Annotated in this window: 54 protein-coding genes, 1 riboswitch and 1 other annotated feature (2 of these 56 running past the window's edge); of the genes, 41 read left to right on the top strand and 13 right to left on the bottom strand. The window is 36.1% G+C overall.

The features are described 5' to 3' along the window. From ACTYBU_RS14355 to ACTYBU_RS14290, 14 genes are all read left to right on the top strand, one after another. Nucleotides 1-6, top strand: the 3' portion of a protein-coding gene (locus ACTYBU_RS14355) for an ECF transporter S component (protein WP_445490783.1). Its footprint begins 579 nt before the window's first position; the window shows 6 of its 585 coding nt (coding positions 580-585); its start codon lies beyond the left edge, outside the window; the stop codon is at nucleotides 4-6. Between the two features lie 563 nt (nucleotides 7-569). After that, a riboswitch (SAM riboswitch) is annotated at nucleotides 570-676 on the top strand. A 146-nt stretch (nucleotides 677-822) separates the two neighbouring features. After that, entirely contained in the window at nucleotides 823-921 is a 99-nt protein-coding gene (locus ACTYBU_RS14350) for a YezD family protein (protein ID WP_445490878.1), read from the top strand. Nucleotides 922-1,002: 81 nt separating this feature from the next. Continuing rightward, nucleotides 1,003-1,734, top strand: coding sequence for a phosphoadenylyl-sulfate reductase (locus ACTYBU_RS14345; RefSeq protein WP_445490781.1), 732 nt, complete (start codon nucleotides 1,003-1,005; stop codon nucleotides 1,732-1,734). Between the two features lie 16 nt (nucleotides 1,735-1,750). Continuing rightward, nucleotides 1,751-2,827 carry an anion permease gene (locus ACTYBU_RS14340; protein ID WP_445490780.1) on the top strand — a complete coding sequence of 359 codons (1,077 nt, stop codon included), beginning with the start codon at nucleotides 1,751-1,753 and terminating at the stop codon, nucleotides 2,825-2,827. Nucleotides 2,828-2,891: 64 nt separating this feature from the next. Further along, a complete protein-coding gene (sat, locus tag ACTYBU_RS14335; protein ID WP_445490778.1) occupies nucleotides 2,892-4,040 on the top strand; it encodes a sulfate adenylyltransferase in 1,149 nt (382 codons plus the stop codon). Between the two features lie 20 nt (nucleotides 4,041-4,060). Beyond that, nucleotides 4,061-4,669: an adenylyl-sulfate kinase gene (gene cysC, locus ACTYBU_RS14330; RefSeq protein WP_445490776.1), complete on the top strand. Its 609-nt coding sequence runs from the start codon at nucleotides 4,061-4,063 to the stop codon at nucleotides 4,667-4,669. Between the two features lie 256 nt (nucleotides 4,670-4,925). After that, nucleotides 4,926-5,699 carry a uroporphyrinogen-III C-methyltransferase gene (gene cobA, locus ACTYBU_RS14325; RefSeq protein WP_445490876.1) on the top strand — a complete coding sequence of 258 codons (774 nt, stop codon included), beginning with the start codon at nucleotides 4,926-4,928 and terminating at the stop codon, nucleotides 5,697-5,699. After that, on the top strand, nucleotides 5,699-6,457 hold the full coding sequence (locus ACTYBU_RS14320) for a sirohydrochlorin chelatase (RefSeq protein ID WP_445490774.1): 759 nt from the start codon (nucleotides 5,699-5,701) through the stop codon (nucleotides 6,455-6,457). Before cobA ends, ACTYBU_RS14320 begins: the two co-directional genes overlap by 1 nt. Continuing rightward, nucleotides 6,438-7,043, top strand: coding sequence for an NAD(P)-binding protein (locus ACTYBU_RS14315; RefSeq protein ID WP_445490772.1), 606 nt, complete (start codon nucleotides 6,438-6,440; stop codon nucleotides 7,041-7,043). The genes ACTYBU_RS14320 and ACTYBU_RS14315 overlap by 20 nt, the downstream gene beginning before the upstream one ends. 295 nt (nucleotides 7,044-7,338) lie before the next feature. Beyond that, nucleotides 7,339-10,080 carry a response regulator gene (locus ACTYBU_RS14310; protein ID WP_445490771.1) on the top strand — a complete coding sequence of 914 codons (2,742 nt, stop codon included), beginning with the start codon at nucleotides 7,339-7,341 and terminating at the stop codon, nucleotides 10,078-10,080. Continuing rightward, complete coding sequence (locus ACTYBU_RS14305; RefSeq protein WP_445490770.1) at nucleotides 10,081-10,938, top strand: CheR family methyltransferase; 858 nt, start codon at nucleotides 10,081-10,083, stop codon at nucleotides 10,936-10,938. Next, nucleotides 10,904-12,955: a response regulator gene (locus ACTYBU_RS14300; RefSeq protein WP_445490768.1), complete on the top strand. Its 2,052-nt coding sequence runs from the start codon at nucleotides 10,904-10,906 to the stop codon at nucleotides 12,953-12,955. Before ACTYBU_RS14305 ends, ACTYBU_RS14300 begins: the two co-directional genes overlap by 35 nt. A 25-nt stretch (nucleotides 12,956-12,980) precedes the next feature. Beyond that, on the top strand, nucleotides 12,981-13,922 hold the full coding sequence (locus ACTYBU_RS14295; protein ID WP_445490766.1) for a sugar ABC transporter substrate-binding protein: 942 nt from the start codon (nucleotides 12,981-12,983) through the stop codon (nucleotides 13,920-13,922). Nucleotides 13,923-14,009: 87 nt separating this feature from the next. Continuing rightward, nucleotides 14,010-14,198: a hypothetical protein gene (locus tag ACTYBU_RS14290; protein WP_445490765.1), complete on the top strand. Its 189-nt coding sequence runs from the start codon at nucleotides 14,010-14,012 to the stop codon at nucleotides 14,196-14,198. A 71-nt stretch (nucleotides 14,199-14,269) separates the two neighbouring features. On the opposite strand, the gene ACTYBU_RS14285 is transcribed toward ACTYBU_RS14290, so the two are convergent. The 6 genes from ACTYBU_RS14285 to ACTYBU_RS14260 form a co-directional block, all read right to left on the bottom strand. Continuing rightward, nucleotides 14,270-15,454 carry a DHH family phosphoesterase gene (locus ACTYBU_RS14285; RefSeq protein ID WP_445490763.1) on the bottom strand — a complete coding sequence of 395 codons (1,185 nt, stop codon included), beginning with the start codon at nucleotides 15,452-15,454 and terminating at the stop codon, nucleotides 14,270-14,272. 312 nt (nucleotides 15,455-15,766) lie between these two features. Then, nucleotides 15,767-18,850, bottom strand: coding sequence for an isoleucine--tRNA ligase (ileS, locus tag ACTYBU_RS14280; protein WP_445490762.1), 3,084 nt, complete (start codon nucleotides 18,848-18,850; stop codon nucleotides 15,767-15,769). Between the two features lie 41 nt (nucleotides 18,851-18,891). Further along, nucleotides 18,892-19,143: a binding site (T-box leader), on the bottom strand. Nucleotides 19,144-19,442: 299 nt separating this feature from the next. After that, on the bottom strand, nucleotides 19,443-21,329 hold the full coding sequence (gene shc / locus ACTYBU_RS14275; protein ID WP_445490761.1) for a squalene--hopene cyclase: 1,887 nt from the start codon (nucleotides 21,327-21,329) through the stop codon (nucleotides 19,443-19,445). A gap of 548 nt (nucleotides 21,330-21,877) precedes the next feature. Further along, complete coding sequence (locus ACTYBU_RS14270; RefSeq protein ID WP_445490759.1) at nucleotides 21,878-24,172, bottom strand: thiamine pyrophosphate-dependent enzyme; 2,295 nt, start codon at nucleotides 24,170-24,172, stop codon at nucleotides 21,878-21,880. Further along, nucleotides 24,172-25,188, bottom strand: coding sequence for a 2-oxoacid:acceptor oxidoreductase family protein (locus tag ACTYBU_RS14265; protein ID WP_445490758.1), 1,017 nt, complete (start codon nucleotides 25,186-25,188; stop codon nucleotides 24,172-24,174). Before ACTYBU_RS14265 ends, ACTYBU_RS14270 begins: the two co-directional genes overlap by 1 nt. 410 nt (nucleotides 25,189-25,598) lie before the next feature. Beyond that, on the bottom strand, nucleotides 25,599-26,561 hold the full coding sequence (locus tag ACTYBU_RS14260; RefSeq protein ID WP_445490756.1) for a substrate-binding domain-containing protein: 963 nt from the start codon (nucleotides 26,559-26,561) through the stop codon (nucleotides 25,599-25,601). A gap of 193 nt (nucleotides 26,562-26,754) precedes the next feature. On the opposite strand from ACTYBU_RS14260, the gene modA reads away from it, so the two are divergent. From modA to ACTYBU_RS14180, 16 genes are all read left to right on the top strand, one after another. Further along, on the top strand, nucleotides 26,755-27,564 hold the full coding sequence (modA, locus tag ACTYBU_RS14255; protein ID WP_445490755.1) for a molybdate ABC transporter substrate-binding protein: 810 nt from the start codon (nucleotides 26,755-26,757) through the stop codon (nucleotides 27,562-27,564). 70 nt (nucleotides 27,565-27,634) lie between these two features. After that, complete coding sequence (gene modB / locus ACTYBU_RS14250) at nucleotides 27,635-28,312, top strand: molybdate ABC transporter permease subunit (RefSeq protein WP_445490753.1); 678 nt, start codon at nucleotides 27,635-27,637, stop codon at nucleotides 28,310-28,312. A gap of 19 nt (nucleotides 28,313-28,331) precedes the next feature. Beyond that, nucleotides 28,332-28,991, top strand: coding sequence for an ATP-binding cassette domain-containing protein (locus ACTYBU_RS14245; RefSeq protein WP_445490751.1), 660 nt, complete (start codon nucleotides 28,332-28,334; stop codon nucleotides 28,989-28,991). Between the two features lie 404 nt (nucleotides 28,992-29,395). Continuing rightward, nucleotides 29,396-30,772: a nitrogenase cofactor biosynthesis protein NifB gene (nifB, locus tag ACTYBU_RS14240; RefSeq protein ID WP_445490750.1), complete on the top strand. Its 1,377-nt coding sequence runs from the start codon at nucleotides 29,396-29,398 to the stop codon at nucleotides 30,770-30,772. A 39-nt stretch (nucleotides 30,773-30,811) separates the two neighbouring features. Then, nucleotides 30,812-31,687, top strand: a complete 876-nt coding sequence (gene nifH, locus ACTYBU_RS14235) for a nitrogenase iron protein (protein ID WP_445490749.1) — start codon at nucleotides 30,812-30,814, stop codon at nucleotides 31,685-31,687. Nucleotides 31,688-31,718: 31 nt separating this feature from the next. Then, on the top strand, nucleotides 31,719-33,152 hold the full coding sequence (gene nifD, locus ACTYBU_RS14230) for a nitrogenase molybdenum-iron protein alpha chain (RefSeq protein ID WP_445490747.1): 1,434 nt from the start codon (nucleotides 31,719-31,721) through the stop codon (nucleotides 33,150-33,152). Between the two features lie 20 nt (nucleotides 33,153-33,172). Beyond that, nucleotides 33,173-34,702, top strand: a complete 1,530-nt coding sequence (gene nifK, locus ACTYBU_RS14225) for a nitrogenase molybdenum-iron protein subunit beta (RefSeq protein ID WP_445490745.1) — start codon at nucleotides 33,173-33,175, stop codon at nucleotides 34,700-34,702. A 104-nt stretch (nucleotides 34,703-34,806) separates the two neighbouring features. After that, nucleotides 34,807-36,162 carry a nitrogenase iron-molybdenum cofactor biosynthesis protein NifE gene (nifE, locus tag ACTYBU_RS14220; RefSeq protein ID WP_445490743.1) on the top strand — a complete coding sequence of 452 codons (1,356 nt, stop codon included), beginning with the start codon at nucleotides 34,807-34,809 and terminating at the stop codon, nucleotides 36,160-36,162. A 4-nt stretch (nucleotides 36,163-36,166) separates the two neighbouring features. Next, nucleotides 36,167-37,453, top strand: a complete 1,287-nt coding sequence (nifN, locus tag ACTYBU_RS14215) for a nitrogenase iron-molybdenum cofactor biosynthesis protein NifN (protein ID WP_445490742.1) — start codon at nucleotides 36,167-36,169, stop codon at nucleotides 37,451-37,453. A gap of 17 nt (nucleotides 37,454-37,470) precedes the next feature. Further along, nucleotides 37,471-37,860 (top strand): nitrogen fixation protein NifX, encoded by a 390-nt coding sequence (gene nifX, locus ACTYBU_RS14210; RefSeq protein ID WP_445490741.1) that lies wholly within the window; start codon nucleotides 37,471-37,473, stop codon nucleotides 37,858-37,860. Nucleotides 37,861-37,886: 26 nt separating this feature from the next. Then, nucleotides 37,887-38,657 (top strand): HesA/MoeB/ThiF family protein, encoded by a 771-nt coding sequence (locus ACTYBU_RS14205; protein ID WP_445490739.1) that lies wholly within the window; start codon nucleotides 37,887-37,889, stop codon nucleotides 38,655-38,657. After that, the gene (locus tag ACTYBU_RS14200) at nucleotides 38,657-38,968 is read left to right on the top strand and encodes a nitrogenase-stabilizing/protective protein NifW (RefSeq protein ID WP_445490738.1); all 312 of its coding nucleotides are present in this window, start codon (nucleotides 38,657-38,659) and stop codon (nucleotides 38,966-38,968) included. Before ACTYBU_RS14205 ends, ACTYBU_RS14200 begins: the two co-directional genes overlap by 1 nt. A gap of 6 nt (nucleotides 38,969-38,974) precedes the next feature. After that, nucleotides 38,975-39,286, top strand: a complete 312-nt coding sequence (locus ACTYBU_RS14195; RefSeq protein WP_445490736.1) for a HesB/IscA family protein — start codon at nucleotides 38,975-38,977, stop codon at nucleotides 39,284-39,286. 32 nt (nucleotides 39,287-39,318) lie between these two features. Further along, complete coding sequence (gene nifV, locus ACTYBU_RS14190) at nucleotides 39,319-40,443, top strand: homocitrate synthase (protein WP_445490735.1); 1,125 nt, start codon at nucleotides 39,319-39,321, stop codon at nucleotides 40,441-40,443. Between the two features lie 111 nt (nucleotides 40,444-40,554). Then, a complete protein-coding gene (locus tag ACTYBU_RS14185) occupies nucleotides 40,555-40,761 on the top strand; it encodes a hypothetical protein (RefSeq protein ID WP_445490733.1) in 207 nt (68 codons plus the stop codon). Between the two features lie 61 nt (nucleotides 40,762-40,822). Next, the gene (locus ACTYBU_RS14180; protein WP_445490731.1) at nucleotides 40,823-40,957 is read left to right on the top strand and encodes a hypothetical protein; all 135 of its coding nucleotides are present in this window, start codon (nucleotides 40,823-40,825) and stop codon (nucleotides 40,955-40,957) included. A gap of 72 nt (nucleotides 40,958-41,029) precedes the next feature. Here ACTYBU_RS14180 and ACTYBU_RS14175 read toward each other — a convergent pair whose 3' ends face one another. Then, nucleotides 41,030-42,484: a SulP family inorganic anion transporter gene (locus ACTYBU_RS14175; RefSeq protein WP_445490874.1), complete on the bottom strand. Its 1,455-nt coding sequence runs from the start codon at nucleotides 42,482-42,484 to the stop codon at nucleotides 41,030-41,032. A 368-nt stretch (nucleotides 42,485-42,852) separates the two neighbouring features. Between ACTYBU_RS14175 and ACTYBU_RS14170 the strand changes: the two genes are divergently transcribed. Next, a complete protein-coding gene (locus tag ACTYBU_RS14170; protein WP_445490730.1) occupies nucleotides 42,853-42,963 on the top strand; it encodes a GrpB family protein in 111 nt (36 codons plus the stop codon). A 39-nt stretch (nucleotides 42,964-43,002) separates the two neighbouring features. Here the strand turns inward: ACTYBU_RS14170 and ACTYBU_RS14165 are convergent, their stop codons facing one another. The 3 genes from ACTYBU_RS14165 to brnQ form a co-directional block, all read right to left on the bottom strand. Then, nucleotides 43,003-44,412, bottom strand: coding sequence for an oligosaccharide flippase family protein (locus tag ACTYBU_RS14165; protein WP_445490729.1), 1,410 nt, complete (start codon nucleotides 44,410-44,412; stop codon nucleotides 43,003-43,005). Nucleotides 44,413-44,482: 70 nt separating this feature from the next. Continuing rightward, nucleotides 44,483-45,688, bottom strand: a complete 1,206-nt coding sequence (locus ACTYBU_RS14160) for a glycosyltransferase (protein ID WP_445490727.1) — start codon at nucleotides 45,686-45,688, stop codon at nucleotides 44,483-44,485. Between the two features lie 551 nt (nucleotides 45,689-46,239). Next, nucleotides 46,240-47,601: a branched-chain amino acid transport system II carrier protein gene (gene brnQ / locus ACTYBU_RS14155; RefSeq protein WP_445490725.1), complete on the bottom strand. Its 1,362-nt coding sequence runs from the start codon at nucleotides 47,599-47,601 to the stop codon at nucleotides 46,240-46,242. A gap of 875 nt (nucleotides 47,602-48,476) precedes the next feature. Here brnQ and ACTYBU_RS14150 point away from each other — a divergent pair. The 4 genes from ACTYBU_RS14150 to trhO all read left to right on the top strand — a co-directional run bounded on the left by ACTYBU_RS14150 (nucleotide 48,477) and on the right by trhO (nucleotide 52,091). Continuing rightward, complete coding sequence (locus ACTYBU_RS14150) at nucleotides 48,477-49,385, top strand: DMT family transporter (protein WP_445490724.1); 909 nt, start codon at nucleotides 48,477-48,479, stop codon at nucleotides 49,383-49,385. Between the two features lie 108 nt (nucleotides 49,386-49,493). Next, a complete protein-coding gene (locus ACTYBU_RS14145) occupies nucleotides 49,494-49,961 on the top strand; it encodes an immunoglobulin-like domain-containing protein (RefSeq protein ID WP_445490722.1) in 468 nt (155 codons plus the stop codon). Between the two features lie 124 nt (nucleotides 49,962-50,085). Then, nucleotides 50,086-50,757, top strand: a complete 672-nt coding sequence (locus ACTYBU_RS14140) for a DUF975 family protein (RefSeq protein WP_445490720.1) — start codon at nucleotides 50,086-50,088, stop codon at nucleotides 50,755-50,757. Between the two features lie 365 nt (nucleotides 50,758-51,122). Then, nucleotides 51,123-52,091 carry an oxygen-dependent tRNA uridine(34) hydroxylase TrhO gene (gene trhO / locus ACTYBU_RS14135; RefSeq protein WP_445490718.1) on the top strand — a complete coding sequence of 323 codons (969 nt, stop codon included), beginning with the start codon at nucleotides 51,123-51,125 and terminating at the stop codon, nucleotides 52,089-52,091. 248 nt (nucleotides 52,092-52,339) lie between these two features. On the opposite strand, the gene ACTYBU_RS14130 is transcribed toward trhO, so the two are convergent. The 3 genes from ACTYBU_RS14130 to ACTYBU_RS14120 form a co-directional block, all read right to left on the bottom strand. Next, nucleotides 52,340-52,585, bottom strand: coding sequence for a YkuS family protein (locus ACTYBU_RS14130; RefSeq protein ID WP_445490717.1), 246 nt, complete (start codon nucleotides 52,583-52,585; stop codon nucleotides 52,340-52,342). 95 nt (nucleotides 52,586-52,680) lie between these two features. After that, nucleotides 52,681-53,370 carry a metal-dependent hydrolase gene (locus tag ACTYBU_RS14125; RefSeq protein ID WP_445490716.1) on the bottom strand — a complete coding sequence of 230 codons (690 nt, stop codon included), beginning with the start codon at nucleotides 53,368-53,370 and terminating at the stop codon, nucleotides 52,681-52,683. 144 nt (nucleotides 53,371-53,514) lie between these two features. Beyond that, complete coding sequence (locus tag ACTYBU_RS14120; protein WP_445490715.1) at nucleotides 53,515-54,396, bottom strand: dihydrodipicolinate synthase family protein; 882 nt, start codon at nucleotides 54,394-54,396, stop codon at nucleotides 53,515-53,517. Nucleotides 54,397-54,661: 265 nt separating this feature from the next. On the opposite strand from ACTYBU_RS14120, the gene ACTYBU_RS14115 reads away from it, so the two are divergent. From ACTYBU_RS14115 to tuaE, 6 genes are all read left to right on the top strand, one after another. After that, nucleotides 54,662-55,285 carry an RNA polymerase sigma factor gene (locus ACTYBU_RS14115; protein ID WP_445490713.1) on the top strand — a complete coding sequence of 208 codons (624 nt, stop codon included), beginning with the start codon at nucleotides 54,662-54,664 and terminating at the stop codon, nucleotides 55,283-55,285. Next, a complete protein-coding gene (locus ACTYBU_RS14110; protein WP_445490712.1) occupies nucleotides 55,282-55,446 on the top strand; it encodes a YvrJ family protein in 165 nt (54 codons plus the stop codon). The genes ACTYBU_RS14115 and ACTYBU_RS14110 overlap by 4 nt, the downstream gene beginning before the upstream one ends. A gap of 1 nt (nucleotide 55,447) precedes the next feature. Further along, on the top strand, nucleotides 55,448-55,687 hold the full coding sequence (locus tag ACTYBU_RS14105; protein ID WP_445490710.1) for a helix-turn-helix domain-containing protein: 240 nt from the start codon (nucleotides 55,448-55,450) through the stop codon (nucleotides 55,685-55,687). 244 nt (nucleotides 55,688-55,931) lie between these two features. Then, nucleotides 55,932-56,591 (top strand): sugar transferase, encoded by a 660-nt coding sequence (locus tag ACTYBU_RS14100; protein ID WP_445490709.1) that lies wholly within the window; start codon nucleotides 55,932-55,934, stop codon nucleotides 56,589-56,591. Between the two features lie 94 nt (nucleotides 56,592-56,685). Beyond that, a complete protein-coding gene (locus tag ACTYBU_RS14095; protein WP_445490707.1) occupies nucleotides 56,686-57,624 on the top strand; it encodes an NAD-dependent epimerase/dehydratase family protein in 939 nt (312 codons plus the stop codon). A gap of 23 nt (nucleotides 57,625-57,647) precedes the next feature. Continuing rightward, nucleotides 57,648-57,671, top strand: the 5' portion of a protein-coding gene (gene tuaE, locus ACTYBU_RS14090; RefSeq protein WP_445490706.1) for a teichuronic acid biosynthesis protein TuaE. The gene runs 1,437 nt beyond the window's last position; the window shows 24 of its 1,461 coding nt (coding positions 1-24); the start codon lies at nucleotides 57,648-57,650; the stop codon falls past the right edge of the window.

Raw genomic sequence — 57,671 nt, 5'->3', positions numbered from 1 at the left:
AAATAAGCTGTCGCATATGGAAAGATAAAAACCATTTTTAATGAGATAAGAAAGTATAAGTTTTCTGAAGTCAGAGAAGTGTCTAGCGCAAGCGCCCTATCGACTTTAACGCTTCCCTCACCTCGCTAGCGTAGTCAACATCGACGCTTGCGTTCTTCGTGTTTCCTTTATCACGTTTTAACGGGCAGTAAGAAAGTACAATAAAAATGGATAGCGCACAAAAAACTGCCCGTAAAAACCTGATCGACTCAACTAACCATCAGGGAAAGATCATCCCCTGATGGAAGGTTCGCCTTATCTCACTTAAGGTACACAAATTAAGAACGCCACGTCCTTATGTCTTCATTTGTGTGATCCACATCCTGTGGAACTCACCTTATTCTGTTGATGAGCAAAGGCACTTGCGCTTTTCTTAAATGATGAACAATATTTTTATCTTTCCATATGCTAATAAAACAGTTATTTTCAAGAGTAAAAAGTTATTATTAAGAAATATCTTAATTCCGACTAAACAACTAGAGAAACTTATTGACAATAATAGTAATTGTGATAAAATTTAGAAAATACACTGCTTATCAAGAGGGACGGAGGGAATTGGCCCGAAGAAGTCCGGCAACCTGCTAGGAAGCAAGGTGCTAACTCCAACAAAATGGTTTTTCGTTTTGAAAGATAAGGTAATGATGCCTTGCCTGTTATCTTTCCATTTTGGAAGGATTTTTTTTATATGAATGCCAATGATATGAAGATATCCTTTTTTGAAGGAGGGGTTTGTTGATGGGGGAAGCAAATCAGCTTGAGAGAGTAAAAAATCAATTAGAGCAAATGTTAAGTAGTATGAAATTTGGCTCTATCACTATAGTGGTGCAAGATGGAAAAGTGATTCAAATCGAAAAGAATGAAAAAATCAGGCTGGGTAAATAAAAACACTGACTAGAAAACTAGAGGTTGTTTTAGAATGGATTGGTACCTTTACTTTGTTTTTTCAAAAAAGGGTAGGTAAAAATGGAGGAATTACAATTGAACCAATTAGTAACATATAACAATATAGATGATTTTCAAGGGATCGATTTTTCAGTAGACAATGACACAAAAGGCGCATTAGAAGTAATAAAATGGGCTTATGATACGTATGGAGATGAAGTTGTTTATGCTTGCAGCTTTGGAATTGAAGGAATTGTGCTGATTGATTTGATATCTAAAGTAAAGAAAAATGCAAGAATTGTTTTCTTGGATACAGATGTTCATTTTCAGGAAACCTATGAGTTAATCGATAAAGTAAAGAAGAAATATCCTGAACTGAATATTGAGATGAAGAAGCCTGCTATAACATTGGAAGAACAAGCAGAACAGTATGGAGAGGAACTATGGAAAACAGCTCCAAATAAATGCTGTGAAATCCGCAAGATTATTCCATTAAATGACGTGCTTTCTGGTTCCGTTGCATGGATTTCCGGTTTAAGAAGAGAGCAGTCAGAAACAAGAAAAAATACACAGTTTATCAATAAAGACAACCGCTTTAAATCTGTTAAAGTTTGCCCGCTGATTCATTGGACATGGAAAGATGTATGGAGATATGCACATAAACAACAATTAGACTATAACGTATTGCATGATAGAGGCTACCCAAGCATTGGATGTAAAACATGTACACAGCCTGCTATAAATATGGACGACTTACGATCAGGAAGATGGACAGGGAAAGGCAAAACAGAATGCGGACTACACTTACAATGATTCGAGGAAATGAAAAATGATTTTAATTTTAGCGTGTATTATGTCCCTGTTCTTTGCAATGAATATTGGCGCAAGTGGTGCGGCTGCAAGTTTGGGAGTCGCTTATGGATCTGGTGCCATTCCGAGTAAAAGAATAGCGCTGTCTATATGTGCTGTGGCTATTCTTTTAGGAGCAGTGCTTGGCGGAAGCGAAGTAGTTAAGACCATTGGGGAAGGTCTTATTCCAAGCTCCATTTTAAATGCAAAAATTGTATTGATAATCTTATCTTCTGCTGCGATTTCCTTATTTATTGCGAATTTAATGGGAATCCCTCTTTCAACAAGTGAAATAACAGTTGGGAGTGTGGTAGGAGTAGGAGTAGCATATAAAAGTCTTTTTGCTGGCCATATATTATGGATTGTTTTCTTTTGGCTATTGGTGCCTTTTATTGCTTTTACCATTGCTTTTTATGCAGGCAAACTTATCCAAAAGCTGGAGCCTAAATATCCATGGCTGCAAGAGGGGAAAAATCAACGTTACTTATCTATTTTTGTTATTATTGTCGGTTTCTTTGAAGCCTTTTCTGCAGGAATGAACAATGTAGCAAATGCAATTGGACCGTTAGTAGGGGCAGAGCTTATCTCAATGAAATCGGGAATACTTGTTGGTGGACTTTTTATTGCAGCAGGTGCCTTTTTACTGGGAGGAAGAGTACTGCAGACGAACGGGAAGAAAATTGTGCGTTTCACTAAATTAGAAGGCGGCGTGATTTCAGGAACAGGATCAGCACTTGTTATTATTGCCTCTATTTATGGGCTGCCAGTTCCGTTAACACAGGTTACAAGCACTGCCATTATCGGAATCGGTGTTTCCAAAAATGGATTAAGCATCTTAAAGAAGCAAGTAATCCACCGGATTGTAAAGGTTTGGATTGTATCTCCTGTATTATCACTGGTTATTTCTTATGGATTGGTGCAGTTGTTTATAAAAATGGATCTATACACTGTCTTTATTCTAATTGGTGTATGTATCGCGACACTTGGTCTGATTAGTTTGGTAAAAACAATAAGAGCAGACAGCCGTACTATATATGAAGATGGCGGCGGCATATAAAATTAAGCAATGTTAAATTCAGCAAAACACTATAAATACTATATTAATAATGAGGTGCAAAAAAATGGCATTAAGTATACCACATGGCGGAAAATTAATTAACTTATGGGAACCTGACTACAAATTTGATGGAACAGAAAAAGAATTAGATATAGATGTAATTGCTCTTAGTGATTTAGAGTTAATTGGAAATGGGGCATACAGTCCATTAACAGGATTTTTAACACGAAAAGATTATGAATCTGTTGTTGAAAATATGCGTTTAGCAAATGGGGCAGTCTGGAGTATTCCTATTACATTGCCGGTAAAAGAGGATCAGGCAAAGGGCATTGGAGTAAAAGATACGGTAAAGCTTAACTTCAATGGAGAGACATACGGTATTTTAAACGTGGAAGATATATATGTTCCTGATAAAATAACAGAAGCAAAATCCGTTTATCGTACAGACGATGAAGAGCATCCTGGTGTGAAAAAAATGTATGAAAGAGGAAACGTCTATTTAGGAGGCTCTATTAAGCTGCTGAAGAAAGTAGAGAAAAAGGACTTTACTAGTTTTTATTTAGATCCTCAAGAAACAAGAGCAGTTTTCCAAGACAAAGGTTGGAAAACGGTAGTAGGCTTCCAAACTAGAAATCCTGTTCACAGAGCGCATGAATATATTCAAAAATCTGCGTTGGAAATCGTAGATGGTCTATTTCTTAATCCATTGGTTGGAGAGACAAAATCCGATGATATTCCAGCAGACGTAAGGATGGAAAGCTATCAAGTATTATTAAAAAATTATTATCCAGAAGATCGAGTGTTCTTGGCTGTGTTTCCTGCAGCAATGCGCTATGCAGGCCCAAGAGAAGCAATTTTCCACGCGATGGTAAGAAAAAATTATGGATGTACTCATTTTATTGTTGGACGCGACCACGCTGGAGTAGGAAATTATTATGGGACATATGATGCACAGAAAATATTTGATAATTTTACTGCTGAAGAATTAGGGATTAACTTACTGTTCTTTGAACATAGTTTCTACTGCAAAAAATGTGAAAATATGGCTTCAACGAAAACTTGCCCACATGGAAGTGAACATCACGAAATTTTATCTGGCACGAAGGTTCGCCAATTACTTAGAGATGGAGAAATACCACCAAGCACTTTCAGTAGAAAAGAAGTGGTTGAGGTATTAATCAACGGGCTAAAAAAACAACAGATTCATTCTTAATAGTAATGGGGGATAAAACAGTGAGTCAAAGTACAAATATTACATGGCATGACCAGACAGTAACGAAGCAGCAAAGAAGAGAAAAATATAAACACCACAGCTACGTTCTTTGGTTTACAGGGCTGTCTGGTTCTGGCAAATCAACGGTTGCTAATGCAGTAGCGAAGCGTTTATATGATGATCATACTAATAATTATGTGTTGGATGGAGATAATATTCGATTCGGCATCAATAAAGATTTAGGATTTTCTGAGGAAGACCGAAAAGAAAATATTAGAAGGATTGGTGAAGTCAGCAAGCTATTTGTTGACAGTGGTCAAGTAGTGCTAACAGCATTTATCTCACCCTTCCGAGAAGATCGCGACAAAGTGAGAGAACTGCTTGAAGAGGATGAATTTATCGAAGTATATGTAAAATGTTCTCTTGCGGCTTGTGAAAAGAGAGATCCGAAAGGCTTATATGAAAAGGCGCGCCAGGGAATAATTAAAGATTTTACAGGAATCAGCTCTCCTTATGAAGAGCCCAACAAGCCTGAGTTAATTATCAATACGGAAAAAAATTCTATTGAAGATTGCGTAGAGCAAATTGTTCAATATTTAAAAGGGAAAAATTACTATATTAACGGATAATAAGTGTAAAGCGGAATTTACTTGCAAAGCTTTCAGGCTAACTGAAAAAACATGATGTGTTTTCTTTATGTAACACCAAAAGGAGAGCTGTTTACGAAAAGCAGTAGGGAGAATATAGCCTCTGCTAAAGTAAACAGTTCTTTCTTCTATCGGAGAAATTTAGTGTTTTTCGACAGTTTGTAATACTGTATATTATTATATATAGTATTTTTAAAATAAGGTGAAAAAAAGCTAAAAGAGAGGGAAGGTGAAAGGTGTGGGAATTGTCTATTTGGTTGGAGCAGGTCCAGGAGATCCGGATTTAATAACAGTAAAAGGTTTAAGATGCATTAAAGAAGCAGATGTTATTTTATATGATCGTCTTGTAAATAAGGAATTATTGGAATATGCCAAACCGAAGGCAGAGCTTATTTTTTGTGGAAAGCTTCCAAATCATCATATTATGAAACAAGAGGTGATTAATCGTTTACTTGTGAAGCATGCCCAGAAAGGGAAAATAGTAACAAGATTAAAAGGCGGCGATCCATTTGTGTTTGGCAGAGGGGGAGAAGAAGCAGAGGAATTAGCAAAAAATCATATTCCTTTTGAGGTAGTTCCTGGCATAACAGCAGGAATTGCAGCGCCAAGCTATGCAGGCATACCTGTCACACATCGTGATTATGGTTCATCTTTTGCTTTCGTCACAGGACACATAAAAAATGGACAAGAAGATTCTATTAAGTGGGAAGCTTTAAGCCAAATTGATACTCTTGCCATCTATATGGGAGTAAAAAACCTTCCTTCTATTCGAGAGAAACTGCTTTTTTACGGAAAAAAAGAATCTACACCTATTGCATTAATTAATTGGGGAACGACAAGTTTACAAAAGACCGTTGTGACAAATCTTGCCGATGTAGTTGAAGCTGCGTCAAATGGCAACATTGAAAACCCTTGTATGATTATAGTAGGTGAGGTTGTAAAAATGAGAGAAAAAATCAGCTGGTTTGAAGATGCCTTCCTGGAAACATTACCGAAAGAAGTGGTTTTATAATGGAAGCTGTTTTATATATTTGTCATGGAAGCAGAATACAAGAAGCATGTGATCAAGCTATTTCCTTTGTGGAAAAATGCATGGAAGGAAACAAGTTTCCTATACAAGAATACTCTTTTTTAGAGCTTGCAGAGCCAACAATCGAGCAGGCGTTTGAACAATGTGTAAAAAAAGGTGCTACTATTATTTACGTGATTCCTGTTTTATTGTTAACGGCAGCACATGCGAAAATGGATATTCCTGAAATTTTACAAAGGCTTGCGAAAAAACATCCAGAAATGGAAATTCGTTATGGACGGCCAATTGGAGTTCATAAAAAAATGGTTCAAATTGTTGCGGAAAAAATAAAAGAATCCTCTTTGTCAAATAAAGAGGAATTATTAGTGCTGCTTGTTGGAAGAGGGAGCAGTGATCCTGAGGTAAAACAAGACTTAGGAAAGATAGCTGCATTAGTAGAGAATGAATTACCAGGAATAACGGTAAAAGATTGCTATCTAACGGCAGCGGAACCGAGTTTTACTGAAGGAATAGAGTCTGCTAATTTATCTTCCAGCAAAAATATTTTGGTCATTCCTTACCTTCTGTTTACGGGAATTCTAATGAAGTCAATGACGAAAACAATTAAAGAACATGCAGACCCGAAGAAAACATATGAACTCGCTCCCTATTTGGGCTATCATCCCTTTATTGCAGATATTCTAAAAACAAGAATAACCGAAATAACAGAGGAAGATTTCTATGTATCCATTAATGGTTAATATGGAAAATAAAGAGTGCATTGTTGTAGGCGGAGGCAAGGTAGCGTATCGCAAAGTTTGTTCTCTTTTAAATGAAGGAGCATTTATAACAATTATTAGTCCTGAAGTCTGCCCAGAATTAGAAATACTAGAGGCAGAAAAGAAAATCTCTGTTATTAAGAGGAGAGCTGAGGATGATGATTTTAGGAATGCTTTTTATATTATTGCAGCAACAAATAATGAAAATGTGAACGAATATATTGCTAAAAAGTTTGAGCAATCGAAGCTGGTTAATATTGCTTCCTCGGTTGTAGATGGAAATTGTCAGGTTCCTGCTAGTTTCAAAAAAGGCAGATTGACTTTAACCGTGTCTACAAACGGTGCCAGTCCTATGCTTGCCAAAAAAATAAGGGATGAATGGTCGGCTGTATATGATGATAACTTTGAACAGTATATAGATTTTTTATATGAAACAAGAGAAAAAATTAAGCAGTTAGATATACCGCAGGCGCATAAAAAAAAGTTATTACAAGAAATAATAGATGAAAAATATCAGCATGATCCAAGCATTAGAAATACCTTTAATACCTCTCTTCAAAACTTTTAATTCGCTTGAATTAAAAGTTTTTTGTATGTGATAAACAATCCTTTTTTGAAAAAATCTGAATAGTCGAATAAACAATACCGAATATTTTTTAAAATGGAATTAACATTATATTGAATGATTTGCATTTCATGTAATATAATTTCGGTAAGTAATCTCTTATAAATACGGTTGGAAAAGTTAGAGTTTTGATATTTATATTATTTGGTAAACAAAAACGATCATAAATAATACTTTTGATTCTAATTCTTCATTAAATAGTATCTTAAAGTGTGCAGAAGGGGTAGATGAGGGATAGATGAAATTTCGAACAAAGCTTTATGGTGGCTTAGGAATTATTATTATCTTAATTATGATTCTTATCATTGTCCTTATGAATTTGCTGAAACAGCAAAATGATAATATGCATACGATAGTAAATGAATTATCAGAGCGAATTAAAGTTACTGCAACAATTAAAAATGAATTAAATAATATGAATAGGGAAGTAATGGGAATTTCAACAAACCCCTCGGGAAAAATGCTTAACAGTACATTAAATGAGTGGGAAGAATCGAAAACGACTGTAGCTTCTTCCATTGAGACATTAAAAGAAATGGATAAGCGGAAACAATCACAGGAATTAATGATGAAGTTTTCTACTATCTATAAGACATATGAAGACAGTGGACAGGAAATTATTAGGGAGTATCAAAGAAATAAGAATAGAGAGTCAGGTTTCATAGAGATGTTCCCCGATCAAGAAAAGGAACGTCTTCTGCAAATTGTAAATGTACTATCTACCTTGCAAGAACAAGAAATGAAAGATGAGCTTTTTCGCACAAAAGAAACATATAATGTTGCCGTTAAAATGATTTATATTTATGCCTTTGTTGGTGTTTTCATTAGTGTTTCCTTAGCAATTTGGATAATAAAAGGAATGACTAAAAATCTTAATCGTGTTTCATCTGTTATGTCTAGCGTAGCTTATCACCATGGAACTCAATTCCCGAGAATCTCTGTGACGGCAAAAGATGAAATGGGGAAGATTGCGGAAGCTTACAACGAAATGGCACAGTCATTAGAAGAACACTCACATCAAGAAATGGAGTTAAAGAAGAAAGCAGAAGATCAAAGCTGGCTTGATTCAAGAATTGCAGAAATTACTTCTACTTATCCACGTGCAGAGGATTTTGAATCTTTAGCAAGCTTATTTATTACCCTTATTACACCAGCAATAGAAGCGCAGTATGGGATTTTCTACATCAAAGAAGATTGGGAGGAGCAGCAGCATTTATATGCAATCGCTTCCTACGGATTTGTAAAGGATAATAATAAAGGAAAGCATAGTTTTCTTTTAGGAGAAAAGCTGGTAGGCCAATGTGCTTTAGAAAATAGGCCAATAAATATTACGCAAATCCCAGATGATTATATAAAGATAGAATCAGGGATAGGAAAAGCAGACCCAAAAAATATTTATATCCTTCCCATTGAATATGAAGGGGATGTACTAGCAGTAATAGAGTTTGCTTCCCTTAACTTGTTTAGCCCTATGCAGCAAAAGTTATTAAAAAAAGTAATAGAACACTTAGGTATAACAATCAACAGCATTAAAAACCGAATGCAGGTGAAAAGTCTGCTGGAAGATTCACAAGCTCTAACGGAAGAATTGCAAAGCCAATCAGAAGAGCTGCAAGCACAGCAGGAAGAACTTATTGCAATTAACGAGGAGCTGGAAGCGCAGTATAAATCTTCTGAGCAAAAAAATGAGGAATTGGAAAAACTCAGCGTGATATTAGAAGAAAAAGCACATCAGCTAGTCCTTAGTTCTCAATATAAGTCGGAATTTCTTGCAAATATGTCCCATGAACTTCGTACTCCACTAAACAGTATGCTAATACTTACTCAAATGTTAGTAGAAAAGAGAAATGATAATTTGTCATCGAAGCAATTAGAATATTTACAAACAATCAACTCATCTGGCAATGACTTGCTGCATTTAATAAATGAAATTCTGGATTTAGCTAAGATAGAAACAGGGAAAATGGACATGATTGAAGGGGAAGTGATGCTTGAAGATATTAGAGAATTTGCTGAAAAACAATTTAGTCACTTAGCTGAAAAAAAGGGCATCGACTTTAAAGTGTATGCAAGTGATAATTTGCCAAATACCCTTTATACGGATGAACATCGTTTGAAACAAATACTAACAAATTTATTAGGTAATGCCTTTAAGTTTACTAAAGAGGGTAAAGTAACATTATTGATACAAAATGCAGCAGAATCTAAGTTGGTTCCAAATAATGTCCCATTAAATACAACGTCAATAACATTTACAGTCAGCGATACTGGTATTGGTATTGCAAAGGATAAACAAAACCTTATATTTGAAGCCTTTCATCAAGCAGATGGAACGACTAGCCGTAAATATGGAGGGACAGGATTAGGACTTTCTATCAGTAAAGAAATAGCTGGTTTGCTTGGAGGAGCAATCTGGGTGAAAAGTGAACTAGGGACAGGAAGTTCATTTACCCTTTATTTACCAGTAAAACAGGCAATGAAAATGGAAAATTCCATTTCAGCAGAAAAAGAATTAGCAGCTGATATAGAAAAGATAAGGAATATGGATAACATTGAAATAAGCTCCTCTTTTTTTAATAATGGCTTGGAAGATAAGCCTTCCCTAAAAGGGAAAAAAATATTAATTGTAGATGACGATATGCGAAATATTTTTTCCCTTGCTGCTGTGTTAGAAGAATATGAAATGGGAGTTCTTTTTGCTGAAAACGGAAAAGAGGGAATTGAAAAATTAATAGAAAATGAGGATATCGATCTTATTCTAATGGATATTATGATGCCAGAAATGGATGGTTTTGAGGCAATGTCAAGAATTCGAATGATGCCAAAGTTTCAAAGCCTGCCAATTATTGCTTTGACTGCAAAAGCGATGAAGCATAATCGTGAACAATGTATAGACGCTGGTGCATCTGATTATATAAAAAAACCAATAAATTTAGAGCAGCTATACTCCTTAATACAGGTATGGCTGTATAGAAGTTAGGTGGGAATAACCATTTCCGAATATATTAATGAAAAGTTAAAAGATAGTAATTTGGAAGACATTGAAATTGAATTATTATTAGAAGGAATCTATCGGTATTATGGATATGATTTTCGAAACTATGCTTTCCCGTTTCTTAAAAGAAGAGTTTTATACCGAGTAGGGGCAGAAAATTTAGCAAGTATCTCAAAATTGCAAGATATGGTTTTTCATAATCCTTTAGTAATGAAGAAATTGTTTTTGGATTTTTCTATTTCCGTAACAGAAATGTTTCGTGATCCTCTGTTTTTTTCCATGCTAAGAAAAAAGGTTATTCCTATATTAAGAGATGCTCCTTTTATTCGTATATGGCATGTTGGATGCGCTTCAGGGGAAGAAGTTTATTCAATGGCAATTTTGTTGAGCGAAGAAGGATTGTTAAACAAAACAAGAATCTATGCAACAGATATGAATAAAAGTAATTTAGAAAATGCGAAACTAGGAAATTTTCCTTTAGAAAAAATGCAAATATACACAAAAAATTATATCAAAGCAGGAGGGAAAAATGCCTTTTCAGAATATTACTCCGTGAAAAACAATGCTGCAACATTCCACCCATTTTTGAGTGAAAATTTGGTATTTGCCCAACATAATTTAGCTACAGACCAGTCATTTAATGATTTTCATATTATTATATGTCGTAATGTTATGATTTATTTTAATAGACAGCTGCAAAACCGCGTTCATCAATTATTATATAAAAGCCTAATTCCTTCAGGATTCCTTGGTTTGGGCAAAAGAGAGGAGGTTCGGTTTACAGACTATGCAGGATATTATGAAGAATATGATTCAGAACAAAGAATATACCGGAAAATTTAATGAAGCAGAGGCAGAGGAAACGAAAGCTGTAAATATTCTAATGGTAGATGATCAACAGGAAAATCTTCTTGCGTTAGAAGCGGTATTGAGCTCTCCTAAATATCATTTAATTAGTGCGAAAACAGGGGAAGATGCATTAAAATTTATATTGCAATACGATTTCGCAGTAATCCTTCTTGATGTACAGATGCCTGGGTTAAGTGGCTTTGAAACCGCAAAGCTAATAAAAAACAGAAAAAAATCAAGGGATATACCCATTATTTTTATTACCGCTATTAGCAATGATGTAGAACATATTATAAAAGGATATGAAGTAGGGGCCATTGATTATATTGTAAAACCGTTTAATCCAGAGGTCTTAAAAAATAAGGTTGAACAATTTGTAAATATATATGAGCAGCATACAGAAAATTTAAGAGTAATGGAACAGGACCGTTCTCTTGAAAGAGAAAAGATAAATTTAGAGTTAAGTCTTACTAAATTAAATTTATATAAACATGAAGCTTTATCAAAGGTCATACAAGATACATTGCTGGATACCATAATCACGTTTAATGAAGATGGGCTAATACTATCCATTAATCCAATGGGAGAGAAGATGTTAGGCTACACTGCGTCAGAACTATTAGGAAAACAAATGGACATTCTTATCTGTTCATCAAGCGGTATAAAGGAAGAAGAAAAACCTGCCATTGCTGAGGGTTTATTTCATTCTATTGGCAAGATTACGGAAGGTACGGTAAAACGAAAAGATAATAGTACGTTTCCAGCAGATATTCTTATCGGAGATGCCATGTTAGAGAAGTATCATATTTTTGTATGCACGATTCGTGATATTACAGAGCGCAAAGAAATAGAAAAGATCAGGAAACAACAAATAGATAAATTAGAACAAGTAGTGGAAGAGAGAACACGAGACTTGTTATTGGTGAATCAAAAGTTAAAACAAGAAATTGAGGAGCGAAATAAGGTCGCTGATGACCTTTTATTATCAGAAGGGCGCTTTCGGCAAATCTTTGAGGCAAGTCCATGTTTGATGGGGATACGCTCTATACAAGAAGGCAAATTTATTGCGGTGAATAATAACTGGATAAACAGTATGGGATACGATATGAATGAATGGAAAAGCATGGAGAAACATGGGGAAATTTATATAGAAGAAGAAGGGAAATATATAAACATTTCTGAAGATGAATGGAATACGCCGATGAACAATAGGAAAGTTACGTATCGAACGAAAACCGGCTCCATAAGAGATGCCCTGCTATCAACAGAAACAATTATGATTGAAAGCAGAAACTGTGTTCTTATTGTATTAAATGATATTACAGAAAGAACGCTTATGGAAAAAGAAATGTATAAATTGGATCAATTGAATTTAGTAGGAGAAATGGCTGCTGGAATTGCCCATGAAATCCGCAATCCAATGACTACGGTTCATGGTTTTTTACAAATGGGGAAGCTGGATAACCAGCAATTATCGGTGGAACATATGGATTTAATGATTGATGAATTAGACAGAGCCAATAAAATTATAAAAGAATTTTTAACCTTGGCCAAAAATAAGACGAGTGATAAAAAATACCACTTGCTGAATGATATCATTGAAATAATCTTTCCGCTTCTAAATGCAGAAGCTCTATTAGCAGGGAAAAGAGTAGTGCTTCAATTAGAAAAATGTCCAATGCTTTACCTGGATGAAAAGGAAATTCGCCAGCTTTTATTGAATATTGCATTAAATGGTCTTGAGTCCATGTCTAATGATGGAGTTCTTTATATAAAAACATTAGCTGAAGAAGAACATGTTGTATTACAGATTAAAGACAGCGGAGAAGGAATTAAGGCAGAAGTTCTGGAAAAGATAGGGACACCTTTTTTCACAACAAAAGAAAACGGTACAGGGCTAGGACTAGCAGTATGCTATAGTATTGCTGATCGTCATAACGCAACGATTAAAATAAAGACAAGTAATAAAGGCACTACATTTTCTATTTATTTTAAAACAGTGAGTTTATAAGTATATTAGGATAGGAGACTATTAGTTGCGAAAGAAATGGTTTATCTTATTGATATGCATTGTTTTTTTTGGTGGATTAGCAGATTATGTACGAAACGAAATGAATGAAAAGAAGCCTAAGATCATGGTTGTTTTAAAGGAAACGGATACAGACTATTGGAGCGTTATGATTGCGGGTCTTCAAAAAGCTTTTGATCATTACGGAGTAAACGGAATAGTCTTGAAAACCGACAAAACGAGAGAAACCCAATTAAAGTTTCTCAAACAAGTCTTGAAGGAAAAGCCGGATGCTTTAATATTTTCTCCTGTGGATCCCAAGGCATTTATCCCGATATTAAAGGAATATAAAAGAAATAATATTCCTGTTCTGCTTGTTGATACAAATTTGGAATGGAAGGATAAAACTTCTTTTATCGGAACAGATAATGTAACTTTAGGTGTAAAAGCGGGGGAACTCCTGTCATCTATGGCCCAACCGAATGATAAAATATTGCTTTTGGGTTGGAGATCAAAGGATACTGTTTGTAGCGATCGGATTAACGGAGCAAAGGAAACATTAAATAACGCTGGCATTCATCCCATTGTGGAGGATCAAATGGCGTATGGCGAAAAAATTGAAGTGATGGTCACAAAAGTTCTGCAAACGAATCCTAAATTAAAGGGAATATTTGCTGCAGATGATATTACTGCTCTGAAGGTTATGAAGGTTTTACAAGATAAAAGGTTGAATATCCCAGTTGTGGGAGCAGATGGGATTAAACAAATGGTTCAATTAATTGAAAATGGCACACTGAAATCTACGATTGCCCAAAATCCATACGACATGGGGTATATAAGTGTAGAAAATGCGCTAAAAGCAATAAATGGGGAAAAAGTCAATAAAGATATGGATAGTACTGTAGATATTATTACTAGCGATAATGCCGAAAGTAAACTAGCTTTTCTGGAAAAGCTTACTCAAAAATAACTAGATCGTAATAAGTGGTGTGTTTTATTGGGAAATTTTTAAAGATAATTAAAAGGGTTTACCTATCTTTAGGGTTAAAATGAAATTTTGATGAAGGGGAAAACCGATGATTCCGCAAAGAATATCGTTAATTACAATAGGAGCTGTACGATTGCCTATGTTACGGAAGTTTTACCAATCATTGGAATGGGAAGAGCTGGAAAGCAGCTCGGGCCAATACAGCCTATTTTTATGCAAATATTTCAGAAACTTAAAGAGAAGGATATTTTGCTTTAAATGAATACTGCCGGGATTTAAGTTTGAATAGTGTTTGTGGCCGCCCTTGATTAGGACAGCCACGTTTTATGTTATTTTTTATTTTTTACGTATGCTATTAAATACCCTGTAAATTTATAATCTTTTGCCAGCCATGCAGCATGATTTCTTTTAATAAAGCTTTCTCCTTCTGTAAAAGAGGGAAAAGTTTCTGGGAGCTGCTGTTTTTTATAATCTATCGCCCATTCTTTATTCGTTAATGGATATAGAAAAAAGGTTTCTTCCGCTTTATTTTCGTAGAGTGTGCCTAATGGAGATTCTTTTACATTAAAAGTATTCTTTCTCACATCTTCTCTTAATGGTTCTAGCGGGAATGTATCTGTCACAAAGTTTTTATATGCATCCGCAGTTAAGATGCAGCCAGAAGCTTTAGCATGTCCGCCGCCGCCATATTTACCTGCAATCTCGGAAACATCTACATGATCATGAATAGTACGAAAACCGACTCTTTTGCCGCCTATATTAAGAATAACAATATAGTCTAAATGCGGATATTCTTTGCCCAGTTCATTTCCTAGTTCCGAATGGTAGGATTCTGCATAGACCACGCCAGCATAATAATCATCGATTTTTATTTGTACGAGCTCTCGTCTTTTGCGACGAATATACCGTTCAATTTTATTTTCTTCCATTTCTAATATTTTTTCTTCAAGATCATCAAAAAAGAAATGATCCTTATTCTGAAGCCTTGAAATCATTTTCTCTTCAAATTCACCCATGGAAATAAGAAAGAACAGGGCATTTAATCTTTTTGCCTGCTGGTTATTATTTTTCTCCCAGTCCCATGTATCATATTGTCTGACAAGTTCCACAAACTCTGCTATGCAATCGTTTGGAGCAAGGTATTCATGCAGAACAAGATATTCATATAATAAAGAAGTAGCGGATGTTAAATTTCCTTCTGCATCTTCTACTGATACATATCCCCATGCATGATCATTTAAATGCAGTGCTGTTTTATGATGATCAATTAGCTGCACTTTTCCGCCCTTTTTATAAAAAGCATCAAGTTTTTTTGTATTTTCGTCATTAACAGAAAGATCGGTAATAAATAGAAAGGGGGCATCTTCCTCTTGATGATGAAGGAACTTTTCCACTTCTTGATTTAAGCTGGAAACAGAATTATAACGAACCTCCACTTTCTCTCCAAAAGCGAGTTTTGCTAATATTCCACAGCCAATTCCATCTAAATCATTATGCGATAACAATTTGTACATTTTTTTCACCTCTGCCCAATAGTATAATCTAATATGGAAAAAATAGAACAGGTTGTAACATTTTTCTTCTATTATTTTATCCTACACTTAACGGGCAGTAAAACCCCCACCTCGGGGATGCTGAGAAATCGAGGAAGCTAGGTGTTGAAACTCGCCCGTAAAGATCCGATAAGTTCAACTAACCATCAGTGGGGGATGAACAAAACCCCCACTGATGGAAGGTTCACTTTATAAAATTGTTAGATGGATTTATCGTTTTTCACAAAAAAAGTGTGAAACCGCAGTTTCACACAGACATTCCCAAAACAGACATCACTTTATTTCAATCCACACTTCTTCATCCCCAATAAGGATTTTTTCCATCTGAGCTGATTTTTTTAGGTGAATATCCTTTAAGATTACACCATTATTAATTAGCGTTTGAAAGTCCCGTATCGATTCCATGAAAGCAGCAGATCCTGACAAATATAAATCAATGCGCTGTTCAACAGGCAAGTTTTTTTGTTTTCGCATATCTTGTACTGCTCGAATAAAGTCCCGTACGATTCCTTCTTTCGCTAAGTTTTCCGTGATGCTGGTATCTAAAATAACGGTAAAGTTATTAGTGTTAGCTTCCGCAAATCCTTTATTAGAAACTGTTTTTAGCACGTCTATATCATCAAGTGTTAAAGAAACGGATTCGTGATTATCTAACAGAACCGTAAATATCCCGGTGGTTAGGAAATCCTTTATGTCTTGTGTGGATGCATTGGCTACCTTCTGGTTAACCATTTGAACATTTCGACCTAACTTCGGCCCAGCGTGACGGAAATTTAACTTTAGTTTATGCACAATAAAATCATTAGACGAATTGACCCATTCCAACTCTTTAACATTAAGCTCCTCTTTTATAATATTTTCAAACAAGCGAAGAGAATGTGGGTCGGCAGTATTGCTTACAAGAATTATTTTTGCTAAAGGCTGCTTTGTTTTGAGCTGATGTTGATGGCGAATGCTCCGTCCTAATTCGACTATTTCGAGAACGTTTTGCATTTTCTGTTCCAATTCTATGTTGATTGCAGCATCATTTATTTCCGGATAATCTGTTAAATGTACACTATCTCCTGTTAATGTTAAATAAATATCTTCTGTTGTAAATGGAATAAAAGGAGCAAGCAATTTGGACAATGTTGTTAATAAAGTATAGAGTGTTTGAAAGGCAGCAGCTTTATCATCTGACATTCCTTCACTCCAAAATCGATCTCTATTTCGGCGGATATACCAGTTGCTTACTTCTTCTACTAATTGTCCAGCTAATCTTGCTGCATTTGTTAATTGATATGCGTCCATTTCTTTTTTTATTTGTTTAGTGGTTGTTGCAAGTCGGGAAAGAATCCATTGATCCATTAATGAATAATTGCTGCTTTTTTGTGCTTTAGGATCAAATAGATCAATCTCCGCATAAAGGGAATAAAAATGAAATAAATTTGTAAGTGTATCAACCAGTTTTGATTTTGCTTCTTTCACATTTTTTTCTGCAAATCTTTTTTGATTCCAAGGAGCGCTATCTTCTATAAGTGCCCATCTCAGCGGATCTGCACCATACATCTTTATTAAATGTACTGGATCAAGAGCGTTCCCTTTGCTTTTGGACATTTTTTGACCATGTTGATCTTGTACATGACCTGTTGCTAAAACATTTTTATAAGGAACTTCTCCTTTGTAAAGAATAGATACAGCAAGGAGGGAGTAAAACCATCCTCTTGTTTGGTCGATGCCTTCTACGATAACATCAGCTGGGAACTGTTTTTGAAACAGCTCATCGTTTTCAAAAGGCATATGGTATTGGGCAAAAGGCATGCTGCCGCTGTCAAACCATACATCAATTACTTCTGGTGTCCGATGCATTACTCCTTCACAGGATGGACATTTTAATTTAATTTGGTCCACAAATGGTTTATGAAGCTCTGTCTCTGTTATCGGGGCAGCAGCTAGCGATTGCAGTTCAGCGATGCTTTTTGGAGCATAATCTTTGCTGCAGGATGTACAAACCCAAATATTTAAAGGTGTTCCCCAATAGCGGTTTCTGCTGATATTCCAATCCACTAATCCTTCGAGAAAATTTCCAAACCTGCCGTTTTTTATATGATCAGGGAACCAGTTAACCTCTTGGTTTTTCGCAATAAACTGATCTTTTAAAGCAGTTGTTTTAATAAACCAGCTTTCAGCAGCATAATAAAGCAGAGGAGAATCACATCGCCAGCAAAAAGGGTAAGAATGTTCAAATTTTTCTTTTGAAAATAATAATCCTTTTTCATGCAGCAATTTGATAATATCGACATCGCTATCCTTTACAAATTTTCCAGCAAGTGGTGTTATTTCTTCTTTATATTTTCCTCTCTCATCGACAATGTGGATAAATGATAAACCTTGTTCTTGAACAAGTCGATAGTCATCCTCTCCATAGGCGGGGGCAATATGAACAATCCCGGTACCACTGGTATTTGTTACAAAATTCCCCGATACAATCTTAAGTCCTTTTTCGACAGAGGTAAAATGAAAAGGAGGTTCATAGGCAAGACCGATTAATTCACTTCCTTTTACAGTTTCGAGTATTTCACCTTTCTCTTTTAGCACCGCGCTTACCCTATCTAAAGCAATGATAAAAATATCTTGGTCTACTTTAACTTTTGCATATTCAAGCTGTTCGTTTACTGCAAGGGCAACATTGGCAGGTAATGTCCATGGAGTTGTTGTCCAGCCCAATGCATAAACATTTTCTAGTTCTTTTAGTTTAAATTTAACGGTTGCGCTCAAATCTTTTACATCTTTATATCCTTGTGCCACTTCATGGGAGCTTAGTGATGTTTGGCAGCTTGGGCAATAAGGGGAAACACGATGCCCCTTATATAGCAGCATATTCTCGTGGATAGTGCCGAGAATATGCCAGACGGATTCGATATAATCATTGCTCATTGTCATGTAAGGTTTATCCAGATCAACCCAATAGCCAAGTTCTTGTGTAAACTCCCGCCATTGTTTTTCATATAAAAAAACACTTTCTTTACATTTTTGAATAAATGCTTCCACCCCATATGCTTCAATTTCCTGTTTGCCGGAAATGCCAAGTGCTTTTTCAACACCAAGTTCAACAGGCAAACCATGTGTATCCCATCCAGCTTTTCGTATTACTTGTTTTCCTGTCATAGTTTGATAACGTGCGATAATATCCTTGATTGTTCTGCCAAGTGCATGCCCGACATGAGGGAGCCCATTGGCGGTAGGCGGTCCTTCGTAAAAAACAAAAGAATCGTTATTTTTTCTATTTTGAATGGACTTTTGAAAAACCTTTTCTTTCTCCCAATAGGATAATACTCTTTTTTCTCTGTCGGTGTTTGCTTCCTTTTGCTTTTCCATTATGAAACCTCCTTTAAAAAATAAAAAACACCCGTCCCTATAAAAGGGACGAGTGTATTATCAACAACCCGCGTTACCACCCAAATTCTGCTGCTTTTAAAAAGCAACAGCGCTCTGACAACGTACTATCATACGTGTTCCTTGTAACGGCGGAAACCCGTCAAAGCTTACTGTATTTTCAGCCCTGCATCTCAGAGATGATTTTTCCGTTTCGGATTCCTTGCTGGCTTTCACCATCCTCAGCTCGCTGTAAAGTCATGACCTAACGTACTTTTTCTCTTCATTGATTTGTAATTTTTGGAAATGTTTTATATATAATAGCATTTCTTGAAAAAATCTTCAAGAGAATTTTGCCTATTTTATCCCACTCTTAACGGGCAGTAAGACCCCCACCTCGGGGATGCTGAGAAATTGAGGAAGCTAGGTGTTGAAACTCGCCCGTAAAGGTCCGATAAGTTCAACTAACCATCAGTGGGGGATGAAGAAAACCCCCACTGATGGAAAGGTTCACTTTATTAACAAAGAGAGAAAATGAGCAAAAGCAGCATTTTTAATATTAAATTAATACAATTGTTTTAATAAATTTAGCAGTCTATTTTTCAATTTCTTTTACATAGTGTGCAAGCGCCAGTAATGGAAATATTTTATTGTAGCTTTGATAATAAATATAAAATTGGCTAGGCAGACCAATTCCTGTTGGATATTGAAGATTTCTAGCATTTTTTTCTTGTTTTAAAAGAAATCTTATCCCTTTTGAAACACTTTCACTTTTGATTTCCCCTGCAGCTATCAGCGCATCAATCGCCCATGCAGTTTGTACCGGTGTGCTAAAAGGTAAAGGAATATATTGAAGCTGCTCGCAGCTTCGGCAAGATTCTCCCCAGCCGCCGTCCTTTCTTTGAATTTTTTTTAACCAATTTGCTGCGTTCTCTATACTTTTATCTGTCTTTTGTATTCCTGCAGATATTAGTCCAGTTACCGCTGCCCATGTCCCGTATATGTAACAAACACCCCAGCGGCCATACCAGGAACCATTTTTTTGCTGATTTTCCAGTAGCCATTTTATGCTCCTTTTAATAGAAGAGTGAGATTTATTTAGTTCGGCAAAGTTGCCGAAGTACTCTAAAACTCGTCCGGTTAAGTCGGGTGTGGATGGATCGACAGCTGCATCTTTTGCATTTTCAATTGGAATAAACTGAAGCAGCTCCCAGTTTGTATTCTTTTCGAAAGCTCCCCAACCTCCATCTCCATTTTGCATCGACAATAAATAATTTGCTCCCTTTTGATAAGTTTGATAGATGCTGTTATTATTAGCAGCCAGTTTGGATAAGGCACGAAGAGCGGCTGCTGTATCGTCATTATCCGGATTATTCGTATTTGTGTCAGAAAAACCCCAGCCACCTGGTTTGGTATTTGGGCTATGAACAGCCCAGTCGCCTTTTTTGGTATGCTGTTTTTTAAGCAGATAGGATAGGGAGCGTTGAATCACTGGCTTTTCAACAGATAGTCCTGCTTCTTGCAAAGTATAGCTGATTAATGCAGTGTCCCAAACAGTAGAGGTTGAATTTTCTAAGTGAGCAAATTTGCTATTTTTATTGATTAGTAAAGAGAGTCCATGCATTGCTTTTTGAATAACAGGAGCATTTTTTCTATATCCTATTGCCAGCAGTCCATATATCATAAAAAAAGTAGCGCTGGCATAGCTGTACAATGTACCATCTTCTTCTAAACGGTCTAAAAGATATTTTTCAGCATATCTATATCCAAAATGATGCCAAAAAGCAGGCAGGCTTCCCACTTTTTTTATCTCTTCCCAAATAAAAGATAATGGTGATCGAAAATCTTCTAATTCAGAGAAGGTAGGGTAAAGAGGGGCGCTTCTATCAAATAGTTCGTTTAAATCTGGCGTATTTGCGCATTTTATGGAAAACTTTTTATTCGATGCAAGCAGCATGGGAACAAAATGAATGCGAGCATATGCACTAAGCTGAAAAAAGTTAATGGGTTGGAATGTTGGCAGCAATAAAAATGTCATTGGAATATAGATTGTATTAGACCAAGGGTAAATGCCATTAACCGATAACATCCAGCGAATCATAAAGTGTGCTTTTGCTAACCCGCCGTTTGCTAGAATATAATTTTTTGCTTTTTGCATCTTTGCCTCTCTTTTATTCACATAACCAGAATATAAAAGTGCTGTATAAGCAATAACTGTCGCAGATAAATTGCCATTCTGCTCATCATCATACGCTTGCCAATATCCCTTATCATTTTGGGTAGATCTTAAACTTTCAACTAACGATTGAATATTTTTTTCTTCTTTTTTAACCTCCAGTGTTCTACAAGCAATAATAAAAAAAGCATCTGTAATTAAGCTTCCTTGGAATCGAAATTTCCAGGTTCCATCCACTTGCTGTGTTTCAGTTAATTCATTGATTCGTTTTTCAATTTCTTTTTCAATTTCTTCTTTATTATTCAAACCGCCACCTCATAGTCATCTTTTTTAAAAGGAAAAGTGGTTACGTTTATAGGTATGCGAATGAAGGGCATATTCATGAATGAAATATAAGGAAGGTAAGAATTTTTACTAAATAGGTTGGAAAGAAGGGGGATAGGAAGGAAATGACAGAGGGAAAAAGGTAGTCTTTTACCCTGATAATCCGAGTTTCTTCTATTGTATTATTGTATGTTGTTTAGCAAATTTCGGATATGTGGGCGGTTTATGTCATTGTTTCAAATATAATATTTTATTATGACAAAAGACAAGGGGAGAGTTTCTGCCCATGTCACAGCTTAGTCTGAGGTTTATGCTAATAAATACTTTGTCAAAGCCGAAATAGTTAAATTTTATCCCACTCTTAATGGGCAGTAGGCCCCCCACCTCAAGATGCTGAGAAATCTAGGTGGGGGGCCTACTGCCGTGGGAGGTACACAAACTAATGTCGCTACTTCCTGTGGCAACGTTTGTGTGATCCACATCCTAACCATCAGTGGGGGGAGAACCCCTCCACTGATGAAAGGTACATTTTATAATAAAGGATTTTCATGTTTTATTTTTAATTTGCTCCATCTTTTATCTACTTCATTATTAAAATCATTTAACATTTCGTGATTCTCTTCTTTTAATAAATGCTTGGTTTTTCCCATGAATTTCAACCATTCTGTAAGAGGTACTTTTTTCTCTTTATCCTCTGGATCATAAGTAATCGTTGTTATTCCATTTTCTACTTCATATAGAGGGAAGAAACACGAATTTACAGCCGCTTCTACTATTTTTGTTCCAAAGCGATCCTCTGATTTCCAGTTTAGTGGGCAGGTTACGAGCAGTTTTCCATAAACTGTTCCAACGTTTTGAGCATACCATTGTGCTTTAGCTGCTTTTTTAATTAAATCCTGCGGGAAGGCTTCTGAAGCAGTAAATACATATGGAATGTTGGTTGCAGCCATTATTTGAGCCGTGTCTTTATGATGGAATGCTTTCCCTTTTTGAGCACGGCCAACTCCACTGGTGCTAGTCATATGGCCAATTGGAGTAGAATAAGACATTTGGGAGCCGGTATTCATATAGCCTTCATTGTCGTATTCAAGCATAATTAAGTTATGATTTCTTAATGCAGTTCCAATGGCAGAACCCATTCCGATATCCATACCGCCATCACCTGTAACCATAACAAAAGTGGTGTTGTCTTGAATTTCTATTTCTCCTCGCCGCTGCAATTCCAAAAAGGCTTCAACTGTTCCAGAGAGAGTTGCCGGCCCATTTTGGAATAAATTATGAATCATGGTTTGTTTATGTGAAGTGTGCGGATAGGCAGTTGTGACAACATAGGCACAACCTGTTTGAAATAAAACTACCACATCTCCTTCAATGCCTTTAAAGAATAACTCTAATCCAGTTAAAATTCCGCAGCCTGGGCATGCACCATGTCCTGGAGCCAGCCTTTTTGGCTTAGCGGCAAGAGAGCGAAGTGGCGGTACTTTTACATTCAGCTTGTTGTTTTCTTCGTCTTGTGTAACTTGTATTAATCCTGAATTATAAACATCGCCGTATTGAGGTTCTATAACAGGAGCTAAATCATTTTCCTGCTTGCCTAAATAATGGCCATAATAATCAAATGGCTTCTCTGCATATCCTTTATCTACTGCATCAAGAGTCATGTGGAAAAATTCTTCTGCATCATCTGCATAAAAATCTTTTCCGCCTAAACCAAAAACTCTGCTTAAAACGATTGTTTCATTGTTTTTATCTTCTTGGATAGCCGACTTTACTTCATGGGTTAAGTTTGGTCCATTACCGCCATACGAATCTGCACGTTCTCCAACTAATAAAGCTTTTACATTTCGCAATGCGGTTCTAACTTCTTCAGATGGGAACGGACGGATAATATTCGGACTGATAACACCTGCTTTAATTCCTTTTTTACGTAAACGATCTACTACATCTTTTGCTGTTTCAGCAGCCGAATTAAGAAGGAATAAAGCAACTTCTGCATCTTCCATCATATAAAGATCTAAGATTGGATAAGAACGGCCAGACATTTTTTCAAATTCTTTCGAGATTTCGGCGAAAACCTCTTTTGCCTGATACATTGCTTCTGATTGCTGAAAATGGTTGTTCAGCAAGTCGTCTCCGTTCATATGGGCACCAATTGTTACCGGCTTTTTCACATCACGAATTGCTGGATAGTCAGTTGGGCATGGACCAACAAAGTCTTGTACGACTTTTTTCTCTTTGAAATAATTTACTTTTCTCTTTTGATGAGAAGTAAAAAATCCATCATATGCAACAATAACCGGCAATCGAACTTTTGCGTGCTCAGCAATTTTTAATGCCATAATGTTTAAGTCATAAACTGCCTGCGGAGTTCTTGCTGTTATAATAACCCAACCTGTATTTAAGGCATAATATAAATCAGAATGATCACCGCGAATATCGAGTGGTCCGCTAATAGCACGTGTAACAAGGTTTAGTACCATTGGAAAGCGTGTTCCTGATTGAACTGGCATTTGTTCCAGCATATACATAAAGCCATTGGCACTTGTAGCATTAATGACACGAGCTCCTGTAGCCGCCGCCCCGTAGCATATACCAGCAGAGCCGTGTTCTCCATCTGCTGGAATCAGTTTAATATCATGTTCACCCCTTGTTTTCATTTGGTCCAGATATTGTGCGACTTCTGTTGATGGAGTAATAGGAAAGTAACCCATGATATGGTAGTTGATTTGGGCTGCGGCCATTGCAGCCATTTCATTTCCAGATTCAAATGTTGTTACTTGTACTGGAGCATTTTTAATAAGCAAATCATTTTCTAAAACGGACATTATAAACCACCTCCAGTAGTTATAAAAGGAAACTCTTGTTTGACCTGATTAGCTTCTGCAAATCCTTCTGTTTCACGGACGGAACTAAGTGCGCTTGTAGGGCATGCTTCAAGGCATTTTAAACAACCCTTACAGTATTGGTAATCTATTCCTTTAAGAGACATAATAGTACGTCCCTTTTTATTAACTTTTTTATCCCAAACAAAGCAAAGGTCAGGACAAACAGCATCACAGGAGGCACAGCTTATACAGCTATCTTTGTCAAATTTCGGTAAAAAACCTTGACGAGATCCACCTAAATCTTTCACAAGACTATTCCCTTGTGCGGTTATCACACCGCCAATTGTCTGTGTATCATATCCAAGAGTTGAACGCGGGCGTAAAAATAAATTTGTGTGAGCATCTTGAGGAGTTTCATAGGTTTTAAATTTCACTTCGTCATAGCCTCTATCAAATGTTCGAATATTCGATTCGACAAGGTGAGGATATTTCTTTTCAAACGTCTTTCTTATTACATTTCGCATGGCATCAGGATCAAGAAAATCGCAAATCCGAAATAAGGCACCTAGCATAGCTGTGTTAACCTTCGTTTTTTCCTTTACTGCGATTTGAAGAGCATCAACAATGGCAAGCTTTCCATACTCGAGATGAAGGTCTCTTTTGACATCATCAAAATCCCTTGATGAGTTGACTAATATCGTTCCATTTGGATTGAAGCCGCTTGTAACATTTACAGATTTATATAATGCTTCATGGAAGACCCCGATAACATGAGGTTCCTCAATTGGGCTGTGTGCCCGAATTTCTGTTTCCGGATCACAAAAACGGATAAAGCTTTTTACTGGCGAACCTTTTTTTTCAGATCCATAGGAAGAAAAATTTGCTCCATTTAAACCTAGGCCAAGCACACCTGATTCAGCCAGCATTTTTCCTGCAAGGTTTGCACCTAAGCCACCTATTGATTCTAATCGAATTTCAAAAAAGCCGAGTTCATTTTTAGTCGGTAATATAGACATTGAACTCCCCCCTCATAGCATAATTTTGCATTGATTGAACGGTAGTTTAAAAATTTTAAAATATTCACAAAAAAAGACAGAAAATTTAAAAAACTGTTCATGATTTTTATTCTAATAGATAAAGCAATTTATAGCTGTGACAAATATCGTAACTTTCCATGGTTGAAATAACATTTTTTTGAAATTGGGTCGATAAGTGGCAAAAAATTGAACAAAAAAAGCCAACAGCCATAAAATAGGAGTCAGCTTTTGTTTATCCCACTCTTAACGGGCAGTAAGACCCCCACCTCGGGGATGCCGAGAAATCGAGGAAGCTAGGTGGGGGATAACTGCCCGTAAAGATCCGATAAGTGCAACTAACCATCAGTGGGGGATGAGGAAAAACCCCCACTAATGGAAGTTTACTTTATTTATTGTTCAAAAACGATTTTACCTGTTTCTTCTACATCGTATCCAACAGCTTTTAATTCACTTTTTAGTTCCTCTGATTCTATTATTTCTTTTATCATCTGAATGAGTTCTTTATTTTTTTCTGATTTCAGAATAACTAAATCATAGTTTTCAGTTATAAGTGGAATAAAATCAACTCCAGCTGTGTAGGATGTTTTTTCAATTCCTATCCCAATGTCAGCTTTTCCTTGGCTGATGCCTGCTGCCACGCTATAATGACTCATGCATTCTTGATTATAGCCAATTACGTCCTTTTTCTTTATTTGATGCAGTCTTAATTGCTCATCCAGCAATATTCGCGCACCAGAACCGATTTCTCTATTTAAAATCTTTATGTCATGCCGCTTTAAATCGTTCCACCCTTTAATATTTTTGGGATTTCCACTTTCAATATAAAAACCTGCTTGTCTGTTGATATAGCGGATAACAATAAAGGAATGGCTGACAAGCAGTTTTTTTATATAGGGAATATTATACGTATTTGTATCTCCATCAAATAGGTGGGTGCTTACTATATCTGCTAATCCTTTATACATAGCTAATAGTCCATTTAGGCTGCCAATATAGGAGCGAAGCGGCCTGTAAGCTTTTCCTTTTGCTTCAAAATGTTTTGCCAATATATCCAGGGAACTATCTTGACCGCTGATTATGATCGAACGGTAATTGGCAAAAGGATCATAAAAAGCAGGCGCTGCATTAGTAGTCGTTTGAGCTGCAGCAGCTTGATCATTTTCTAGAGGATCTATAAGAGTTTCTTTTGCATTTTTTTTGAAAGTTTCCAAGTCTGCAGCATCTACCCGCATCTGTCTGCCTACTCGATAAGCTTTGATTTTCCCTTTTTTTATCAGGTCATAAACGGTTAATTTGGACACCTTTAAAATATCGGCAATCTCTTCAGTTGTAAAGGATTCATTATGATTCATTCATTAATCCCCCAAAAAAGTTTTTTGAATTTTTTTTCATTTTACCATTTACTATCTTCCCAATCACATTTATAATCGCCTTAACTAATTATATTTAAGTATAACTAATTATATTTGTTATCGATTTTGATTAAATAATTATTATGTTTAGTTATATTTAATTATAATTAATATGATTTAAGGGGGGAAAGAAATGAGAAGAAATGTAATAATGGCTTTTTTATTTAGTTTTATTTTAGTTGTATTAGCTGCATGCGGGGCAAATGAAAAACAAACATCGAAAGAACAAAAAAAAGAATCCGCCCCAAAAACAGTTGAATTAAATATTTCTGCTGCTGCTAGTTTAACAGATGCAATGGGAGATTTACAAAAAACATTTCAAAAAACACATTCAAATGTAAAATTTACTAATAATTTTGGAAGCTCTGGGAATTTAGCTCAGCAAATTCAACAAGGTGCTCCTGCAGACATTTTTCTATCAGCAGACCAAAAATGGATGAATACATTGTCTGACAGCAAGCTTATTCGTACAGATACAAGAAAAGACTTTTCAGGAAATAAAATTGTTTTAATCACTGGGAAGGACAGCAAAATTGATATTAAGTCATTTAATGATTTAAATGCAAGTAAAATTGGACAAGTTGCAATCGGTGATCCAAAAAGTGTGCCGGCGGGAACTTATACAAAAGAATCGCTAGAAAAAATCAACAAATGGAAAGACTTGGAAAGTCACTTTGTTTTTGGAAGTGATGTTGTACAAACCTTAACATATGTGGAATCTGGAAATACTGATATAGGTTTTGTTTACTCCAGTGATGCTGCTTTATCTGATAAAGTAAAAGTCTTGGCAGAAGCAGATTCTTCATGGCATAAGCCTATTATTTATCCGGCTGCAGTTACAAGCGATTCAAAAAATCCAAAGGAAGCAGCAGAATTTGTAGACTTTTTATTAACAGATGAAGCACAGAGCATTTTAAGCAAATATGGATTTGAAAAACAATAAAAATCTAAATAAAATTGGTTTGAAAGTCAGATATTTGGAAAATAGAGTGAGATACAGGGGGCAATAGCATATGAATTATACACCTCTATTTTTGTCATTAAAAATTGCCAGTATTGCAACCTGCATCGTTTTTATACTAGGAATTATTTTAGCCAAGAGTATAGTGCAAAAGGATTTTTTTGGAAAAAGTGTTTTAGAAGCAGTAATACTGCTTCCAATGGTTTTGCCACCTACAGTTGTTGGATTTGCCATTCTTTATTTCTTTGGCAAAAACGGGCTGATTGGAAAGCTGCTTTTAGACTGGTTTAATTTTCAAATTGTGTTTACATGGATTGGAGCTGTGATTGCATCCATAGTAGTTTCCTTTCCGCTTATGTATCAAAGTGCTTCAGCAGCTTTCCAAAATTATTCAAAAAACTTAGAAAATGCGGCTTTAACGATGGGAGCATCAAAATGGAGAGTGTTTTGGACAGTTTCCTTTCCCCTTGCATGGCCGGGATTGCTTGCAGGATTAGTATTAACATTTGCTAGATCATTAGGAGAATTTGGAGCAACCTTAATGATAGCTGGTTTTATTCCAGGAAAAACAGACACTATTCCACTTACCATCTATTTTGCTGTTCAATCTGGAAATGCATCTATGGCAAATTATTGGGTAGTAATTCTCATAATACTAGGTTTTTGTGCGATAATTTGGCTGAACTGGTGGAGTAGAAAAAATATGTTGAAGTATAAAAGTGAAAAGTGAGAAGAAAGGAGAATAGCTGATGCTTTTTATGCAGATAAAAAAACGTCTTCCACATTTCACAATGGATATCGAATTAACAGCAGATAATTGCATTATCATTCTTTTCGGCAAGTCAGGTTCAGGCAAAACAACCATTTTGAATTGTATCGCTGGATTAGATCATCCTGATGAAGGAGTCATTAAGTTAAATGATTCTATATTTTTTAAAACAAATGAAAAACCTCTGAAAATACAAAAAAGAAATATTGGCTACTTATTTCAAGATTTTGCTTTGTTTCCACATATGACAGTCAAAAAAAATATTCGCTATGCTATGAAGAACCAGGAATTGATGGACCATCTTGTTCAAGTAATTGGAATTGACCACTTACTGGACAAATATCCCAATCAAATATCGGGCGGAGAGAAACAACGAGTTGGACTAGCAAGGGCGCTTGCAGCTCAACCTAAAATTCTTTTGCTCGACGAACCATTCTCCAGCTTGGATCAACAAACAAAAAGCGAATGCTATATGGAGCTGTTGAGATTGCATAATATGTGGAAAATACCAATTGTCATGGTTACTCATGATTATGAAGAAGCAAAAAAATTGGGGAATCAAATATTGCATGTAAAACAAGGAATGATCATTGATAGAGAGTATTTTCAAAAAGCTAATGGAGGAAAAGCTGGTCTATAGAAATGTATAATCCAATGTTGTAAGCATCTAATTTTTTGATGATTGCAACATTGGTTTTTTTTATTTGAGTAAAACACTCGAGATTTTTGTCTTTTTGTAGGTATTTTCACCTAAAAAAGAAGTAATTGTTACAATTTATTGAATAAAATGAGGGGTTAAAAGCGTTTTCTTAAAAATTGTATGTTAAATTATCTGACAATTGTATTGAATAAAAAAATCACAAAAAATATTATCAAGGTATCAACTAAGAATTCCAAATAATGACATTAGTAATGCTGCCATGTTGGAAACCTCCTAGCAATATATAAAAAGTAGGAGTGTGATTAGATCAAAAAATAGTTGAAAAATGATAAGAAAATGCATTCGTGAGTAGAAAAAACCTTATTTTCAGGGAGGGAGAGAGTGTGAAGACGATTAATCAAGACCTAGAAGATCGAATTGCCCGTCACCCTTGCTATAGTGAGGATGCTCATCACTATTTTGCACGTATGCATGTGCCTGTTGCGCCGGCCTGCAATATTCAATGTAATTATTGTAGCCGTAAATTTGATTGTGCAAACGAAAGCAGACCGGGTGTAGTAAGCGAAGTATTAAAGCCAGAAGAAGCAGTAAAAAAGGTTTTGGTCGTTGCAGGAGAAATACAGCAAACTTCCGTTATTGGTATTGCTGGACCTGGTGATCCTTTAGCAAATCCACAAAAAACGTTTGATACTTTTCGTGGAGTTGCAGAACAAGCTCCTGATCTCAAATTATGTTTAAGTACAAATGGATTACGCCTATTGGAATTTGTAGATACCATACATGAGTTAAATATTGATCATGTTACGATTACAATCAATGCGGTAAATCCATTAATTGGGCAGCATGTTTATTCGTGGATATTTTATGAGGGTAAACGTTATAAAGGGTTAGAGGCAGCGGAGATTCTGATTAATAACCAGTTAAAAGGACTAGAAGCATTAACAGAACGTGGAATTTTATGTAAGGTTAATACTGTTTTGATACCAGGTGTAAATGACCATCACGTGGAAGAAATATCAAAGGCTATTAAGGAAAGAGGTGCCTTTGTTCATAACATTATGCCTTTAATTGTTACTCCAGATACTGTTTTTGAAAAAAATGGCATCAGAAATCCAACTGCTAAAGAAGTACAGCAAGTTCAGGAAAAGTGCTCAGGAAGCTTGAAAATGATGAAGCATTGCAGACAATGCCGTGCTGATGCTATCGGTCTACTGGGGGAAGATAGAAGTGCAGAATTTTCGAAAGAAAAGATAATGGATCTTCCTGTTCATTATGATGGAGAAGCTAGGAAGCAATTTCAGGATGAGCTTGAAAAGAAAGTGAAGCAAAACAAGAAAAAGAAACAGGAAAAAGCAGCTAAAATAAGAAATGAAATCACAACTTCTTCTCCAGGAATAAGAATGGCAGTCACTACTCGTGGAAATGCAAGAGTAAACTTGCATTTTGGGCATGCAAAAGAGTTTTTAATATTTGATGTTCAAAATGATTCTATTAATTTTATAGGTGTAAGAAAGGTTCAATCCTATTGTATAGGAAAAGTGAACTGTGGGACGAATAAAGGTCCTATTTTAGCAGAAACAGCAGAAATATTAAAAGATTGCCAGATGTTATTAAGCTCTGGAATCGGTGAAACACCGAAAAAATATTTATTGGATAGAGGCATTGTTCCTTTTGTTAAGTCTGGTAATATTGAAGAACTTCTTTATGAAAGCAGTAAATTTTACCGATATATGAATAGTTCAGAACCAATTTTCAGTTAAAAATTCTAAAAATTGAAAAAACTTGAGGGGGAAAAATAAATGCGTCAAATAGCTTTTTATGGTAAAGGTGGAATTGGAAAATCAACAACATCTCAAAATACTTTGGCTCAATTAGCTACAAAATTCGGTCAAAAAGTCATGATTGTAGGTTGTGACCCGAAAGCAGATTCAACACGTTTAATTTTAAATACAAAAGCACAAAGCACCGTATTAGAACTAGCTGCTAAAATGGGTACAGTCGAAGATTTAGAGTTAGAGGATGTATTAGACACAGGATATGGAGATATTTTATGTGTTGAATCAGGTGGACCTGAGCCGGGAGTAGGTTGTGCTGGTCGTGGGATTATTACTTCTATCAACTTTCTTGAAGAAGAGGGTGCATATGAAGGCTTAGATTTTGTTTCTTATGATGTATTAGGGGATGTTGTTTGTGGTGGATTTGCGATGCCGATTCGTGAAAAAAAGGCAGAAGAAATCTACATTGTATGTTCAGGTGAAATGATGGCAATGTACGCCGCCAACAATATTGCCCGTGGAATTTTAAAATATGCAAATAGCGGTGGAGTGCGTTTAGGTGGCTTAATTTGTAACAGCCGTAATACAGACCGAGAAGCAGAGCTTATTTCCGAGCTAGCGCGCCGACTAAATACACAAATGATTCACTATGTACCAAGAAATAACGTAGTACAACATGCTGAATTACGCAAACAAACTGTTGCTCAATATAAACCAGAAGATCCACAAGCAAAAGAGTATGAAATGTTAGCTCAAAAGATTCTTGAAAATAAAATGTTAACTATTCCAACTCCAATTGAAATGGAAGAGTTAGAAGAACTATTAATGGAGTTTGGTGTTATAGAAGATGACGAAACTCAAATTAAAAAATTAGAAGAAAAAGAAGCAACTGCTAAATAAATTATATTATCCAACATGGAGGTGATATGAATTGAGTACAAAAGAAATTACTGATAAACAGCAAATCATTGAGGAATTGCTAGAAGTCTATCCAGAAAGAACAAAAAAATTTAAAAAGAAACATTTCCAAGTAGTAGAGGAAGAAAATATTGAAAATGGAAAATGTTCCGTTAAGTCCAATATTAAATCACGTCCAGGTGTTATGACTATTAGAGGTTGTGCTTATGCAGGGTCAAAAGGGGTTGTTTGGGGACCTATAAAAGATATGATTCACATAAGCCATGGTCCGGTAGGGTGCGGACAATATAGTTGGGGGACTAGACGAAACTATGCGAATGGAACGCTGGGCGTCAATAATTTCACTGCTATGCAAGTGACAAGTGATTTTCAAGAACGCGATATTGTCTTCGGTGGAGATAAAAAGCTAGAAGCATTATGTAAAGAAGTGAAAGAAATGTTCCCATTAGCAAAAGGCATTTCCATTCAATCGGAGTGTCCAGTAGGTTTAATTGGGGATGATATTGAAGCTGTTGGCAAAAAAATGACCAAAGAACTTGGCATTCCTGTTATACCGGTTCGTTGCGAAGGATTCCGGGGAGTCAGCCAGTCTTTAGGTCACCATATTGCTAATGATACCATACGTGACCATGTTATGGGAACTCGTGAGCTTGAAGAATGTGGACCATACGATGTAGCAATAATTGGCGATTATAATATTGGTGGAGACGCATGGGCATCTCGTATTTTATTAGAGGAAATTGGCTTAAGAGTAATTGCTCAATGGTCCGGGGATGGTTCCATCAATGAATTGGGGATTACACATAAATCTAAATTGAATTTAATCCATTGTTACCGTTCAATGAACTACATGGCAAAAACAATGGAAGCAGAATATGGTATTCCTTGGATGGAGTATAATTTCTTTGGTCCAACGAAAACAATTGAAAGTTTACGTGCTATTGCAGCTCATTTTGATGAAACAATACAGGCTAATGCTGAAAGAGTGATTGCAGCATATCAAGCAGAAATGGATGAAATTATCCAAAAGTACCGTCCACGTTTAGAAGGGAAAAAAGTAATGCTCATTATTGGAGGATTACGTGCTAGACACACTATTGGCGCATATGAAGATCTTGGAATGAAAATTGTCGCTACTGGATATGAATTTGCTCATAAAGATGATTATGAAAAAACTATTACCGAGTTAAAAGAAGGTACGATTCTTTATGATGATCCAGGTGCATATGATGTAGAATTTTTATCTGATAAATTGGATATTGATTTAATGGGTGCAGGTGTTAAAGAAAAATATGTATACCATAAATTAGGTGTTCCGTTTAGACAGATGCATTCATGGGATTATAGTGGACCATATCATGGCTTTGACGGTTTCAAAGTATTTGCACAAGATATGGATACAGCAATTAATAGTCCGGTTTGGGGCTTAATGAAGGCACCATTTTAAGATGAAAAGGGGGGAAAAAGATGACAAAAAAAATTGAGATTAAAGACCATAATACATTATTTCAAGCAGAAAAATATGTAAAACAAGCAGAAGGGAAAAAAGTTTTTGAGGTTGCTTGTTCTGCACAAGAGGTTGACGAAACCATTGATTTTCTAAAAACAGAGGAATATAAAGAGAAGAACTTCAATCGGGAGGCAGCTACGATAAATCCTGCTAAAGCATGCCAACCGCTAGGAGCAGTTCTGGCTGGATTAGGGTTTGAAGGAACACTTCCATTTGTACATGGTTCACAAGGGTGTGTAGCATATTTCCGCAGTCATTTTGCTCGTCACTTTAAAGAACCAGTACCTGCAGTATCATCATCTATGACGGAAGATGGAGCAGTATTTGGAGGAATGAGAAATTTAATAGAAGGATTAGAAAATAGTACTTCATTATATAAACCAAAAATGGTAGCAGTAAGTACGACTTGTATGGCAGAAGTTATTGGAGATGACTTAGGTGCCTTTATTGAAAATGCTCGTATTGACGGAGCAATTGATCAGGACTTTCCTGTTCCATATGCAAATACTCCAAGTTTTGTTGGATCACATTTAACTGGGTATGATGCAATGATGCGTTCTATATTATCGTATCTTTCGGAAAAGAATGGGGATTTATCATATAAAGTACCAACTGACAAATTAAATATTATTGCTGGTTTTGATACCTATACAGGAAACTTTGCAGAATTAAAAAGAATTCTTGGATTAATGGATGTTGATTATACTATTCTAGGAGATCATAGCGGCAATTTAGATTCTCCTGCAAATGGAGAATACAATTATTATTATGGCGGAACAAAATTAGAAGATGTGGCACAAGCCCCTAATGCTAATGCTACTCTGCTTTTGCAAAAATATTCCACGAAAAAAACAGTGAAATATATTAGTAAAAAGTGGAAGCAAGATACAATCGAGATGTCTACTCCGGTTGGTATTAAAAATACAGATCTATTGCTAAAAAATATTAAAGAAGTAACTGGAAAGGATATTCCACAAGAGCTGAAAGACGAACGTGGCCGTGTAGTAGATGCATTAACAGACTCGCATCCATATTTACATGGAAAACGAGTGGCAATTGCTGGAGATCCGGATTTATTATTAGGATTAATTTCTTTCTGTTTAGAAGTAGGAATTGAGCCTGTGCATATAGTTTGTACAAACGGAGACAAGAATTTTGTTGAAGAAGCAGAAGCGCTTCTAAAAACAAGTCCATATGGAATAGAAGGAAAAGTTCATATTGGCAAAGATTTATGGCATATGCGTTCCTTGTTATTGACAGAACCAGTTGATTTTGCGATTGGCAGCACACATATGAAATATTGTGCAAAAGACGCTGGTATTCCTTTGGTTCGTGTTGGCTTCCCGATTTTTGACCGTCATCATATGCACCGTTATCCGATTATTGGATATCAAGGTACATTAAACTTATTAACATTAATAGTAAATACTTTATTACAGCAATTAGATGATGAAGCACCAGATCATAGCTTCGATGCCGTTAGATAAATAGAAGTATTCGGTGCCAGTATCATGGGATAGGATACAAAATAGGTAGTCAGTGGGGATTAATAATTCCTCACTGACTATTAGTTTACGAAGGTGGTGGAGATGTGAAAAATTATGTGATGGATGCATTACAAGAACCTGCATGTGAACACAATGCTTCAAAAACAGATCGTAATAAAGGATGCGCTAGACCAAAGCCAGGGGAAGCTGCCGGAGGCTGTTCTTTTGACGGAGCGCAAATAACTTTATTGCCGATTGTAGATGCAGCTCATCTCGTTCATGGTCCGATTGCCTGTGGGGGAAACAGCTGGGAAGCAAGAGGAAGTTTAAGTTCGGGGTCTCACTTATATCAATATGGGTTAACAACTGATTTGAATGAGCAGCATATTATTTTTGGCGGAGAAAAACAATTACGAGAGTCTATTCAAGAGATTGTAAAAAGATTTAATCCTCCTGCTGTCTTTGTCTATTCAACTTGTATCACAGCTTTAATAGGAGTAGATTTAGATGCTATTTGCCGTAGTGAAACAGAAAAATTGGGGGTTTCTGTTATCCCAGTTAACAGTCCTGGATTTATTGGCAGCAAAAATCTTGGAAACAGATTAGCTGGAGAAGCTTTACTGAAATATGTCATTGGAACTGGATTGCCGCCAGTAGAGACAAAATGGGATATTAATTTGATCGGAGAATATAATATTGCCGGTGAGATGTGGGATATTAAAGTATTGTTTGATCATGTTGGCATCAACATTTTATCAAGAATTACAGGGGATGGAAGGTTTAATGAAATTCGATGGGCGCATAGGGCCAAAGTTAATATGGTTGTATGCAGCCGAGCTTTAATAAATATGGCGCGAAAAATGGAAGAGAACTATGAAATTCCTTTTTTTGAAGGATCCTTCTATGGAGCGAAGGAAACGACACTTTCATTAAAGACAATTGCCTTTTTATTAAATGATAAAGAACTCATTAATCGTGTTCATCATTTTACAAAAGAGGAAGAAGAAAAACTAGATAGTGAGCTTCTCCACTATAGGAAGAAATTAAGTGGAAAACGGGCCATTCTTTATACAGGCGGTGTTAAAAGCTGGTCTATTATTACAGCATTGCAGGAGCTTGGGATTGAAGTAGTAGGCGTGGGGACTAATAAAAGTACAAGTGAAGATATTGCTAGAATAAGACAACGTGTTGGAAAGAACGTGGAATTAATAGAGTCAGGTGGGGCAAAGAGAATATTGCAAACATTTCGGAAAGAGAAGGCAGATATAATCATTGCTGGTGGACGAAATATGTATGTGGCGTTAAAAGAAAATATTCCATTTATTGATATCAATCAAGAGAGACATCATGCTTATGCGGGATATGTTGGATTAAAAAGGTTGGCAGAGCAGCTTGCTTATACATTAGAAAATCCGATTTGGGAAAAGATTCAAATGCAGCCCCCATGGAAGGAGCTATAGAGTTATGGTTATTTTAAAAAAGGAAAAAAAATTAGCCATAAACCCTTTAAAAGTCAGTCAAACCTTAGGTGGGGTATTGGCTTTGCAAGGATTCTTCCGGGCAATCCCGATTGTACATGGTTCACAAGGATGCGCTGCTTTTATTAAAGCACTAATGACGCAGCATTATCGAGAGCCTATCTCTATTCAAACAACTGCATTACAAGAAATGAATATTATTTTTGGTGCTGACCAGAGCATGGTGGAAGCATTAGATGTAGTGATAGAAAAGCACGACCCATCAATTGTAGGAGTTTTAAGCACAGGTTTAACAGAAACTGCTGGTGATGATATAAACGGAAACGTAAAAAGCTATTTAAAAGAGTTTGGCCCATCAAATTGCCTTGTATTCCCGGTTGCTTTGCCCGATTTTGAAGGATCATTAGAGTCTGGATATCGGTTAACCGTAGAAGCTGTAGTAAAGGAAGTAATAAAGAATGTAATAGGGAACCAGCACCTAAAAAAGATAAAAAACCAAATAAATTTAATTCCAGGTCCTCATTTAACTCCTGGAGATGTAATGGAAATAAAAAGGATTCTAGCTTCTTTTGGATTACATGTCATCACAGTCCCTGATTTATCAACATCCCTTGCAGGTACTCTTTCTAAGGGGTATTCTCCTTTATCTCAAGGAGGAGTAACATTGGATAATTTAAAGCAAATGATTTCTTCAGAATTTACGATTGCAATAGGAGCAAGCATGGAGCAAGCTGCACAGATTTTAGAAGAGTCTGCTGGAATTCCTTATCGACTATTTGCTAGTTTATCTGGATTAGAAGCAAATGATGAATTTTTTTCTTTTATACAAACACTTAGTGGGAAACCTGTTTCTCCATTTTATCGCTGGGAAAGGGATAATTTAGTGGATTGTTTATTAGACGCACATTTTAATTTTTTGGGAAAAAAAATTGTTGCAGCCTTGGAGCCGGATCATCTTTACGCCATGATCAGTATTTGTAAGGAGCTAGGGGTAGAGTTCTCTGGTTTAGTTACAACCGTTTCAACCGCTTTGCTGTCCGAGATGGAAGAAGAAATAATAATAGGTGACTTGGATGATTTAGAAACAATGGCACCAGGGGCTGGTTTATGGATCAGCAATTCCCATGGAGAGCAAGGAGCAAGCAGACTGAATATTCCCTTTATGCCAGTGGGATTCCCAATTTTCCATCAAGTTGGCAGCCCGTTATTAACTAGCGTTGGATATAGAGGGACAACCGAAATAGTAATAAAAATGGCAAATTTAATTAAATAGAAGAGGAAGTGGCAAGGATGATTAAAGTGGCATTTGCTACAGAAGATGGGGTACATGTAAATATGCATTTTGGCTATTGCGAAGCGTTTGATGTTTATGAAGTTACAAAAGAAAAATACGAAAAGCTGGCAACAAGGGTGATAAATGACAATGAAGATAATAATGAAAGTGACAGAATTGAAGAAAGGCTGAATTTAGTTATTGATTGTACGCTTTTATTTATTAATCAAATTGGTCCTACTGCTGCAGCCCGTGTTACAAGAAGTAAAATTATGCCGGTAAAAGTACAAGAAGGAACGCTAATACAAGAACAATTAGATCGATTAATCATGATGCTTCAATCAAATCCACCATTATGGCTGGCAAAAGCAATGAATAATAAGGTAGAAAAAGCACGTACATTATAATCAGATTAGATGGGGAGGAGCGGGGCATGAATACAGTACTTCATCAAAAGGAAAATTCGGATGTTTATTATCGTTATAGCAGACAATTGAAGCTTTTAGGAAAAGAAGGACAGCAAAAATTAAAAAATGCAACAGTTTTTATTGCTGGAATTGGCGGCCTAGGAGGAACGACAGCTATTTATTTAGCTGCTGCAGGGATTGGAAAACTAATCATCGCACATGAAGGAAATATCGTACTGCCCGATCTTAACCGACAGATATTAATGGATAGCGAAAAAATTGGATCCGAACGCATCCCTTGTGCAATCGAGAGCTTAAAACGCATTAATCCAAATGTGGAAGTTGAAGCATATCCACGAAAAATTACTTATCAATCATCTTATCCATTAGTGGAAGCTGCAGATGTTGTAGTGGATGCACGTTATGATTTTCCTGAAAGATATGCATTAAACCAGCTTTGTGTAGATATAGGCAAGCCAATGGTCGAGTCGGCTATGTCAGGATTTGAGATTTCACTGACAACGATTAAACCTAATGAAACAGCATGCTTAGCTTGTATTTTTCCTGAAAGAGATAAAAACTGGGAGCCGCTAGGTTTTCCAGTATTAGGTGCAACATCAGGAATTGCAGGCTGTTTGGCTGCAATTGAGGTTGCAAAAATTGTAACTGGCATAGGGGAACCATATTACAATAAATTATTTCGGTTTGATTCCTTGCGGTTTCATTCTAATGTGTTTTCGTTAAAACGAAATCCCACATGTAAGCATTGTTCTACAAAAAGGGGGGAAGAGCAATAGTGAAAAATCCATTAAAGGAATTATATGATGCTGAAGATTTTTTTGATTTTTTCCATGTACCATATCATCCTGAAATTCTAAATGTGTCTCGAATGCATATTCTTAAAACATTTCGAACTTATTTGCAAGAAAAGGGATACCTTGAAGCCGATTCCACGGACAAGGAAGTTTGGAATGTACAACGTGCTCTGCTAATTAGGGCATATCGCGAATTTGTAAAGCCTACTCCAATGAGACAGAAATTTTTCCCAACATTTTATCAAAAAAATGGAACGTTTTATGCTTTTGATCAAATAAAAACAAGGAGCTGATCCATTATGCAAATAACGGAAGAGGCAGCAAAAAAAATCTTGGAGCTTATGGAGAAGCAAGATAAACGAGATATGGGACTTCGAATTATTGCTATGTCTGCAGAAGAGGGAGTTGATTTACAGGTCTATTGGGAAAAGGAAGGAGCACCTACGGATAAAATCATCCAACAAGAGGGGGTGAAAATATTTGTAGATAGTGAATCTGATAAGTTTTTAGAAGAGATGACTATTTTTTATACAGTGCAGGATGATAAAGAGGGACTTTTCATTATGAATGCCATTTCAGATTGTTCTAGCTGTTCTACCGTATGTTTCTAATAATTATCCATTAATGAGAGGGGGGACAAGAAGTGGAGTATATTCGATTTTGTGATACAACATTAAGAGATGGGGAACAGGCTGCGGGTGTTGTGTTTACTGCGGATGAAAAGAGAAAGATTGCGAGATTACTAGCAGAAGCAAGAGTAGAGCAAGCAGAAGTTGGAATACCAGCAATGGGAAAAGGAGAGCAAGAAGTAATCCACTCCATTGTTGATATGAACTTGCCAATACAATTAATCGCATGGAATCGTGCATTAAAACAAGATATAGATGCCTCTAGACATGCTGGAATCAATTGGGTTCATATTTCCATCCCAGCCTCTGATATCCAAATGTACCACAAATTACGATTAAACAGGCAAGAAATAACCTCGCTCATTCAACATGCTGTGGCTTATGCAAAATCATTTAATTTGCATGTTTCCGTTGGTTTTGAAGATGCTTCACGGGCCAGTCTTTCTTTTTTAATAGAGTTAATAAATACTTTATATAAAGAGGGTGTAATACGTTTCCGTTATGCAGATACAGTATCTGTATTAAATCCAATAACAGCACAAGCAAATATTCAAAAAATAATTAAGGAATGTCCAGCGGATATGGAATTAGAGATACATTGCCATAATGATTTTGGTTTGGCTACTGCTAATACTCTTTCAGGTCTTTTTGCAGGGGCAAAGTGGGCGAGTACCACTATATGCGGAATAGGAGAAAGGGCAGGCAATGCTCCTTTTGAAGAGGTGGCAATGGGATGGCGTCATCTTTATAATGGAAAGTTAAATGTGGATACTACTCAATTTCATAGAATGGCAGAAGTGGTGAGCAAAGCATCTGGTAGAGAGATTTCGGATGATAAACCAATTATAGGATCAAAGGTTTTTACTCATGAATCAGGAATACATGTGGATGGACTCCTTAAACATAGTGATACTTACCAAACCTTTGACCCGAAAGAAGTGGGGCGTACCCATCATTTTATTTTAGGAAAGCATTCTGGTTTTACATCTATTGCTTATTTTTTGCAAAAGGAAGGAATTCATATAAATAAGCAGCAAGGACAAGATTTAGTAGATTATGTCCGCCTTTTGACAAGTGAAACAAAAAAATCCGTTAATGTATCAGAGCTGAAAAAATTTTTAAGCCAATTAAATACATAGATAATACTCGACTTTTGAAAGGAATGATAATAAGTCATTCTTTTTTTTCTTTTTTCCATAGAGGTTATTTATATAGTAAATACAAAATCTAGGAAGAAAAGAGGAAGTTATATGGCAGGCAAAGTGGAGCTAGTATGTGATTCAAAGGCAATGATAGGAGAAGGACCTTGTTGGGATCACAGAACGGGAATTCTCTACTGGGTGGATATTGAAGGGGAAAAGTGTTTCTTTTTCATGCTGAAAATAGAGAAAATACTGAGTTGGTCCCCACTGGGGCGGTTCAAAAATTTCGAGATGGAATCCAAGTACTGGGCATAAGTTAGAAGAAGTCAGCCTTCCTGTATTACATGTAACCTCCTGCACGTTTGGCGGCAATAATTTGGATCAACTGTATATTACAACAGCAAGGTCTGGAATGAACCAAGAACAATTAGATAAGTATCTGCTTTCTGGAGGTTTGTTTAAAGTAAATGCAGGAGTGAAAGGAATGGCAGCCAATCTTTATAGTGATTAAATGCAAAAGAAAGAAAAGAAGGTATTAAGTGCAATTCCTTCTTTTTTTAGAACAACCAACATGCATTAAATGTTAATTTCCTGATAATTTTGCATTTCCATCTTGAAAAACAGCAAGCTTGTCAACAAGCTTTTGGCTGCCTGAATCAAGACCATGGATATGAACAACATTTTTATTTTCTCGATATTTCAATACTACTTTATCAAGTGCTCCTACTGCAGAATCATCCCACACATGGGCATTAGTAAAATTAATAATAATCGTTTCTTTTTCCACGTCAAAGTTAAAGGCAGAAATAAAATCTTCCGCGGATGCAAAAAACAGCTGTCCCTCTACCATATAAACATTATTTTTTTGTTTTTTTACTCGAACTTTAGAGATCTTTGCAACAAAGAATATAGCACTTAAAATAACCCCTGCAATAATCCCTTTTGATAGATCATGCGTCGCAACGATAATGCAGACTGTTGTCAGCATAACCAGTACATCTGTTTTTGGTGCCTTCTTTAAATAAGAAAAAGAGGACCAGTCAAAGGTGCTGAAGGAAACAACAATCATAATGCCAGCAAGAACCGGCATTGGAATTTGAGCAACTAATTCTCCTAAAACAAGGATTAAAAGCATTAAAAATACTCCGGAAACCAAAGTAGAGAGTCTTGTACGTCCCCCGGACTTGATATTGATAGCCGTTTGTCCAATCATCGCACATCCGGCCATGCCTCCAAAGAAGCCAGTAATGATATTGGCAATTCCTTGTCCACGCGCCTCTTTATTTTTATTGCTGTCTGTTCCTGTTGCATCATCCACAATTGTAGCTGTTAAAAGAGATTCTAATAGGCCAACAAGAGCAAGAGCAAGCGAGTATGGAAAGATAATAGAAAGTGTTTCAAGAGAAAAAGGAATGTTAGGAATCAAAAAGGTTGGTAAAGTTTTAGTGATGGCTCCTAGATCACCCACTGTACCGATATTAATATTACCGAAGATACTTACGGCTGTTAAAATAAATATGGCAATTAGCGGTGCTGGAATGCTTTTAATGAACTTTGGTAATATATAGACAATTGCTAAAGTAACAACAACAAATAAGTAAGTAACATTGGAAATGTCCCAAAAATTAGGGATTTGTGCCATGAAAATTAATATAGCCAAGGCATTTACAAAGCCCATCATTACAGCACGTGGAATAAACTTCATTAAATTAGCAATCTTAAATACACCAAAAACCACTTGTATAAGACCAGTCAATATGGTTGCTGCAAATAAATATTGCAAACCATACTCTTTAACTAAAGGTCCCAGAACTAAAGCCATGCTACCTGCTGCAGCTGAAATCATAGCAGGTCTCCCACCAGCAAATGCAATGATAACAGCGATGCAAACGGATGTATACAATCCAATGATTGGTTCTACTCCTGCAATAATGGAGAATGCAATAACTTCAGGCATTAATGCCAGCGATACAACCATACCAGCGAGAATATCTGCACGTGTGTTAGAGCACCAATCTTTTTTTATCTTTTCTAACAATTTATACACCTCATAAACAAATATTATAGGTTTTACACCAACGAATAATGACGTTCTATGAATATTAAAAAAGTTTATCATGAATATATCTAAAAAGGAATATCTTTGGCAAGGTGTTAGCAACTTTTTAAAATAAACCAGGGGTATACTTTAAAAGATAGCGAGGGAATGCATGAGAAAAGTAGAAGTGATGGATTATAAGAAAGAATGGAAATTATTGTTTATCCCACACTTAACGGGCAGTAAAACCCCCACCTCGGGGATGCTGAGAAATCGAGGAAGCTAGGTGGGGGATAACTGCCCGTAAAGATCCGATAAGTTCAACTAACCATCAATGGGGGATGAACAAAACTCCCATTGATGGTTAGTTGAACTTTATAGAAGAAAGTAGAAAACTGATGAGCATATTTAATGTACAGTTAATCGACATACATCATATTGGCAGCACTTCAGTTATTGGATTAAAAGCGAAACCGTGAGCATATGATTTCGCTAAATTTTTCAAATTAATATTTTTCTTATGAAAAATCCCATTCTTTAGAGCCTTTTAGTTTATATACAGTTATTATATTTTTAATAGTAGATGTTTGAATAAGCAAGGTGATGACTAATAGTACGATAGAAAATAAAATAATAAACTTTAGCTGAAATAAATTTAAAATAGCACTTGCTAACAATAGACAGAATACAAGGTGATGTTTAACCGTTGAAAATTTTAAGCCATTTTTATTGGAAAAATAAGTTCTAGCAAAAAAGAAACACATATAGGATACGGATGTTGCGACAGCTGCCCCCATTGCCCCAAATCTAGGCACTAATACAATATTAAGAATAATATTAGGAATGATGGAAATGACACCGACCCATATATTCAGGTAGCTTTTTCTAGAAAATACAATCCCTAAACAAGTTGTTTCACTTACTGTATACATAATAGGCTGGAGACATAAAAAGGCTATAATATACTTGGAATCTGAATAGCCGCTTGAAAGAATAGATGCTATCAGATCCTTAAAAATTAATATTGCGAAAAACATGATCGACATTAACAATAAAATAGAATCACTTACTAATTTATAATATTTCAGTTCTTTGCCTTCTTCATGCCATCTATACGCCACTGGAACCCAAAAACTAGTAAAGCTAGTTTTAATAATGGCCAAGGTTCCGGCTATTTTTAGTGTTGCCGTAAATATTCCTATGTTATAAAAGTCGCTCCACATTCTTAAAAAGATTCTATCAAGCGAGTTTAATAAGCCTGATAAAGAAGTAGCTACAACGATCGGCAATCCGAAAAGGACCATTTTTTGCAACAGTTCCTTATCAATGGAAAAATAGTTGAAGTGAAAGAGATATCTGTATCTAATGATCAAATACAAGTCACCTAATATCTGTCCCAATATAGTAGAGTAAACAACAGCCAGAAAATCCCTTCTAATAAATAGGACAAAAAGCAATGTCAAAATTAACATGAAAAGTTTTACAAATATATTAAGCAAGGAATACTCTAAAGCTTTTTCTTCCATCCTAATCGAAAGTAATATAAACCTTTCGATTACCATGAATACTACCATCACACCGAAGAGGATAACGGGAAGTATATGGTTAGGATTACTAAATAACCAAATGGAAATTGATTGGGAAAAAAATATAGAAATCAATAGAATCAGAATTGCTATTAATAAAGGAATAAATATTGCATTCTGGAATAAACGCAATTTATTTTTGGATGAATGATACTCCCTTGTATAGGATTGATCTAATCCTAGAAACAAAAAGGATCCTAGTACCATTTGAAGTAACAAGAACATACTTGCTTTTCCATATTCATCCGGATTAATAAAATGGGTAGTTAATGGTATGGTAATAAATGAAATAAACGCACCTAAAACAGGCCCTACAGAAAAGCCAATAAATTTTTTTATCATTCCGCTCATGAGATTGTGCAATAGATCGTCATCTATTGACTGCTCCTTTTTGTTATTAATTTAACTAGTGTTAGTTTACTTCCAAAATGGAATAAAAATGATTTTCTAATTGTTTATTTAATGGCTGCAAGTTATGAGCTGTCACTATTTTTTCCCTTGCATTTTGCTGAATAGTACGCCAATTTTCTTTGTTTGCAAGAACTTCTTCTATTTTTTCAGCCAATGCAATACTATCTCTTTCCGGTACTAGCCAACCGTTTTCATTATCTTGAATCAGCTCTGGAATGCCACTATGATAGGTTGAGATCACCAATTTCCCGATTGCCATTGCCTCCATTAAGGCAACTGGTATCCCTTCCATATCGCCATTGCATGCAATAACACTCGGCAGTAAAAATATGGTGCAGTCTTCTATATAAGTTTTGACTTCTTGATTGGGTTTTGGACCTAATAAATGGATTCTAGCTTCATCACCAATTATTTCCTCGAGCTGGCTTTTTAATGGTCCATCTCCGATGATATTTAATTCGATATCATAGCCTTTTTCTATCAGCCTTTGGACTGCTTTGATCGCATAGATTGTGCCCTTTTTTTCCGTTAATCTTGCCACTGATAAAAGTTTAATACGTCCTTTAGGAACAATAGGATTGAATTGAAAGTCACTTACATTAATCCCCATATAGTGGACTTTTATTTTATTTTCATTACATCCCATTCCCACAAGTTTTTCTTTCCAATAGCAGCTTATCGGCAAAAATAAATCGCCGTATGCAAATAAATCTTGATAAATATCCTGCCCGGCTTTATCTATATAAGTTGACATATCATACCCATGAAAAACAGTAGCCACTTTTCCATCAAGTATTCCTAACTCTTTTAAAGCAGCAGCAAAATTTCCACTTGGCCCAAAATGAGCATAAAGAATATCATATTTCCCAGTCTCTTTCGTAAGAGCATCAATCGCAAATAGTAATTTAAAAGATAGGCTTCCATACTTTTTTACATTTAGGGCTTTTAAAGTAGTAATTGGCCGTTTTAAAAAACATTTTGGTAATAATGAAATAAATCGAGTTATCTTCAAAATATTTTCTTTAGGGTTTTTATAATAAATCATTTCTTTAATTTTCTTTTGTATGAAAGACAATCCTGTTATTCCGTCGCTAGAGCCAGCTAATACACTAACTTCATGACCCTGAGAAATCATTCCGTCTATCTGCTTACTAACAAAGGTTTGAGAAAGATTAGGAAATCTATTAACTACAAATAATATTTTCATTAGCAACCTCTTTTATTTAACTTTTAGTAGATTTATCTGTGATGATTTATCGTATAATTTTTTCGTAAACTTTTATCCCACTCTTAACGGGCAGTAAGACCCCCACCTCGGGGATGCCGAGAAATCGAGGAAGCTAGGCGGGGGATAACTGCCCGTTAAGATCCGATAAGTGCAACTAACCATCAGTGAGGGATGAGGAAAAACCCCCACTGATAGAAGTTTACTTTATAATCCTTAAAGGATGGGAAGGGCTAATCGTATTATCTATAAAATGACCTGTGAATTTCAATAAAAGATAGAAAAATTAACACAAAATTTAACTTATTAGCACGTTCTCTTTACAAAGATATAAAAAGCGTCTTCTATTTAGAGGAAGACGCTTTTTATTATTCTATCAGTTTATCCCAATCTTAACGGGCAGTAAGACCCCCACCTCGGGGATGCCGAGAAATAGAGGAAGCTAGGTGTTGAAACTCGCCCGTAAAGGTCCGATAAGTGCAACTAACCATCAGTGGGGGATGAGGAAAAACCCTCACTGATGGAAGTTTACTTTATTGTATTATTTCTACTTTACTTTTTTTGACCATGATAATAATCCAACCAAGTCCAAGTCCTGCTATAGCAGGCAATATCCAACCAAGTCCTTCATTATATAATGGAAGGTTGTTTGCAAAAAAATCAACCATTGGATGAATAAAGGATAATGCATCTGTTTCCAATTGAGCGGCTGCTGCATTTAATCCATCCACAATACTAATCACTGCTGTAAACAATGTTGTCATCACATAAACAACACGACGATGGTTAAACAGCGGTGACAAAAAGGCAAGGAACATTAAAGTGATAGCGAGCGGATACAGCATCAGCAATACCGGTATTGCGAGTTTAATTATATTTGTCAAACCTACATTGGCAACCACGCCGGAAAAGGTGCAAAATAAAACAACAAATAGTTTATAGGAGATTTTGGGAAATAATTGATGGAAGCATTCCGCACAGGCTGTTGCTAACCCGATCCCTGTTTTCAAACAAGCAAGAATAATGATGATGGCAAGCAAAATGCTCCCAAATGAGCCAAAGAAATGGTCTGACAAGTGGGAAAATACTTGACCGCCATTATCAAATAATCCGAAGACGCCTGTTGTCGTTGCGCCGATATACGCAACACTAACATAAATAACAGCCATCAGCAGCACACCGATTAAACCTGCTTTAGCGGTGGCTGTTACAATTTGCGTCGGTTTGGTTACTCCATATCCTTTAATTGCTTGTACGACAATAATGCCGAAAGCAAGGGAAGCAAGAGCATCCATTGTATTATAGCCCTCCGTAAATCCTTTAAAGAATGGCTGACTAGCATATAAACTATTCTCAGGTTCTCCAATTGTGCCAACTGGACTTATAATCGATGCAACGATTAAAGCACCAAGAAATAATAAGAAGATAGGTGTTAAGACTTTCCCAACCCAAACGATTATTTTTGCTGGATTTAAGGAAAACCACAATACAGCTAAAAAGTATAATGTGGTAAAAATGGCTAAGCCAATTTTTTGATGGGATGGATCAAGGAATGGAGATATTCCAATTTCATAGGAAACGGTTCCTGTTCTCGGCAAGGCAAAAAATGGTCCAATCGTTAAATATAAAGCCATTGTAAAGATGAGACCATATATTGGATGGACACGGCCTGCCAAATCCTGCAATTTATTGCTTCCGGAAATCCCCATGGCTAAAATGCCTAAAAACGGCAATCCAATTCCAGTAGCTAAAAATCCTAAGATGGCAATCCAAACATGATTGCCTGCCTCTTGACCTAATTGTGCAGGGAATATTAAGTTTCCTGCACCGAAAAATAAACCGAACAACATTGTTCCAATAACTAAATAAGAGGAAAAGGAAAGGTTCTTTTTCATGTTTTATGACCTCCTAATGCTTGATTATGTTCACACACGTATGAAAGAGAAACGACATGATTACTTAACAATAGAAACTTTAAATAAAAAACGTTCTTCCTCCTCTTAAGGAAAAAACGTTTGTTTAATTGTACAGCGCTTCATTTTTTTAGGTGATACAGAAGTAACCTGGTTTTTAATTACATGTGTTGAATCGTATAATTCCAACAGATGTCTGTTTTTCTTTGTATGTGATTAGGAGAAATAGTAACAAGGATACATGTTAAGGTCAATTTAAAAGTTTATTGTGTTTTTTCATACTTTTTTGATATGTCTTGCAGAGTAACAAAGCCGCTTGCACTTATCATTGCCTAGCTCTGGCATAAAGGATGTACTAATCCCGACTTTGCCATAGGACATGGGAAGTTAGTTGATTTTCCTTTCTTTATATTTAATCGGCCAGTCCGTACAGCCAATAACCAAGGCGCCTGCGCTTTTCTTATCGTCTAGGAAATTATAAACGAGATAGATTTGTGGATAACTTAGCAGTTTGGTCCGCGTCCAGCTCCAGCGCCTATCGCCTATCAAACTTCAGGTCATCTCCCTACGATAAGTCAACATCGATTCGCTATCTCTCATCGTGTTTCCTTTATCTCAGTCGAAGCCTTTCCGAAGTATAAGGATGTACAAGTGCCGATGTTGCCACAGGACGTGGCGTAGTTAATCGGCCAGTTTGTACGGCGATGATCAAGGCGCTTGCGCTTTTGTTCTTGTTTCTACTGGGAAAATTCTTATATGGTTTAGCAGGTGAAAATGATAAAATATTATTAAATGAGTTTGTCATCATCATGTATTTTGGACAATAGGTTTTATATTCATTAGGGAGCGCATCATATATGCCATATTTATTATTGCTAGTAACGAGTTTATTGTTTGGAGGAAATTTTGTGCTTGGAAAGTCACTTGTTGGCCATGCATCGCCAATGACGCTCACAAGCTTAAGATGGATTATTGCCGTTTTAGGTCTTCTTCCATTAATATATTGGAAAGAGAAGCGCTTGCTGCCTCCAAAAGAAACTATTTTTCCTTTGTTTTTAATGGGTGTAACAGGTGTAGTTATCTTTAATTTATTGCAATTTGTCGCATTGGATAAAACCTCTGCTACAAATGTTGGGTTGATCTCTACTTTAAATACGATAACCATTGCTGTTTGTTCTTTTTTATTTCTAAAAGAAAGAATAAATATTTTGCAAGTAGCTGCTATGATTCTGTCCCTTTTCGGAGTGATCATCGTACTTACAAAAGGGAATTTACGGTTATTATTAACTTTTCAATTAAATACAGGAGACTTGTTTATGATTGCTGCGGTATGCATTTGGGGGCTTTACTCTGTATGTAGTAGATGGGTAATGGCAAAAAACATTAGTCCTTTAATGTCTACTTTTTATTCCGGATTATTTGGCATCTTTCTTCTTCTTCCCTATAATATTGGAAGCTTTACCGTAACGAATGTTAATGCTTCCTTTATTCAAGCAATCTTGGCTACTGGTGTATCAACAGTAATATGTATGGTGTTATGGAATATCGGAGTACAGAAAATCGGTGCTACAACAAGTGGACTCTTTTTAAATTTCAATCCGATATTCACGGCTGTTCTGGCTTATTTATTTTTAGGAGAAAAAATGACCTGGGCACAAGGAGTGGGAAGCATTATTGTTATTGCAGGTTGTTATTTCTTTTCCTATTTTAAAAAATCAATCTGGTGGAAAAAGCCAGCGGATGAGTATATGCAGCATAGAGGTTAAGGATAAGAAGTTTAAAAGCAGAGAACCGTGTTCCCTGCTTTTTTTGATGCCTGCAACCTTTGTTTCTGTTATCCGTCTATTGGTTTAAAGAGGAAGGAGCCTTTATAGATGAAAAAATATTTACCATATTTATTATCGATAGCTGCAGCTTTATTTCTAATAGGGTGTGAAGGGAAAAAGGAGGACATGAAGGAAAAATCAAATTACGGTGAGCTGAAATCATCAGAAAAAACAAAGGACTTTGCTATTTCGATGCAGGTGAATAAAGAGGCTTACAGCAGTCGAAATACGGAAATAGAACTGACAATATGTTATCACAAAGGGAAGGGCCTAACATTTGGTGTTCCATATGAAATGGGAAAAAAGGAAAAGGGCATTTGGAGGAAAATACCCTTTCAGTCAAGTACAGCTTTTATTGAGATTGCGATTATGTTGAAAGCAAATGAATGTTATAAGCAAAAGGTAGATTTGAATACCCTGGATTATCGTTTTACAGAGGGAACCTATCGCATTATTAAAGCTTTTACAGTTGAGAATGGTGAAGCATTTCATCTTGCAGCAGAATTTACCTTATAGTCGAATAATTAGAGCGTTTCCTCAATAAAATGGAGTGAAGACAATCTTTTTATAAAAAGGAGGGATTTTACATAAACAAAACTCTCTTAATATGGTATTATTTAACACTGAAGGAGGGAATAAATTGAGAATTTCAGAAATTAAACGAACAGCGAGAGCATCATTAAGCGGTAATTGGGGCAAAGGGGTATTACTAACTTTTATTGTTTTTTTAATTAATGCAATACTGCCTTGGTTAGTGGAGGTGCTTTTCAGCGGAGGTTTTTCTAATTGGTTTTTACAAGAAGATACTTCAATAGGGGGAAGCGTTGCTAGTACGATAATCAGCTTTATTCTTATTCCATTAGGAATAGCGGTTACATGGTTTTATTTGCATATTGTAAGAGGAGAATCTGCGAAAATAGAAGATGTATTTGCTGTTTATGCAGACATAAAAAAATCGTTAAAGCTGATTGGAGCATCTATCGTACAAGGGATATTTTTATTCTTATGGACTTTATTATTGGTTATTCCCGGCATTATAAAAGGGTTGGCTTATTCCCAAACATTTTTCTTATTAAAAGACCATCCGGAATTTACGATTCTCCAGGCAATTACGGAGAGCAGAAAAAGAATGAACGGATATAAATGGAAATATTTCCTTTTACATTTAAGCTTTATCGGATGGGGATTATTATGTCTTTTAACTGTAGGAATTGGCTTTTTATGGCTTGTTCCATATGCTAGTGCGTCTTTAGCAGCTTTTTATAATGAACTAATTGCAGATAAAGAAGATGTTGAGAAAGAGTTAATCTAATAAAAAGAGAGAGGAGATCCTAAGGGGTCTCCTCTTTTTAAAAAGATAAGAAAGTATAAGTTTTCTGAAGTCTGACGGGTGTCTAGCGCAAGCGCGCCCTATCGACTTCAACGCTTCCCTCACCTCGTCTACGATAAGTCAACATCGACGCTTGCGCTCTTCGTGTTTCCTTTATCTCTTCAAGGAACACAAACTAAAACCGCCACGTCCTGTGGACCTCAGCTTATTCTGTCGATGAGCAAGGGAGCTTGCGCTTTTCTTAGTACATTTTGTAAATGAAGACAAGGGGTTTTTCCTGTTATCACTTTTGTTGTATGATTAATGTGGAGAGACAATAAAAAGAAGAGAACAGGATGTTGAAATAAATGAACGAAGCATATAGAGTACTGCTTTATTATAAATACACAACAATTGAGAACCCCGAAGAATTTTCAATGGAGCATTTAGCCTTTTGTAAAGAACTTGGTTTATTAGGAAGAATTTTGGTTTCAGATGAAGGCATTAATGGAACAGTATCTGGAACATATGAACAAACGGAACAGTATATGGAAGCATTGCGAAATGATCCGCGTTTTGCTGATACTATTTTTAAAATAGACGAGGCAGAAGGTCATGCTTTTAAAAAAATGCATGTACGCTATAAAAAAGAGCTTGTTAATTTAAGTTTAGAAGAAGATATTAATCCACTGGAGTTAACGGGCAAGCATTTGAAGCCAACGGAATTTTTTGAGCAATTGCAAGCACCAGATACAGTGGTAATTGATGCACGAAACGATTATGAATTTGACCTGGGTCATTTTAGAGGAGCAATCAAACCAGATATTGAAACGTTCCGTGAATTGCCGAAATGGATTCAAGAGAATAAAAAGCTGCTGGAAGGAAAAAAAATCTTAACGTATTGCACAGGTGGAGTACGCTGTGAAAAGTTTTCTGGCTGGTTGATGAGAGAAGGGTTCGAGGATGTGTCGCAGCTTGATGGCGGCATTGTGACATATGGAAAAGATCCAGAAGTGCAAGGCAAGCTCTGGGATGGGCAATGTTATGTATTTGATCAGCGGATCAGCGTGCCGGTAAATAGAGTCGAGCACGTTGTAGTAGGAAGGGATATTTTTTCAGGAGAACCTTGTGAGCGGTATGTAAATTGTGCAAACCCTGAGTGTAACAGAAAGATGCTTTGTTCGCCAGAAAATGAAGAAAAATATATGCGCAGCTGCAGCCATGAATGTCGCACGCATCCAAGAAATTTATATGTTAAAGCACATGATCTAACACTAGAACAGGTGGAAATCCGAATAAAAGAAATTGCAGCATGGGAAGAAAGTGGAGCAAAATAAAGAAAAAGGCTTCCAAACAGGATTATCCTGTAGTTGGAAGCTTTTTCATAAGATAAGAAATTATAAAATTTTTCAACTTAGATGAGTGTCTAGCTCCAGCGCCCTATCGACTTCAACGCTTCCCTCACCTCGTCTACGATAAGTCAACATCGACGCTTGCGCTCTTCGTGTTTCCTTTATCTCACTCGATTCAGTCCAGCTTATTCAGTCGATGAGCAAGGGCGCTTGCACTTTTCTTTATACTAATTTTATTTTCCAATTTTTTGATCGACTTGAGAACAGACTTCTTCTGCAGAAAGTCCACTTGCTTCAATGACAGAGCCCTTTATGGCAGTATCCTGCATGCCCATCACATTTGAATCACCGCCTGAAATGACACAGCAGTCACAGCCTTGTGCATCGGATTCTTGTTTTAGCTCTATTACTTCATGCCCGCTATTTTTTAGAGCTTCTGTAATATTTGAAAGTGATTGTTCTACTCCAACTTTTGCCATATGTAACACCTCCTACCGAGTTAAGTTTTCCTTTAATAAAGAAAATTATTCTCTTTCGAAAGTGAAAAGGCATGAGAATACAAATTTGTCTAATTCTATAGCTCGATAGATTCTCCGATAGCTAAGACCTTGCCTTTTAACCCACGTTCTTCTAGTTTTTTCACAAATGCATGTCCGTCTTGTTCAATAACTGGAAAGGTGTTGTAATGAATGGGAATAATCAATTTAGCGTTGTACCATTCAGCAGCTTGCACGGCGTCTTCTGATCCCATTGTGAAATGATCACCAATTGGAAGAAAGGCGACATCAATGGAGTGTCTGTCTCCAATTATTTGCATATCAGCAAAAAGGCCGGTATCTCCTGCATGAAGGATCGTAAACCCTTCTGCTTCAATAATATAGCCGCTCGGCATGCCTCCATATAATATGTTGTGGTTTTCTTGATCAATGATCCCGGAACTGTGGAAAGCATGTGTCATTTTGGCCGTTGCAAATTTGAGATCAAGCGTGCCTCCAATGTTCATGCCAATTGTTTCTACTCCCTTCCATGACATATATGCAGCTAGTTCAGGATTGGACACTACTGGTGCATCATTTGCTTTGGCGATTGGAGCAGCGTCTAATATATGGTCCATATGTGCATGTGTTAATAGGACGGCATCTGTTTTTATATCTTTTATGTTTGTTTGTGCTGATGGGTTGCCACTAATAAATGGGTCGATGATAAGAGACTTTCCATTTGCAGCAATTTCGATAGTTGATTGACCATGAAACGTAATTTTCATAAACGTTCATCCCCTCAATATAGATTTCAGTAATATCCTGTTGATAAAACTACTAGAAATAAATAGAAATTACATCTGTGAATTGCCCTTCAAACTTCATCTTTACCAATATACCCTTCAAAGCAGCCTGTTAATCTGTCTCCATTAATTCACCAATTGGTTGAGGATAGCAGCCGCAGATTTCTTTTCTTCCACATTTAAAGTAGATAAAGGTTCACGGCAGATGCCTGCGTTCACTCCTTTTAAAGAAAATAAGTACTTAATCGTCCTTATTGCTCCTAATTCTATAATAGAGTTTGCAGCCGATTTTATTTTTGACAACTTGTTAAAAGCCTCTTCTTTTTCCCCTTTTTGAAGGGCGAACATTATTTCTTTTATTTCTTTTGGAAAAATATTGCCGATAATACTTGTGATGCCATCAAAACCAAATTCATTATGCTCCATTAATGCTAAATCAGTACCAGACAGTATCGTAAAGTCGTTGCCAAGCTGCTTTTTTATGGTGATGGCTTTAGCTGGGTCGCCAGCTTCTTTTAATGCAATGATTTGCGGAAATGCTTCTGCCAGTTTAAATAAAGTAGTTGTCTCTAAATCAAAGCCTGTTCGCGGTGGATTATTATAAAGCATAATCGGCAAGGAAGTAACGGAGCAAATAGTCTTTACGTATTGAGAGGCTTCTTCCTGACTGATTCTGATATATGGCGGGAAGCCAAGCATGATGGCATCCAATTCAGCTTCTTCTGCAGCACGGGCAAGTGTAGCAGCATCCTTTGTTTGGACAGCAGCTACTCCACCGTAAAGAAGCATATCGTGTTTTGCTGCTTGTTTTGCCGATTTAAAAAGGATGCTTCGTTCTTGGGTGGTCATCGAATGCTGTTCTCCTGTTGAGCCGCTGAGAAGCAATGCTGGAACCTCTTGTTGTTTATAATAGGCTATTAATTGGGAAATTCCGTCTAAATCAAGCTCCCCTTTTTCGGAAAATGGGGTAACCATTGCTACGCTAAAAGGAACAAAGGGATTTTTCATTTTTTTCCTCCTTTAAAAAACAGAATATAACTATATATTAAAGCATTTTAAGGATATAGATAAAAAATTTCCTCCTATTGGTTGTTATTTTACGGAAAAACTTGTCTTTATTTAGTAGAGAGGAGGAATCTATATGGTAAAAACAAAGGGAAAGAGAAGGGTATCTATGATACAATGAAAAAAAGAGGGGACTAATTCTAAAAAAATTAGTTCTTTTTTAGAATTAAAAACAGAACATACGTTCCTTTGAGAAGGAGTTTTGTTAATGAATAAAAAGATAAAGGGTACAGATACAAAAGCTTTTCATACGTTTATCAAAGAAAATAAGCAGCTGATGGAAAACCAAATTGTAAAGGATTTTTTAGAAACAGAACAAAACTATCGTCTCTTTGCAGCAGCAGTCAATAACCCGACAAAACATAATAAAGACTTGGTGGATCAAGCTTTTAAGAAACATTATTTTACTATTCGTTTTACTTCTTATCTATCTACTTCGATTTATTTTAAGGCCATTAATTTTCATAATAAACAAAGTTTGCATAAATCAAGATATCCTTTGCTGCTTGATGCGGAAATTGAACAAGATGGAAAATTTCCTTATAAGAATCAATTAGAAGACAAAGAGTCGCATATTGAGCATTATATAGAAAAAAATGGGCTAAGGAAAAATGTTGCAGAGTATGTGGAAGATCCTTTGCTATATAAAGCAATTCAATTATTAACCAAGGCACAAAAAAACATCCTTTATTATGCGTACGTTCAAAAACTTAATGATACGGAAATAGCACTGCTGCTCAAAAAATCCCAGCAATATATATCCAAAACACATAAAGAAGCTTTAAAACGGGTTTATCAATATTTGCTAAAAAATGGAGGGAACGAAAAATGATGAATATGACGGATTTAATCCAGTGGATAACAGTTGTAAGTGATTTTGGCTTCCCTATTTGCTTATCTTTATTTTTATTAGTGCGAATGGATAAAAAACTAGAAAATATCCTGCAAATAATTACCGATAAGGGGCAACTTAATAGAAAGGAAAAAAATTAATATGGGTACATTATATGCTTTAGTACAAAAATCCAAAACAGATCATAAGGCAATGGAAGAAGTGATTCGATTGTTTGAACCAAAAGTGAATAAGACAATTGCAAAAACAGATAAAAATGAAAGGGATGATTTATCTCAAGAGTTAAAGTTGTTGTTAATGAATTGTATATATCTGTATGATTTAAACTCAGTGCCTGGCTTTTGGGAGTTTCAGAAAAGAATGAAGGAAGAACAAGATTAAATTTTTTCACTAGATAAAAGTTTTTCTTCTGCTTTCAATATAACGTTAAGAGGCCGGTTCTTTATAGATCTGGCCTCTTTCTTCTACCCACATGCTGTATCAGTTATCTTCTCGTAATATTCTTCAAAAAAATTTACAAATATTTACCTTTCTTTTATGTTTCCTAAACGATTCCTCCACAATCACCGCCTATACTTAACACAAAGGTTTGCAATTACATCAAACTGTCTATGAGGTGAGCATTATGCGTGCAGAAAAGAGTCTCAATATCTTTCATGATTATTCGATCGTCCAAGCTTCTAAAATATCCTTGCCTAAACAAGTGGAATATTATTTATATGTGAAAAGAGCACTGGATTTCTTGTTAGCGACAATCGGCATTTTTGTTTCCATGCCTATCATCCTGCTGTTTGCAGCATTTATTGTTATGGAATCATCTGGTTCTCCTTTCTATGTGCAGCAAAGAGTGGGCAAAGATGGAAAATATTTTAATTTAATTAAGCTTCGCTCCATGAGAAAAGATGCGGAAAAAGATGGTGCTAAATGGGCAGAAACAAATGACCCAAGGGTTACAAAGGTAGGGTCCTTTATCCGAAAAACACGGATTGATGAGCTTCCCCAACTTTTATCTGTGTTAAAAGGCGATATGTCCATAATTGGGCCAAGACCAGAAAGACCTTGTTTTACAGCCAAGTTTGACAGCGAAATAGATGGTTTTTCCAACCGGCTTATTGTGAAGCCTGGATTAACTGGATTAGCACAAGTAAGTGGAGGATATGATATTACGCCTAAAGAAAAGCTAAAATATGATTTGGAGTACATAGCCAATTTAACCTTTAAATTAGAGATGAAAATTATGGTGAAAACAGTAAAGGTTGTTTGTACAGGAGAAGGTGCACGTTAATTGTATTAAACAGTAAATCCCCTTTGGTAGGAAGTGGACTAGTTTTTCTATGTGCTAGAAGGATAAATAACAGGAGATTGTAGGAGGATAAACGATGAATAAAGTGGTTGTAACAGGTGGAGCAGGTTTTATAGGATCGCATATAGCGGAAGAGCTGCTGGCAAATGGATACAAAGTTATTGTTATAGATAATTTTTCTACAGGACATTACTCCAATATTGCGCATCTTCCTGTGGAAATTTACCAGTATGATATTACGAATCCAAAAATTATCGATTTTATCGCATCATTAAAACCAGATTATATTATTCATCAAGCAGCGCAAGTAAGTGTTGCAGAATCAGTTCTCGATATTTTACACGACGAAAACGTGAATGTAAAAGGATCTCTGCATGTAATGAAAGCAGCTGTTAAAGCTTCTGTTCGAAAAATTGTATTTGCATCATCTGCTGCTGTTTACGGAAATCCGCACTTTTTGCCAGTTGCAACGGAACATCCAACATTGCCAGAATCGCCATATGGGTTAACCAAACTGACTGTAGAAAACTATTTGAAAATGGCAAATAAGTTATATGAGCTGCCTTACAGTATCCTTCGTTACAGCAATGTATATGGTCCAAGGCAGGACGCAAAGGGAGAAGGCGGCGTAGTTTCAATTTTTGCAGAAAGAATAAGCGAAAATAAAGAACTTACTATATTTGGAGATGGCGAGCAAACGAGGGATTTTATTTATGTAAAAGATGTAGCTGCCGCCAATGTGAAGGCGTTGCAATCTATAGAAAATATTTGTGTTAATGTGTCTTCTAATTCTGTTATTTCCATCAATGAGCTTTTAGTGAAAATGAAGGAAGCTGCAATGGCAGAGATGGTGGAAGTAAAATATGAAAAAGAACGTGCAGGAGATATACGACATAGTGTTTTATGCAACAAACAAACGAAAATGAAATTAAACTGGACTCCGAAAAAGAATATAGAAGCAGGCTTAGAAGAAACAATTCTGTATTCTAAAAATAGATTGCAAGTATTAAAGTGATGTAATGGAAAGGTTTGAAATACATGGAAAGTAATCGATTGGTTCGC

The organism is Niallia sp. 03133 (genome assembly GCF_052663225.1).
The sequence above is the reverse complement of the archived record's forward strand: the minus strand, read 5'-3'. Positions and strand labels throughout refer to the sequence as shown.

Bases quoted from the DNA above. Each gene is read 5' to 3' on its own strand.
- ACTYBU_RS14340 (WP_445490780.1), top strand. From the start codon at position 1,751: ATGATTTTAATTTTAGCGTGTATTATGTCCCTGTTCTTTGCAATGAAT.
- ACTYBU_RS14205 (WP_445490739.1), top strand. From the start codon at position 37,887: ATGAATACAGTACTTCATCAAAAGGAAAATTCGGATGTTTATTATCGT.
- nifX (WP_445490741.1), top strand. From the start codon at position 37,471: ATGATTAAAGTGGCATTTGCTACAGAAGATGGGGTACATGTAAATATG.
- ACTYBU_RS14150 (WP_445490724.1), top strand. From the start codon at position 48,477: ATGCCATATTTATTATTGCTAGTAACGAGTTTATTGTTTGGAGGAAAT.
- ACTYBU_RS14130 (WP_445490717.1), bottom strand. From the start codon at position 52,585: ATGGCAAAAGTTGGAGTAGAACAATCACTTTCAAATATTACAGAAGCT.
- ACTYBU_RS14100 (WP_445490709.1), top strand. From the start codon at position 55,932: ATGCGTGCAGAAAAGAGTCTCAATATCTTTCATGATTATTCGATCGTC.
- ACTYBU_RS14160 (WP_445490727.1), bottom strand. From the start codon at position 45,688: ATGAAAATATTATTTGTAGTTAATAGATTTCCTAATCTTTCTCAAACC.
- ACTYBU_RS14310 (WP_445490771.1), top strand. From the start codon at position 7,339: ATGAAATTTCGAACAAAGCTTTATGGTGGCTTAGGAATTATTATTATC.
- brnQ (WP_445490725.1), bottom strand. From the start codon at position 47,601: ATGAAAAAGAACCTTTCCTTTTCCTCTTATTTAGTTATTGGAACAATG.
- ACTYBU_RS14245 (WP_445490751.1), top strand. From the start codon at position 28,332: ATGCTTTTTATGCAGATAAAAAAACGTCTTCCACATTTCACAATGGAT.
- ACTYBU_RS14145 (WP_445490722.1), top strand. From the start codon at position 49,494: ATGAAAAAATATTTACCATATTTATTATCGATAGCTGCAGCTTTATTT.
- ACTYBU_RS14165 (WP_445490729.1), bottom strand. From the start codon at position 44,412: ATGATAAAAAAATTTATTGGCTTTTCTGTAGGGCCTGTTTTAGGTGCG.
- ACTYBU_RS14320 (WP_445490774.1), top strand. From the start codon at position 5,699: ATGGAAGCTGTTTTATATATTTGTCATGGAAGCAGAATACAAGAAGCA.
- ACTYBU_RS14105 (WP_445490710.1), top strand. From the start codon at position 55,448: ATGGGTACATTATATGCTTTAGTACAAAAATCCAAAACAGATCATAAG.
- ACTYBU_RS14300 (WP_445490768.1), top strand. From the start codon at position 10,904: ATGATTCAGAACAAAGAATATACCGGAAAATTTAATGAAGCAGAGGCA.
- nifN (WP_445490742.1), top strand. From the start codon at position 36,167: ATGGTTATTTTAAAAAAGGAAAAAAAATTAGCCATAAACCCTTTAAAA.
- ACTYBU_RS14110 (WP_445490712.1), top strand. From the start codon at position 55,282: ATGATGAATATGACGGATTTAATCCAGTGGATAACAGTTGTAAGTGAT.
- ACTYBU_RS14270 (WP_445490759.1), bottom strand. From the start codon at position 24,172: ATGTCCGTTTTAGAAAATGATTTGCTTATTAAAAATGCTCCAGTACAA.
- ACTYBU_RS14350 (WP_445490878.1), top strand. From the start codon at position 823: ATGTTAAGTAGTATGAAATTTGGCTCTATCACTATAGTGGTGCAAGAT.
- sat (WP_445490778.1), top strand. From the start codon at position 2,892: ATGGCATTAAGTATACCACATGGCGGAAAATTAATTAACTTATGGGAA.
- ACTYBU_RS14125 (WP_445490716.1), bottom strand. From the start codon at position 53,370: ATGAAAATTACGTTTCATGGTCAATCAACTATCGAAATTGCTGCAAAT.
- ACTYBU_RS14315 (WP_445490772.1), top strand. From the start codon at position 6,438: ATGTATCCATTAATGGTTAATATGGAAAATAAAGAGTGCATTGTTGTA.
- ACTYBU_RS14095 (WP_445490707.1), top strand. From the start codon at position 56,686: ATGAATAAAGTGGTTGTAACAGGTGGAGCAGGTTTTATAGGATCGCAT.
- modA (WP_445490755.1), top strand. From the start codon at position 26,755: ATGAGAAGAAATGTAATAATGGCTTTTTTATTTAGTTTTATTTTAGTT.
- ACTYBU_RS14265 (WP_445490758.1), bottom strand. From the start codon at position 25,188: ATGTCTATATTACCGACTAAAAATGAACTCGGCTTTTTTGAAATTCGA.
- ACTYBU_RS14285 (WP_445490763.1), bottom strand. From the start codon at position 15,454: ATGTACAAATTGTTATCGCATAATGATTTAGATGGAATTGGCTGTGGA.
- nifH (WP_445490749.1), top strand. From the start codon at position 30,812: ATGCGTCAAATAGCTTTTTATGGTAAAGGTGGAATTGGAAAATCAACA.
- ACTYBU_RS14115 (WP_445490713.1), top strand. From the start codon at position 54,662: ATGAATAAAAAGATAAAGGGTACAGATACAAAAGCTTTTCATACGTTT.
- modB (WP_445490753.1), top strand. From the start codon at position 27,635: ATGAATTATACACCTCTATTTTTGTCATTAAAAATTGCCAGTATTGCA.
- ACTYBU_RS14120 (WP_445490715.1), bottom strand. From the start codon at position 54,396: ATGAAAAATCCCTTTGTTCCTTTTAGCGTAGCAATGGTTACCCCATTT.
- nifK (WP_445490745.1), top strand. From the start codon at position 33,173: ATGACAAAAAAAATTGAGATTAAAGACCATAATACATTATTTCAAGCA.
- ACTYBU_RS14185 (WP_445490733.1), top strand. From the start codon at position 40,555: ATGGCAGGCAAAGTGGAGCTAGTATGTGATTCAAAGGCAATGATAGGA.
- trhO (WP_445490718.1), top strand. From the start codon at position 51,123: ATGAACGAAGCATATAGAGTACTGCTTTATTATAAATACACAACAATT.
- ileS (WP_445490762.1), bottom strand. From the start codon at position 18,850: ATGGAAAAGCAAAAGGAAGCAAACACCGACAGAGAAAAAAGAGTATTA.
- ACTYBU_RS14345 (WP_445490781.1), top strand. From the start codon at position 1,003: ATGGAGGAATTACAATTGAACCAATTAGTAACATATAACAATATAGAT.
- ACTYBU_RS14260 (WP_445490756.1), bottom strand. From the start codon at position 26,561: ATGAATCATAATGAATCCTTTACAACTGAAGAGATTGCCGATATTTTA.
- ACTYBU_RS14195 (WP_445490736.1), top strand. From the start codon at position 38,975: ATGCAAATAACGGAAGAGGCAGCAAAAAAAATCTTGGAGCTTATGGAG.